Origin of the sequence: Acinetobacter sp. NIPH 1852, from assembly GCF_022549455.1 — a bacterium.
Classification (GTDB): domain Bacteria; phylum Pseudomonadota; class Gammaproteobacteria; order Pseudomonadales; family Moraxellaceae; genus Acinetobacter.
Map to the genome: position 1 here is coordinate 115,343 of NZ_JAKZGG010000009.1, position 43,756 is coordinate 159,098.

The 43,756-nt window shown below is 41.9% G+C and carries 31 protein-coding genes and 5 pseudogenes (1 of these 36 only partly in view); 27 read left to right on the forward strand and 9 right to left on the reverse strand.

Annotated features, from left to right (window positions below; all coding sequences use genetic code 11):
• The 3 genes from MMO38_RS09270 to MMO38_RS09280 form a co-directional block, all read left to right on the forward strand.
• Positions 1 to 46: the end of a primosomal protein N' gene (locus MMO38_RS09270; RefSeq protein ID WP_241323329.1), read on the forward strand. 2,195 nt of this gene lie to the left of the window's left edge; the window shows 46 of its 2,241 coding nt (coding positions 2,196-2,241); the start codon falls outside the window, past its left edge; its stop codon occupies positions 44 to 46.
• A 30-nt stretch (positions 47 to 76) separates the two neighbouring features.
• Positions 77 to 1,894 (forward strand): cation:proton antiporter, encoded by a 1,818-nt coding sequence (locus tag MMO38_RS09275; protein WP_241323330.1) that lies wholly within the window; start codon positions 77 to 79, stop codon positions 1,892 to 1,894.
• A 120-nt stretch (positions 1,895 to 2,014) separates the two neighbouring features.
• Positions 2,015 to 2,887 (forward strand): Hsp33 family molecular chaperone HslO, encoded by an 873-nt coding sequence (locus MMO38_RS09280; RefSeq protein WP_004668427.1) that lies wholly within the window; start codon positions 2,015 to 2,017, stop codon positions 2,885 to 2,887.
• Positions 2,888 to 2,932: 45 nt separating this feature from the next.
• On the opposite strand, the gene MMO38_RS09285 is transcribed toward MMO38_RS09280, so the two are convergent.
• Complete coding sequence (locus MMO38_RS09285; protein ID WP_241323331.1) at positions 2,933 to 3,223, reverse strand: hypothetical protein; 291 nt, start codon at positions 3,221 to 3,223, stop codon at positions 2,933 to 2,935.
• Positions 3,224 to 3,366: 143 nt separating this feature from the next.
• On the opposite strand from MMO38_RS09285, the gene MMO38_RS09290 reads away from it, so the two are divergent.
• Together MMO38_RS09290 and MMO38_RS09295 are read left to right on the forward strand one after the other, a co-directional pair.
• Positions 3,367 to 4,317 (forward strand): DnaJ C-terminal domain-containing protein, encoded by a 951-nt coding sequence (locus MMO38_RS09290; RefSeq protein ID WP_241323332.1) that lies wholly within the window; start codon positions 3,367 to 3,369, stop codon positions 4,315 to 4,317.
• 11 nt (positions 4,318 to 4,328) lie between these two features.
• On the forward strand, positions 4,329 to 4,655 hold the full coding sequence (locus MMO38_RS09295) for a chaperone modulator CbpM (protein ID WP_004668424.1): 327 nt from the start codon (positions 4,329 to 4,331) through the stop codon (positions 4,653 to 4,655).
• Positions 4,656 to 4,699: 44 nt separating this feature from the next.
• Here the strand turns inward: MMO38_RS09295 and pnp are convergent, their stop codons facing one another.
• The gene (gene pnp, locus MMO38_RS09300) at positions 4,700 to 6,787 is read right to left on the reverse strand and encodes a polyribonucleotide nucleotidyltransferase (RefSeq protein ID WP_171063386.1); all 2,088 of its coding nucleotides are present in this window, start codon (positions 6,785 to 6,787) and stop codon (positions 4,700 to 4,702) included.
• Positions 6,788 to 7,046: 259 nt separating this feature from the next.
• Positions 7,047 to 7,316, reverse strand: a complete 270-nt coding sequence (rpsO, locus tag MMO38_RS09305) for a 30S ribosomal protein S15 (RefSeq protein ID WP_004668422.1) — start codon at positions 7,314 to 7,316, stop codon at positions 7,047 to 7,049.
• A 237-nt stretch (positions 7,317 to 7,553) separates the two neighbouring features.
• On the opposite strand from rpsO, the gene MMO38_RS09310 reads away from it, so the two are divergent.
• Positions 7,554 to 8,852, forward strand: a complete 1,299-nt coding sequence (locus MMO38_RS09310) for a beta-lactamase family protein (RefSeq protein WP_241323333.1) — start codon at positions 7,554 to 7,556, stop codon at positions 8,850 to 8,852.
• A gap of 705 nt (positions 8,853 to 9,557) precedes the next feature.
• Here the strand turns inward: MMO38_RS09310 and recD are convergent.
• The 3 genes from recD to MMO38_RS09325 all read right to left on the reverse strand — a co-directional run bounded on the left by recD (position 9,558) and on the right by MMO38_RS09325 (position 18,788).
• Positions 9,558 to 11,309: an exodeoxyribonuclease V subunit alpha gene (gene recD / locus MMO38_RS09315; RefSeq protein ID WP_241323334.1), complete on the reverse strand. Its 1,752-nt coding sequence runs from the start codon at positions 11,307 to 11,309 to the stop codon at positions 9,558 to 9,560.
• Between the two features lie 99 nt (positions 11,310 to 11,408).
• Positions 11,409 to 15,122, reverse strand: coding sequence for a UvrD-helicase domain-containing protein (locus MMO38_RS09320; RefSeq protein ID WP_241323335.1), 3,714 nt, complete (start codon positions 15,120 to 15,122; stop codon positions 11,409 to 11,411).
• A 3-nt stretch (positions 15,123 to 15,125) separates the two neighbouring features.
• Positions 15,126 to 18,788, reverse strand: coding sequence for an exodeoxyribonuclease V subunit gamma (locus MMO38_RS09325; protein WP_241323336.1), 3,663 nt, complete (start codon positions 18,786 to 18,788; stop codon positions 15,126 to 15,128).
• 213 nt (positions 18,789 to 19,001) lie between these two features.
• On the opposite strand from MMO38_RS09325, the gene MMO38_RS09330 reads away from it, so the two are divergent.
• Both MMO38_RS09330 and MMO38_RS09335 read left to right on the forward strand, forming a co-directional pair.
• Complete coding sequence (locus tag MMO38_RS09330) at positions 19,002 to 19,502, forward strand: hypothetical protein (RefSeq protein ID WP_241323337.1); 501 nt, start codon at positions 19,002 to 19,004, stop codon at positions 19,500 to 19,502.
• A 262-nt stretch (positions 19,503 to 19,764) separates the two neighbouring features.
• Positions 19,765 to 21,078 (forward strand): MFS transporter, encoded by a 1,314-nt coding sequence (locus MMO38_RS09335; protein WP_241323338.1) that lies wholly within the window; start codon positions 19,765 to 19,767, stop codon positions 21,076 to 21,078.
• Positions 21,079 to 21,116: 38 nt separating this feature from the next.
• Here MMO38_RS09335 and MMO38_RS09340 read toward each other — a convergent pair whose 3' ends face one another.
• Positions 21,117 to 22,535, reverse strand: coding sequence for a phosphate--AMP phosphotransferase (locus MMO38_RS09340; RefSeq protein ID WP_241323339.1), 1,419 nt, complete (start codon positions 22,533 to 22,535; stop codon positions 21,117 to 21,119).
• A gap of 206 nt (positions 22,536 to 22,741) precedes the next feature.
• Here MMO38_RS09340 and MMO38_RS09345 point away from each other — a divergent pair, with 206 nt between their 5' ends.
• From MMO38_RS09345 to MMO38_RS09430, 18 genes and pseudogenes are all read left to right on the forward strand, one after another.
• Positions 22,742 to 23,449, forward strand: coding sequence for a hypothetical protein (locus MMO38_RS09345; RefSeq protein ID WP_241323340.1), 708 nt, complete (start codon positions 22,742 to 22,744; stop codon positions 23,447 to 23,449).
• Between the two features lie 191 nt (positions 23,450 to 23,640).
• Positions 23,641 to 24,582, forward strand: coding sequence for a bifunctional demethylmenaquinone methyltransferase/2-methoxy-6-polyprenyl-1,4-benzoquinol methylase UbiE (gene ubiE / locus MMO38_RS09350; protein WP_004668404.1), 942 nt, complete (start codon positions 23,641 to 23,643; stop codon positions 24,580 to 24,582).
• Between the two features lie 24 nt (positions 24,583 to 24,606).
• On the forward strand, positions 24,607 to 25,287 hold the full coding sequence (locus tag MMO38_RS09355; protein ID WP_241323341.1) for a hypothetical protein: 681 nt from the start codon (positions 24,607 to 24,609) through the stop codon (positions 25,285 to 25,287).
• Positions 25,288 to 25,299: 12 nt separating this feature from the next.
• Positions 25,300 to 26,919 (forward strand): AarF/UbiB family protein, encoded by a 1,620-nt coding sequence (locus tag MMO38_RS09360; protein ID WP_005194807.1) that lies wholly within the window; start codon positions 25,300 to 25,302, stop codon positions 26,917 to 26,919.
• A gap of 303 nt (positions 26,920 to 27,222) precedes the next feature.
• A pseudogene (locus MMO38_RS09365) lies at positions 27,223 to 28,606 on the forward strand (CmpA/NrtA family ABC transporter substrate-binding protein).
• 88 nt (positions 28,607 to 28,694) lie between these two features.
• Positions 28,695 to 29,603: an ABC transporter permease gene (locus tag MMO38_RS09370; RefSeq protein WP_004668396.1), complete on the forward strand. Its 909-nt coding sequence runs from the start codon at positions 28,695 to 28,697 to the stop codon at positions 29,601 to 29,603.
• A gap of 50 nt (positions 29,604 to 29,653) precedes the next feature.
• Positions 29,654 to 30,407, forward strand: a pseudogene (locus MMO38_RS09375) (ABC transporter ATP-binding protein).
• A 238-nt stretch (positions 30,408 to 30,645) separates the two neighbouring features.
• The gene (locus tag MMO38_RS09380) at positions 30,646 to 31,962 is read left to right on the forward strand and encodes an NAD(P)/FAD-dependent oxidoreductase (protein WP_241323342.1); all 1,317 of its coding nucleotides are present in this window, start codon (positions 30,646 to 30,648) and stop codon (positions 31,960 to 31,962) included.
• Positions 31,963 to 31,980: 18 nt separating this feature from the next.
• Positions 31,981 to 32,070 (forward strand): annotated as a pseudogene (locus MMO38_RS09385) (VOC family protein); the annotation flags it as partial.
• A gap of 92 nt (positions 32,071 to 32,162) precedes the next feature.
• A complete protein-coding gene (gene hisIE / locus MMO38_RS09390; RefSeq protein ID WP_241323343.1) occupies positions 32,163 to 32,930 on the forward strand; it encodes a bifunctional phosphoribosyl-AMP cyclohydrolase/phosphoribosyl-ATP diphosphatase HisIE in 768 nt (255 codons plus the stop codon).
• A gap of 9 nt (positions 32,931 to 32,939) precedes the next feature.
• Positions 32,940 to 34,448, forward strand: coding sequence for a UvrD-helicase domain-containing protein (locus tag MMO38_RS09395; RefSeq protein ID WP_241323344.1), 1,509 nt, complete (start codon positions 32,940 to 32,942; stop codon positions 34,446 to 34,448).
• Positions 34,449 to 34,472: 24 nt separating this feature from the next.
• Positions 34,473 to 35,855, forward strand: a complete 1,383-nt coding sequence (locus MMO38_RS09400; RefSeq protein WP_241323345.1) for an AAA family ATPase — start codon at positions 34,473 to 34,475, stop codon at positions 35,853 to 35,855.
• Positions 35,856 to 36,099: 244 nt separating this feature from the next.
• Positions 36,100 to 38,943 carry a monovalent cation/H+ antiporter subunit A gene (locus MMO38_RS09405; protein ID WP_241323346.1) on the forward strand — a complete coding sequence of 948 codons (2,844 nt, stop codon included), beginning with the start codon at positions 36,100 to 36,102 and terminating at the stop codon, positions 38,941 to 38,943.
• A 1-nt stretch (position 38,944) separates the two neighbouring features.
• The gene (locus MMO38_RS09410) at positions 38,945 to 39,313 is read left to right on the forward strand and encodes a Na+/H+ antiporter subunit C (protein WP_004668383.1); all 369 of its coding nucleotides are present in this window, start codon (positions 38,945 to 38,947) and stop codon (positions 39,311 to 39,313) included.
• Positions 39,313 to 41,124: a monovalent cation/H+ antiporter subunit D gene (locus tag MMO38_RS09415; RefSeq protein ID WP_241323347.1), complete on the forward strand. Its 1,812-nt coding sequence runs from the start codon at positions 39,313 to 39,315 to the stop codon at positions 41,122 to 41,124. The genes MMO38_RS09410 and MMO38_RS09415 overlap by 1 nt, the downstream gene beginning before the upstream one ends.
• On the forward strand, positions 41,124 to 41,654 hold the full coding sequence (locus MMO38_RS09420) for a Na+/H+ antiporter subunit E (RefSeq protein ID WP_121929822.1): 531 nt from the start codon (positions 41,124 to 41,126) through the stop codon (positions 41,652 to 41,654). Before MMO38_RS09415 ends, MMO38_RS09420 begins: the two co-directional genes overlap by 1 nt.
• Complete coding sequence (locus MMO38_RS09425) at positions 41,651 to 41,926, forward strand: monovalent cation/H+ antiporter subunit F (RefSeq protein WP_004668377.1); 276 nt, start codon at positions 41,651 to 41,653, stop codon at positions 41,924 to 41,926. The genes MMO38_RS09420 and MMO38_RS09425 overlap by 4 nt, the downstream gene beginning before the upstream one ends.
• A gap of 11 nt (positions 41,927 to 41,937) precedes the next feature.
• Positions 41,938 to 42,315 (forward strand): Na+/H+ antiporter subunit G, encoded by a 378-nt coding sequence (locus MMO38_RS09430; protein ID WP_241323348.1) that lies wholly within the window; start codon positions 41,938 to 41,940, stop codon positions 42,313 to 42,315.
• A 109-nt stretch (positions 42,316 to 42,424) separates the two neighbouring features.
• Here the strand turns inward: MMO38_RS09430 and MMO38_RS09435 are convergent, their stop codons facing one another.
• Positions 42,425 to 42,826: a hypothetical protein gene (locus tag MMO38_RS09435; RefSeq protein ID WP_241323349.1), complete on the reverse strand. Its 402-nt coding sequence runs from the start codon at positions 42,824 to 42,826 to the stop codon at positions 42,425 to 42,427.
• A gap of 250 nt (positions 42,827 to 43,076) precedes the next feature.
• Between MMO38_RS09435 and MMO38_RS09440 the strand changes: the two are divergent.
• A pseudogene (locus tag MMO38_RS09440) lies at positions 43,077 to 43,238 on the forward strand (IS5/IS1182 family transposase); the annotation flags it as partial.
• 398 nt (positions 43,239 to 43,636) lie between these two features.
• Here MMO38_RS09440 and MMO38_RS09445 read toward each other — a convergent pair.
• Positions 43,637 to 43,756, reverse strand: a pseudogene (locus MMO38_RS09445) (IS5/IS1182 family transposase); the annotation flags it as partial.

Sequence of the window (43,756 nt, forward strand, 5' to 3'; positions counted from 1 at the left end):
CCAACTCAGGCTGTCGATTGATGTTGATCCACAAGAGTTTAGTTAAATCATAAAATACAAAGGATTGAGACGTTAAATGTCTTTATTACTCCCGATCATTTTTTTACTGGCTGCGACTTTAATTTTTGTGCCACTAGCAAAACGCTATGCCGCAAGCACTGTTTTGGGTTATCTCATTGCAGGGCTTTTGCTTGGCTCAAGTGTGTTCGCACTGATCACCGATACACAACTGATTCGCCAATTGACCGATTTAGGCATGATCATGCTGATGTTCTTTATTGGTTTCGCTTTTCGTCCTCGACACCTCTGGGTACAACGCCGCAGCATTTTAAAAAATAGTGGTTTTCCACTCAGCGTTATCAGCATCATTTTGGTGAGTGTCTGCTTTCTGTTGTTACAAAATCTTCTCAGCAGTATTATTCTCGGTATTGCCTTGGCTTTTTCTTCAGTCACTTTAATTCAGCAACTACTGCATCAAAAACAACAACTCAATAGTACATTTGGGCAGTCAGCCTCGAATACCCTACAGTTTCAAGTTTTCATTGCGATTATTTTAATTGCACTTTTCCCCTTATTAGAAGATACCGCAACCACTCAACACGGTATTGCTTATTTTGCTGCGATCATTGCCACTGTTTCAGGTTTATTCCTAGCCAGTCGTTATTTGGTTCGTCCTGCATTTCGCTTCTTGGCCCGTCATCATAGTCTTGAACTCATTCCAATACTGAGTTTATTGGTGGTTGTCGCAGTTATTATAATCATGGATATTCTCAACATCCATGTGTTGATTGGCGCATTTCTCGCAGGATTATTACTCGCAGAAACCGAATTTAAAGCAGAAGTTGAACGCATTATTCACCCTTTTAAAGATGCGGCAATTGGACTGTTTTTCCTTGCAATCGGTTTGGGGCTTTCACTTAGTCCCCTATTGCAATCACCGTTATTGATCCTCGCATCTATTCTTGTTTTAGTGATCATTAAAGCAGGCGTGGTTGCTGCTATCAGCTATTATCAACATCGTCATGCCAAGTTAAGTACCCTGCTTGCAGTGACGTTGGCACAAAGTGGAGAGCTGTCATTTATCCTGCTAAAAATTGCTGAAAGTGAAAATGTATTAGCCTCTAATATACTCGAATCGACCATGTTGATTGTTTTTGGTTCAATGCTACTCACGCCATTATTGTATTGGTTATTCAACGCTAAAATATTGCCGATGATGCTGAAAAAAACAGCTATTCCAACTCAGGATGTGCCCCAACACCCGATTCTGATTGTCGGTTTTGGTCGTTTCGGGCAAGTGGTCGCCCGAGCTTTACATGCGCAAGGCAAGCAATTCAGCATCATTGACAGTAACCAGCCCGATGCTGATTTTGTAGAAAAATATGGGCATCGTTTCATTGATGCCGATGTAAGCCAAGTTGAAAACTTACGTGCGGCTGGCATTGAGCATTGTAAATTACTGATCCTTGCCATTGATGATGTGGAAGACGGTATGAATCTAGCGCGTTATCTGCGTTTGAATTATCCAGACTTGAATATCATGGTTCGTGCCCGAGATCGTCACCACACCCATCTACTCAATGGTTTAGGTATTCAACATATTTGGCGTGAAACCTATGCATCATCATTGAATATGGCACAACAAGCGTTAATTGAAACAGGTCTTTCCAACGAAGAGGCGCAATCACAGATTGAACAATTTAAACAACAAGATCAGCAACTGCTTGAGCAACAGCATTGGTCACATGCTGAATATGATTTGATTGGTGCTTATCCAAATGCAATTGCGGAACTCGAATACTTGTTTGAAAATACAAAAATCATCGCCCAAGATCGTGTGCCGGATGAGCAAACTAAACAAAGTGATGCAAATTCACCGCATGAAACATCTTGAGTTTTAGCAAACAGACACCATTATTGACTGCATAACCATTCACCTTTTTATAAAAGCCCTAAGCGCTTTTCAAGGCAAAGCATTGCTTTGTTTCCCCAATACGGGGTGCTGGAGAAAAATATGTCTGATTTACGCCAACGCTTTTTTATTGAAGATAGTCCTATCCGCGGTGAAATAGTTCATTTAGAAGAAGCACTGCAAACCATTTTGGCGAAACGTGAGTATATGCCTGCGGTACAAAGCTTATTGGGTGAAATGTTAAGTGCAACAGCTTTACTTGCAAGCACCATGAAAATTCAAGGGCGTATTAGCTTACAAATTCAAGCAAATGGCACATTTAAATGGGCAATGGCGGAATGTAACCATTTAGGTGAAGTGCGTGCTCTGGCTGATTATGAAGAAGATCCACGCTTCGCCGAAGGTACAGATAGTCGTACGGTTCTTGCGTCATTGACCAATCCAATTTTGTTCATCAATATTGAACCTGAACATGGCGAACGCTATCAAGGTATTGTGCCACTCGATAAACCGACTTTGGCAGGTTGTTTAATACAATACTATGATTTATCCGCACAAATCCCAACCCATATTGTCCTAGCGACCAATAGTCAACGTTCAGGTGGTTTATTGATCCAACTGCTTCCTCGTAATGAAGAGGAACAAGAATTCGTTGATGAAGATTTATGGCCACGTTTAACCCTGCTGACTGAGACCTTAAAGCCAGAAGAACTCACTGATCTTTCAGCCAATGAAATTCTTTATCGTTTGTATAATGAGGAAGAAGTGCGTTTGCCCGAGGCTGAACAATTAAAATTTGGTTGTACCTGTTCTAGAGAGCGTTGTGCCAATGCTTTGATTCAAATTGGTGTAGCGGCGGTACATGAATCCCTTGAAATCCAAAACCCAATTCAAATGGATTGCCAATGCTGTAACACACGTTATGAGTTTACCGCTGAAGAAGCTTTAGGTTTGTTTGGTGAACATTTGAGTTAATCAAAGACAACTCCTGTGTTATCTACATGGGAGTTGATTCATTCATCAATACGATTTTGTTTTTATAATCGCCTGATTCCAAATATTTTCAAACTCTTCCTCTGAAATCACTTCAACAACAAATTGTGGATCAGCCTCTATTTCTACTTTTGTTGGCCAATTACATTCTGAACTAAAGGTAAGATATTCCAGCCCATCAATACTTGCATACCCTAATTGACCATTTCTGAAAACTTCAATTTTACGAATTTCTTCCATTGTTGCATTTAGTTCGCCATATATTAAATACGGTTCATCAACAAAATTATGAATCCATTGTACTTTCCAATACTGCATAGATTATCCCTAAGTACATTAAGCTATCTATTTTTATACTAGTTTTTCTATTTTTTGAAACAATATCAACACATATCCTCTCTGTTCTTTCTTGCTCAATCGTCAAATAATGGAATAAAAGTAAAACATTATGACAATAGACTATGGCAAAGAATTATTACGAAGAACTAGGTGTTGCACGCGATGCCTCAGCAGATGAAATCAAAAAAGCCTATCGCAAACTGGCGCGGAAATATCATCCTGACGTCAGCAAAGAGGCTGATGCTGAAGCCAAAATGCAAACGATCAATGTCGCTTATGACACCTTAAGTAACACCGAAAAAAAAGCTGAATATGATCAGCTGTTAGATCACCCACAAGGCTTTGCAGGTTTTGGTCAAAATAGCAATCAAGGCAGTGGATTTGATAGTTCACAATTTTATCGTCAAAGTTCGGGAGACAATACCGACTTTAGTGGTTTTGAAGATTTATTTGGTCGCTTTGGTTCTGGATTTGGTGGTGGACAACAACGTTCGCAACGCCAACAACGTAGCTATCGCGGTGAAGATCAACATGCCAGCATTCAAGTCGATTTATCTGTCGCCTATCAAGGTTCAACTCAACAAATTAGTTTGCAAATACCGACCTACAATGCCTATGGCGAACCTGAAATACAGCGCAAGACCTTAGAGGTTAAAATTCCAAAAGGAATGAAAGAAGGTCAACAAATCCGCTTAAATGGACAAGGACAAAGTGGTATCAACGGCGGTGAAAACGGTGATCTTTATATCGAAATTCAATACAATGATATCGATCGCATCCGTGTAGAAGGTGCAGATGTATACCACACCATTGATGTCAGTCCTTGGGAAGCTGGTTTAGGACAAAATATTGGGGTGAATACACCCGCAGGACAACTTAATGTCAATTTACCTAAAAATGCAAAAAATGGGCAACAATTACGTTTAAAAGATAAAGGCATTCCAAACAAAATCGCAGGACATCTTTATCTGATCATTAACATCGTTTTACCACCAGCACATAGTGAACAAGAGCAACAAGCCTATCAGCAATTTGCTGATGCTTTCTCCTCTTTCCAACCTCGTGCAAGATAAGGAGTAAGATCATGACAACGATTCAATACAAAGAAATCCAATATGATGGTCACTGCCAAATTGAAATCATTGATGAACAAATGGCACTAGACCTTGAACGCTTTGCTGAAACTTGTGGTCAAAGTACAGAATGGGTACTCAAACTGATTGATTACGATATTTTGCAAGTCCAAGTTGATCCGCAAAGCTATCAATTTATTGGTGAAGATGTGGCTCGCGCACGTCGTGCTTATCGTTTACAACGCGACTTTGACGCGAGTTTATCGGCAGTTGCAGTTATGCTGGATTTGATTGATGAAGTACAGCAACTGCGTAAACAGTTAAAACATTTTCATTAAAAAAAGTCCGCATTTAGCGGACTTTTTTGTATTGCTCAGCGAGATTATGCTTGTTCAATATCTTTCATCGTCAATTTGATACGACCACGATTGTCTACATCAGCAACCTGAACTTTAAGTTCTTGGCCTTCTTTTAAGACGTCAGACACATTCGCAATACGCTCATTCGAGATTTGTGAAATGTGAAGTAAACCATCTGTACCTGGCATGATGTTTACAAACGCACCAAATTCAACGATACGAATCACTTTACCATCATAGATTTTACCTGGTTCAACTTCAGCAGTAAGCGCTTGGATTTTTGCAATCGCAGCTTTAGCAGCCGCTTTAGTTTCACCAAATACGCGAACTGTACCATTATCTTCGATATCAATCGCAGCTTTGGTTTCTTCAGTAATAGCACGAATCGTTGCGCCACCTTTACCAATCACATCACGGATTTTGTCTGGGTTAATGGTGATCACTTCAAATGTCGGTGCATGTGCATTAATTTCAGGACGTGCACGTGAAATGACTTTGTTCATTTCATTGAGGATGTGCATACGACCAGCAAATGCTTGGTTGAGTGCAGCTTCCATGATTTCTTCAGTGATGCCTTCAATCTTGATGTCCATTTGAAGTGCAGTAATACCATTGGCAGAACCAGCAACTTTAAAGTCCATATCACCTAAGTGATCTTCATCACCTAAGATGTCAGAAAGAACTGCAAAACGCTCACCTTCTTTCACTAGACCCATTGCGATACCCGCAACTGGCGCTTTCAATGGAACACCTGCATCCATAAGTGACAATGAAGCACCACATACAGAAGCCATTGAAGATGAACCATTCGATTCAGTGATATCAGATACGATACGAATCACGTACGGGAAGCGATCTGCTGCAGGAAGAACAGCCTGAACACCACGACGCGCTAAGCGACCATGACCGATTTCACGACGTTTAGGACCTGATTCACGACCTGTCTCGCCTACAGAGTATGCAGGAAAGTTATAGTGCAACATGAAGTTGTCAGTTTTAGTACCCGCAAGCGTATCGACCATCAACGCATCACGTGTATTACCTAAAGTCGTTGTCACTAAAGCCTGAGTTTCACCACGTGTGAATAATGCAGAACCGTGCGCACGACCTAATACACCCACTTGAACGTCGATACCACGAACTGTTTCAGTATCACGACCATCAATACGTGGTTTACCAGACAAGATATTGTCACGTACGGTACGGTATTTAAGCTCTTCAAATAATTCGTTTACTTCGTCAGCAATACCAGTTTCGTCATTTTCAGGAACGAATTGTGCAACTGCTTCTGCATAAAGTGCATCAAGTGCTGCGTAACGGTCTTGTTTTACCGCAATGGTATATGCATCAGAGATTTTTGCTTCAAACGCTGCTTTTAATTGCTCAAGCAGTGCTTCGTTTTTAGTTGGCGCAACCCAAGTCGATTCAACTGCACCCGCAGCAGCAGCAAATTCTTTAATCGCTTGAATCGCGATTTGCATTTCGTCATGACCAAAAAGTACAGCACCGAGCATTTGGTCTTCTGAAAGTTCTTTCGCTTCAGATTCAACCATTAATACTGCTGATTCTGTACCAGCAACCACAAGGTCAAGATCGCTTTCTTTTAACTGTTCATGGTTCGGGTTAAGAACGTATTCACCGTTGATCAAACCAACACGTGCACCAGCGATTGGACCACGGAATGGAACAGATGCAATTGACATTGCAGCTGAAGTACCGAGCATTGCAGCAATGTCGGCATCCATCGTTTTGTCAGAAGAAATAACCGTTGCTGTTACTTGGATTTCGTTATAGAAACCTTCTGGGAACAATGGACGGATTGGACGGTCAATGAGGCGTGAAATTAAAGTTTCAGCTTCAGACTGACGACCTTCACGTTTGCCATAACCACCTGGGATACGACCCGCAGCATATTGTTTTTCTTGATAGTTAACTGTAAGTGGGAAGAAGTCTTGCCCTGCTTTTGCTTTAGGTTGAGCAACGACAGCCACAAGTACAGTGACACCACCCATCGTTACAACAACAGTATTCGCTTGACGCGCAACACGACCCGTTTCTAAAACAACTTGATGTTGACCAAATTGGAATTCTTTACGAATGATATTAAACATTGACATGTATTTTAATTTCCTAGTTTTAATTCTAGTGAGACCCCTAAGGTTTGGCATTCAGACTACAACTGCTGTGTAGATAAATGACAAAGCTTAGAAGCCATCGCACTAGACCAAAGATTTTTAAAAAAGTTAAACACAAAGAAGGAGCGAACATGCGCCCCTTCTATAAAATCACCTAAGATAGATTAGGTGAAACTTTCTTCTCAGCGATAAAGCACTGTGACATGCGAAATACCGAAAACAAAGCCAAATCGAATTAACGACGTAAACCTAGTTCGCCGATCAAAGCAACATAACGACCGTGATCTTTACCATTTAAATAGTCAAGAAGTTTACGACGTTGGTTAACCATACGAATCAAACCACGACGACTATGGTGGTCGTGTTTGTGTTCTTTAAAGTGGCTCTGTAAATCATTGATTTGAGCAGACAATAAAGCAACTTGTACTTCTGGTGAACCAGTGTCGTTTTCAGCACGAGCAAATTTAGCGATGATCTCTGCGCGATCTGCGTTTGTTAAAGCCATTCGATTTCTCCGAGATGCTTAAAAAATAAATGATATTGATCAGTTCTAAGAACTGACTGCCGTGCATCACTACAGCAAGTTGGCTATTTTAAGTGATCTCTGACTATATTGCAAAAATGTTTTAACGACACGGGCATTTCGGCAGCTGACAGCCCGAATAAAAAGAGGCACACTAACTGAGTTCTGTTTTCAATTTATGACAGAAATGAAAGAAAAACGAAAAAATGCGAGGGAATCGTGAAAATTTTATCAACCAATACCTGTTATGTACCCCATGATTTAAATCAAGTCATTCGCTCTAAAGATGAAGTTGCTGCTGAACTCGGGGGAATGACCGATGCTCAGATTGGAAAAATTTGGAACAGTGTCGAACACTTGTACAAAACAGGTAACTATCCACTGATTACCTTGTGTCTACGTCGAAAAGGACAGATTCTAATTAACCGTAGTATTGGTCATGCTCAAGGCAACTCGCCTGATGGGTTAGCCGCCGATGCCAAAGTCGGGACACCAGATACACCTGTTTGCTTATTTTCGGCATCTAAAATGGTCACCGCCATGCTGATCCATATGTTAGATGAACGCGGTGATCTAAATTTACTTGATCCGATTAGCTACTATATTCCTGAATATGGCGTAAATGGGAAACGTCGTGCCACCATTTTCCATTTACTTTCCCACCGCGGCGGCATTCCTCGTATTGACAGTGAAGTCACACCAGAACTGCTGTTTAATCAAGAAGAAATCTTAAAGCTGCTGTGTGCAGCCAAACCGGTATCCCCTTCAGGCACGCATCTGGCCTATCACGCCGTCACCGCTGGCTACATTTTAGGTGAAATTGTACAGAGGGTGACAGGTCAAAGCGTTCGTGAGTTTTTGGCAGAAAATATAGAAAAACCGATGGGCTTGGACTACTTTAACTATGGTCTAAAACCTGAATATCGTGCCGATGCCGCGCTCAACTACGCAACAGGCATTCATCCAAGCTTGGGCACAGATCATTATCTACATCGTGTATTGGGCGGTGGTTTGCAGCTTGCAGTTGATGTCACCAACGATACTCGGTTTATGGATACGATTTGCCCCGCAGGAAATATCTATACCAGTGCTGAACAAGCAGGTCGTTTCTTTGAAATGTTGTTGAGTGGTGGTGAATATCAGGGCAAACAAATTATGAGTGCCAAAACGGTTTTTCGTTCGACGCTACCAACATCAGGGATCAGTTTAGATCGCACCTTACTTGCACCGATGCGTTATGCTTTAGGTCCTATGCTCGGCAGTAACCCAATTGGCTTATTTGGCCCGATGACTGGACAAGCCTTTGGACATATCGGTTTCTCTAACATTTTATGCTGGGCTGATCCTGAGCGTGATATCAGTGTCTCGCTTTTAACGACTGGGAAATCTGTCGTCGGAACACATTTACCTGCTCTGGCAAAAACCCTCTATCAAATCTCAACCAATTGTCCAAAAATCCCAAAAAATCAACGTCGCTCATTGTTTGCAACTGATCGTACGGAAAATGATTTGGTGTAGCGGTTTAACATTCAAATCCATACAAAAAAGCCCAAGTTTTAGCTTGGGCTTTGCGCTTAATTTTTATTGTTTTCATTTTCATTTATTTTTGTTATTTATCTTTTTATTTACGATCATTCAAACCCTCTGAATGAGATTCACACATCATTTTTCTTATATAACTGAAAAGAATTTTCTTCTCTTTATACTGATCATTCTGTCACAACCAATTGTGGAGAAAAATAGCATTTCTCTTATCTCCTTGTAAGTTAAAACGTACGATTCTGTATAACAATTAACTTAATAATTAAAAATAACTGTCTAACAATGAAGTGGGGGAACAAAACGATTTATTGAAGTATCAAACGGGTCGATTCTGTTTCACTTAAACAGCAAAATCCATCAAAGTGTGAATGTTCACGCTTTGAAATCAACCGATATTAAAGGTCACTATTTTTAGGCTTTTATTTGTAAAAATAAAAAAGCCCTGTAGTCTCTCCCAAAACTACAAGGCTTAGCGGCTGTAAGTTTCCTCTTTTATCACTTACTTCACTGTAAGTTCGCTGTCATCACGACGTTATTATTATATTTTTGCGATTTACCTAGTTTTCCCTACTAGGCTCTTTGTGTGTCCATAATCTCAAAAACACACAGATAGCTCTAGCGCCAATTGCTTGAATCCTTGTAAGCATTTTCTTACAAAGTTGTGAACTTTGAAGTATAAGTTCACAATCCGTCCAAATTGATCTTTTGTACTAAACCACTGCGACGAACCGTTCGAATTGTAAGTGCTTGTAATAACGCATTTGGATCGGCCAAAAGTGTGACTACTTTTTTTGCACGAGTAATCGCCGTATAAATCAACTCTTGGCTAAGCAGTTTTTCCGCTGCTTGATCAAGTACCACTGCCGTATGACTAAACTCAGAACCTTGTGATTTATGAATGGTCAGAGCGAAAGCCGTTTGCATATTTCGAGGCAAACGATGTGCAGCAATCCATTTATTTAAACTCGGAAAAAATACCTCAAATTGCTGCGATTGGCTACGGTGTTTAAAGCAAATTCCAATATCGCCATTGGAAATCCCAAGTTGGTAGTCGTTATACGTCATCATCACAGGACGTCCCACGTACCAATCCCCGATTGCAATCTGTTTAAGTTGTTGATTCAACCATTGTTCAGCAAAACGATTGAGTTGCTCTATCCCTAAAGCACCATGTCGTACTGCGGCTAAAATCCGATAATCATCAAAAGACTGAATGACTCGTTCTATTTCATCTTCAGGGTCAATCGATTGTAGATAATTTTTTAACGCATCCACATAGCCCTGAAAACCATACATCAATTTTTGTTGATACGGTTCAACCTCAAAATCAGGTTGTTGTGGCAAATATTCCAGTTGAATCAGGTCTGGCATGCCCTCTGACAGTGCAATGGCTTGCAAGGTTGAAGGCACTACTATTTCCGATTCAAGTTTAGGCAGCACAGCGTGATGTTCTATTTGATCTTGCTGAGCTTGAATAAACCGTGCCAACTGTCCAATTTTGGCTTCATCAGAGAAACGGCGACTATTTTTCAGTTGTACTCGATTTTCGGTCAAGGCTTCGACCTGTTGTAAATCTGCCAAAACTGAACCGACATCGACCGAAGCCAATTGATTGGCATCACCCAGTAAAATAATACGACATGAATCAGGCACCGCTTCAAACAATAAAGTAGCGAGATTGAGATCCAACATCGATGCTTCATCGACCACGATAACATCATAAGGCAAAGGCTGTTTGGCGTGAAAGCGAGGAATCTGCTGATGCCCTAAACCGAGTAAACGATGCAGTGTTTGCGTATTTTGATGACGTAATTCATCGGTGACTAAACCTGATTCAAGCAGTTTGGGGTCATTAAATGAGTTTTGCAGTGCCTCTTGCATCCGTTGCGCCGCTTTACCTGTCGGTGCAGCCATGGCAATACGAATATCAGGAATCATCTGATTCAGCGCCGCAATAATTCTAGCCAAGGTATAGGTCTTACCTGTACCTGGTCCACCAGTAATAATGCTGAGCCATTGTTGCATTACCATTTTCAACGCCGCTTGTTGATATTCATCATTCAATAGGGCTTGATAGCTGGAAATATCCATTGCCTGAGTCGTTTGTCGCTTTAATCGACAAATCTGATCAGCGAGGCGTTGTTCTAAGTTCCAATATCGGTATAATGCCAAGCCCTGCTGATCATAGACGCATGGTGCAACTTGAATCGTTGCGATTTCGCTGCTTACAGCCAAATCACCCAAAGCTTCAAGCTGTGTTGAATCTACTTCAATGCAACTGTCGCCGTCTAAGCTGGCTTCAACCAGTTGTTGCAAGATAACTGATGCGCTAACTGCTTGTGCAGATTGAGAAAATGGAGCTTGTGAGAGATAACGACTCCACGTATTGAGCCAAGGTAAAGCTTCCGACTGATTACTGATTTGTTTGTCCACAGAGTTATCCTCAAACTTACCCACACGCTTGTCCACAAGTTTATGAACAGACTTATCCACAAAATAAGTTTTTGTTTAATTTAAAATCATTCACTTTATCTACACCATTTTTCCAGATTTATCTTCAGTAAAATACCCAAGAATTGCATCTAAACGTAGGATAAATTCATCCTCAGGTTTCCAGTAGAAATAGCCCTGCTGTGCTTGTCCGTTCATACCCCGTAAATACAGATACGACGCGCCACCCAAATGCTGCTGCATATCGTAGTTCTGCAATTTCACCTGCAAATAACGATGTAATGCCACCAAATATAATGCCGCTTGTAGCCAATAGCTCGACAGCGACATACTTTCAGCAATCTGAATCGCTTGATAATCCACCTGATCACTGCCTAAGTAATTACTTTTATAATCGGCAATATGGTAACGCTGCCCATCAAAATACACCAAGTCAATCGAACCATTGAGATACCTCGCTGATTTGGCTTCAAGCAACTCAGGCATGTGGATATCGTATTCTTCAAATAGTTGTTGCACTCGCTGCATAGCAAGGACACGATCAGACAAGGCCAAATAGAATGGGCATTCTGAAAGATATTGTCCTGTCGTCAATTGTTTTAATTGAAAGCCTTGATTCAGAGGTGTTGCCAATACTTCACGTAACCACACCGCCATCCATTGATATAATTGTTGTTCGGCATTGTCCTGTTCTGGAAAATGTTGTTGATATTGACTCAGTAAATCTAACAATAAGCTTTGATAGGTATTTTTAAAGCGGCGGCGAATTTCTTCTATCCATGTTTCAGGATGTTGAAAATCAATCTGTTCAAAGATTTCATGCAGAAAATTCCCTGCCAACGTCCCTTTCGGAAAATATTGTTTAATCCAAGCAATCGGCTCAGCGCTTACTGCATTCGTCGTAAGTTGTAGATTTAATTCATCTTCTGCTTGTTCAAAAGCTTGATCCGCATTGGCAAGCCGATCAACGCGATTGGCTTTGTGTTTGAGATGCTGTGCCAAATAACTAAAGCTGGTTTTAGCCCGAGCATAAAAACGCTGCTCGGGTAAAGGCTGTGCAGAAACAATGATTTCCTGTTGGGCTTGCTGAGTCTGCAATGCTTGTGGACGATCTAAGATCAAGCGCTCATCGGCACTATAAGGATATTGGAAGCTTTCACCTTGATTCTTCCAAAACGCCAAACCTGAACGTTTATTTTTATCACCCTTTTCAGGCTCAAATACCGCATAAACACGATGACTGGCTCGCGTCAGCGCCACATACCATAAACGATTTTGTTCAGCTTGCGCACGTTGCTGATGTTGATCCAATTCAATTTGTTGTAAGAAGTTTTTATCGGCGATCGCCACCACACGCTGGGTGCGTGACTGTCCAGTCTCGGGTACTTGAATTTCAGTCGTTGAGAAATTTAAAGTCTTCTGCATTTCAGAGAATGCTTTGTTCGCTCCGAGTAAGAAGACGATTTTAAATTCCAAACCTTTGGATTGATGAATAGTCATCAACTGTACACCCGCTTCGCTAGAAAGCTTTTGCTCCAATTCCCACTCGCGATCGCTGGGTGAATGCAGTTGTTTTAAATACCAGTGATACAGGTTCTGTATACCTTGCACATGTTCACTGTGCTGACTCAAAATATCGCTAAGATGACGCAAATTCACCACAGCGCGTTCATTATCTTTGCTTTGAGTTGCCACCAATTGCTGCCAGATACCAAACTGATTTAAGCAGCGTTGCCATGCAGATAAAAAACCTTGATTCGACCACATTTCACGGATCTCATCGAACTGCTGAATATACTGACTCAGTCCTTCCGCACTTTGTTCCAGTGCCAATAATCGAGTGAGATCAAAACCAAATAAACGGCTCAATAAAGCGCGTTTTAACTTTGCTTCATCATAAGGATGAAGCAAAGTGGTTAGCAACGCTCCCACATCCTGCGCAATCGCTGAATCAAAGACACTGCGTTTTGATGGTCGATTGACCCGAATGCCCAAGCGCTGCAATACGTATTGCACTTCATCCAATTGACGGTGGCTACGTGAAAGCACCGCAATATCATCTTCACAAATGGCTTTTCGACCATCACCTTCTAAGTACAATTGCTGCAAATGGGCTTGATTGAGTAAGCTCTGAATTTTCCAAGCCACTTGGGTTGCTTGTTCATTGCCATCCTGAAGCTGTAACCAACGTAAAGGTGCAGGATTGATCTGCTCATCTTCAATCAGAGCAGGATGAGGACGTGAACCTGCCTGAATTGGGTCATAAAGTACCTGCTCACCAAAATCCATGTGTCGCTGAAACAGCACATCCACAACCTCGACCAATTCTTTGACCGAACGATGGTTATGAATCAATTTATACTCACGCCCCTGCTTGGCCATAATATCTTGGTAGGCATTCAGGAAAGTCAGCATATCGCCACCACGGAAACCATAAATCGCTTGCTTACGGTCTCCGACCATAATCATGCAACCTTTTTGATAGCGCTGTGGATGCCGCCAAATACTGGCCAACATATCATCTTGATCTTGGTTAGTATCCTGAAATTCATCCACCAAAATCAACGGGTAACGTGCCTGTACAAACACCGCAAAACGTTGACCTTGCTCCCCTTTTAAGGCTTCTGATAAGGTTTTGATTTGCTGAGCGAAAGTGGTTTCACCTTTTTGCTGCAATACTTGTGGTAAACGTTTCTTCACTTCGAGACACAAATAGGCTTTTAAATAAACCTGCAACTGTTCGAACTGCTGCTGTGTTTGCTGTAGCGATTGGCAAAGTTTTTGAAGTTGTAAAATGGTCGGATGTTGGTAAAAACCCTCTGCAATCTCCGCAGGGCATTTTTTAAAAATCTTCTGGTGGTCAAGCTTATCTAAAAACTTAAATACAGCCTCTCGTGCATCGGCAAAATAGGCATCAAACACTTGTACATTCTCAGTATCTGAGAGGGCTTTTAATAGCTGTGGTAACGCTTCGCAAAATAATTTATTAAAAGCATTGTTACGGAAAGACGTGCCATTAATATGAGAATAATAAGCGCCGTCTAAATTAAAATATTCAGCCAAAGTACTGAGCTCAATTTGCTGTGCTTGTTGTTGCCATTGTTGTTGCTGCGCCAGCTCAATTTCGGGCATTTCAGGCAACTTAAACTGGGCAGAGCTAAAATTCAGCGAGCTTTCCACCATCCCAACAAAATGATCGACACTTTTCAGTCCGCCCACGCTATACAAGGCATCAATGACCTGTTGTGGCTGTGATTGAATCCATTCTCGTAACACATCATGAATCAACTGGCGGGTATAACTTTTCGCATCTTCGGTAATCTGCGCACGTTCAATCTTGCCACTTTCAAAAGCAAATTCTCTTAACAGCTTTTGGCTAAAACTATCCAATGTACCAACGAATAATTCATCCAACTGATCAATGACGAGTTTTAAACGCTCGCAAGCATAGGCAATACGTGGTGCAAATGTTTGTAAAATATGCTGTTTAAGCGGATCACATTCTTGCGCTGCAAGTTTGTAAATATCGACATCTAATCGCGTGCGTAATGGTTCTAAATATTGGTAAATCTCCACCAAACGTGCACGAATACGGCTTTTGAGTTCTGCGGCAGCAGCACGGGTAAATGTCGTCGCAATCACCTGATTGGGCAGATATTTTTCTAATAAAATCCGAACCATCAAGCTTGATAAGGTATAGGTTTTCCCTGTACCTGCCGAAGCTTCAATCAGATGCAAACCTTCGAATTGAATATCACCAATCGGTTGATAAGACACAGGATATTTTGAATGCATGTCTTACTCCACCCGTAAATATTCAAAAATTGGTTGATACAGCGCATAGCTATAATGATTACAGGCATATTGTAATAGTGCGGCTGCATCTTGTTCTTGTAGAATAAATTGCCAATCTCGATGCAGTTTACAAGCTTCATTTTGGCTCATATCAAAACCAGAAAAATCACCCGTATCATTCCAATCTTTCAATACTTGTTTTTGACTGTCTTCCGTTAAATGATGTTGATCATTCTGTTCAGTCCATTCCAGATGTTTGACTTTTTCAAGTGGTTTTAAAATCAGTGCCGCAGGTAAAACGATAGGCTGCTGTTGAGCAGTCTGCCAAAGCTGCAACCATGCGTGTAAATAGTGATGTGCTTGCTGAGAACTTAATCCCTCACAAATCACGGTTTGATCACTAAACACCACGATACGGCGTTTCGCTGTTGCCGAGTCATGATTCAATATCGTCAACCAAAGTAAATATTCCAACCAAACTTTGGCCAGACGTTTTGCGCGCGCACTGGATGCATCCAAACTGACCCAATCCTGCGTCATTTGTTTAGGGCTAATACAGCTCATCTGGAGTTGTTTCGAGATGCGCCAAACACGTTGCGTGGTTTCTGTTGGCGCTGGGGCATATTGCTGCAACCGCTCAAGCAATCGTTGTTGCTCTAAACAACTTTGTTGCCATGCACTTTGCTGTACTTTTCCCACAGGGAGTTGATCTTGCAAAATGCGGGGTGATAGCATTTGGTTGTGCTGCTGTACATCTTGCTGCTGGAGAAAATGTCGAATCGCATATTTACCTAAACCATCTAATAACAAAGGTTCACTTTGATCAACTAATTCTGTTGCACTGAGGTTTTCCACACCCAAAGTTTTTAAATACAGTCGCGCTGGAAAAGTCACATCCTGAATCCATTGTCGACTATCCAAAATCGTCATTTCATTGTTTTCAACTGGATAAGGGGTATTCGCCCATGCCTGTCGCTCACCTTTGACTTGTTGAATGTGTGAAGCCACTTTAAACCACTGGTCTTGATAACGAACAGGACGCTCCGCGATAAAACCCAGTGGATCAAAAGGTTGTAAGCGATGCAGAGAATAAAGCGGGTAAAGCTGAGCAGGGATCTGGAGTTTTTCATAGCCCTCCCCAAAAGAATCAAAGGAAGTCTCTCCCTCTGGGAAAGATTTAGAGAGAGGGGCTTTCACAATCAAAGCCAAATGATCTCGAAAACCTTGCAACACACTCGAAGGCTCTCTGACTTCGCCATCATTAATATCAAAGCCATTATAGAATAGCCATAATTGCTCTTGCGCCAACAACACTGCATCCAAAAATGCACCTTGATCATCTTCCAAACGGGAACGATCACCTAACTGTTGGCGTAATGCATCCATCAAATCAAATGGAATATGGCTGTCCCGATTTGGGAATTTTCCTGTATCTAAATTCAACAACACAATTAAGCGATAAGGAATCGGGCGAATCTGTCCGATCTGGCTGAAAGTAATCTGTCCAGTCGGCTCAACTTGTGCCGACTGACTTTCTAAAGTGCGTTGTATTTCTTCAATGATATAAGGCAGCGGCAATGAAATTTGACGCAACTGGGTTTCGGCATCGTCATAATAACTGGCCAAGGTCAGCATACGCTCTTGCTTTTGCACGATTTCTCGGACGGCTTTTAAAGCCGTCACATCGGCCTGTTCAAACTCCTGAACATCTGCCTTGATCCGTGTTAGCCATGTTTCCACAGGCAAACGCTGACCTTGATTATGCACCGTTAACCAGTCTCGTCGAGCAGCGAAGTCTTGATAAATCTGAATCAAAATACCAATTAACTCAAAGTCACTCGGCTGTACCAACGCATAACTTAAGGTCTGTTGCACCATCACATGTGCAGGCACAGCAATCCCTAAAGCCAAACGGTCTAAAGCAAATTTAAAACTATAACGATAGTCTTGATCAGCCTCAGTGAGACTCTGTTTTAAATGTTCCGCGTCCAAACCACGTTTGAAACCAGCATCACTGAGCAACGCTAACATCCGTTGGACTTGACTATAATCTAGGCCATAACGTTGTTGTGTTGCCGCTAGATTCAACCAGTCGGCAAACTCATCCTGCGTAAACCGCCCTTGGGTCAACTGCAAACGACCTAACACCGCCCGCCATGCATTCAACGCATCTAACTGTGCGACCCCTGCTATTTTGATCGGTAAAAATACATCATGCTCATTGGGAACAGCAGGAAAAACACTACGAATTAAAGGCTCAAGCTCTGCTAGGTTTGGGGTCAAAATCAGCACATCACTTGGACGACGAGGCATGGTGTCCGCTTGAGATAACCAATGCACCAACTGATCTTTTAACACTTCAAGCTGTCGCAAACTGGAATGACAGACATGAAATTGGATCGATTCATCATCAGGTGCTAATTCATATTGTTGAGCTATAGGTTCAGCCAAATAGAAAATATCCGACTGGATTTGACCAAGTAAGCTATCTGGAAAGTAATCTTCAAATGCATCAACCCAATTACCCTCTTCCCCTGTGGCCAGTTGCGATAACAGCGAAAAATGATCACGCGCCTGTTTGCCTAAACGAGTCAACAAAGGATGACGAGATTCACGATTTAAGGCATTAAAACCCAAGCTAAAGCTTTCAAAAAATGCTGCAATTTGCGCATCCGTCGCTTTTGGATTCTTCACAATGAAACGTTCTTTTACTCCGAGATCATAACGTTGCTTCCAAAGTGGATCGACACTATCCGCCCAATATTCCTGTGAAGGGTTATAGTGCAAAATCAAGACTTCAAGATATTGTCCTAAACGACGTAAGAACTGTAATTGGCTAGGTGGAAGATCCAAAAGCGTGAAAACGATGACCTGATTCGGAAGTTGAGCCAACGCCTGCGATCTTGTCTGCTCATTGTCCAGAAGTTTCCAGAAATCAGCATCAATACTTTGCATTTCCAAAAAGTCAGCATGAAAATAGTTGTGCCATAACCAACGTTGCCACGCTTCTAATTGCTGGGTCTGATTAAGCGTAAAAGCCGAAATTTGCTGATCTGAGTGAGAAATCAAATTTTCAATATCGAGCGTTTGATTTTGTCCCCAAGTCGACAACCAATTACTCGAACAAGTACAATTTTGTTGACAACCGCGCTGGCAATAACCACGGTAAATCATATAGTTATTAAACAACTGTGAAACCTGTTCGGCTACCCAATACAACATACTTTGCTTTTTAAGCTGTTTTTCTGTGCCTTGTTGCAACTGATCGGCACTGTCATAGATACGCTGTACGATTGAATAGAGAGGATGTTCCATCGCCAAGCTGATTTGATCTGCTTGAATAAAAGGTTGCAAAGCTTGATGTATTCGCCATTTTAAAATCAAGCGCGGAATATTGGCTTTACGCACCTTCTCTTTATCATCGAGAACTTGTTGGTAGGCATACCATTGGAAACCACGGATTCTTTGATGGAATTGATAATTTGCAGTCATGCCCTGTTGCTCTGCGATTTTCTGCGTTAACCATTGTTCTTGAGCAGGACTAGGGACAACAAAGTGTTGCGTTTTAAACACTTGAAATGGCGTAGCGCTTGGTTGAGTGATGGATGCCATCACGCCTTGCAATAATACTTCAAGGCGTTGACTTTGAATAACATGAATCGCCATGCGTTAATACAACCTCATCAAAAAAGCACCATTTCACATGCACATAATTGTTACTATACAAGCTTGTAGAACTATGTCACGTTAATCAAACAATGAAATATAAAAATTGTTTTGAAAACTGTTATTGAATAAGGTTGAATAAAGTATTGTTGACTATTTATACATACACCCCAAAAAATCCCATATTCAAAGGATAGACTTAGGTATCACTTTATGAAAATTGAAAAAACGCCTGACTTTATTGACCCAAGTTTAAATTTGGAACAAATCCGTAAAGAATGCTTAGAACGTACAAAAAAAACCGCTTATTATTCGGCAGGTGCAGCGATTATACCCATTCCATTTTTTGATGTTGTGGTTGACTTGAGCATGCTGACCCAAGTCATTCCAGATATTAACTCTCGCTTTGGTCTAGCACCTGAACATATCAGCGTCTATGACCCAGAAACTAAAAAAATCCATTGGAATGAATTACGTAAACGTGGTTTTGAGTTTTCAGGATTCCTTGTCGCACGCACTGCCATGAAAAAATCCTTTAATGGTTTCTTTGCCAAAATCGCCACCAAACAAGTGACCAAATTTATTCCTCTAGGCGGACAAATTATTGCAGCAAGTTTAGGTTATTTTATGATGAAAAAAATCACCGAACTACATATCGAAGACTGCTATAACCTAGCCAAACGTATTCAACAAAAAAGCCTTACACTTAACTAAATAAATTTCTCCGCATTAAAATATTGATTTAGACCTCTTTCATCAATCCCTTTTGTTTCTCCCAGTGAGAGAACTACACAGTGGGTGTGAATTATGATGGAAGAGGTCTTTTGTTCCCTGTAAGATGACTCGTCTCGCAGGGAAACACTGCACTACATAAAAACAACAGAAGCGTTAATATTCACTTAATTTTTTAAGTTTAGATCAAGATTGTATTTTTATGCTCCATCACACGATGACAAATGAATGATGGAGAGTCGTTGTGCAACACGGACCAACAACGTCAAAAATACGTGCAATTTTTAATGTCACCAGCGGGAATTTTCTCGAACAATATGATTTCTTCCTTTTTGGGCTTTATGCACAAGCCATAGGTCAAACCTTTTTTCACTCCGATAGTAGCTATGCCGCACTGATGAAAACCTTTTTGGTCTTCGCAGTGAGTTTTTTAATGCGTCCGATCGGCGCTTTGGTTCTTGGTCCATACGTTGATCGAATCGGAAGACGTAAAGGCTTAATGGTCACGTTGAGCATCATGGCCGCAGGTTCTTTGCTGATCGCGCTGACCCCAGGTTATGCCAGTATTGGATTTGCAGCCACGGTTTTAATCTTCGTCGGCCGTCTGGCTCAAGGGTTTTCAGCAGGTGTCGAACTCGGTGGCGTATCTGTCTATTTATCAGAAATAGCTGAACCACATAACCGTGGTTTTATCACCAGTTGGCAATCTGCTAGCCAACAAGTCGCTGTTATTTTTGCTGCAACATTGGGTTATCTGGTCAGCTTAGCATTTACCAAGGCACAAGTAGACGCTTGGGCATGGCGCATTCCCTTCTTCGTCGGTTGCGCCATTATTCCTTTTATTTTCTGGTTACGAAAATCTTTGCAAGAAACAGAAGCCTTTGCTTCACGTAAAGAGCATCCAAGCACGCGACAAATCATGGCGACACTCGCTGCAAACTGGAAAATTGTACTGGTGGGTATGTGCATGGTCGCGACCACCACCACCATGTTTTATTTTATTACGGTATATACACCGACCTACGGCAAGGAAGTGCTGCATTTAAGCAGTACCGAAAGTTTAATCGCAACCGTTATGGTCGGTGCCAGCAACTTTTTACTGTTACCGATTGGTGGTCATCTCTCAGATAAGTTTGGTCGAAAACCACTCTTGATCATCACAACTGTATTGATTTTTATCAGCGCCTATCCGTTGCTCAACTGGTTAGCACATGACATTAGTCTTGCGCATATGTTGATGGCACTGTTGTGGTTATCACTACTCTATAGTTTCTACAATGGGGCACTGGTGGTTTCACTCACCGAAATGATGCCAAGCTCAGTGCGTATCGCAGGTTTCTCCGTCGCTTATAGCTTAGCAACTTCAGTTTTTGGTGGCTTAACCCCCATGATCGCAACCTATCTCGTGCAAGAAACTGGTAGCAAAAGTATGCCTGCATTTTGGCTGATGTTTGCCGCCATCATTAGTCTGATTGCCACACTGATTGTATTCCGCCAGCATAAAAATGTTACCGCTAAACCATCTTCAATAGATGCGGGTTTGGTTCAACAGACTTAATCGACTGAAGTTTCCAAGGTCAATAAACAACTGAGCGCTTAATCTACGCTCAGTTGTTTTAATATCGCCTTCAATACCTCAATACGTGCGCTATATTTATCATTGGTCGCAATGATGTGCCACGGGGCATTCTTGGTACTGGTCCGTTCAAACATATCCGCGGCTGCGTTTAAATAATCATCCCATTTTTCACGGTTACGCCAGTCTTCTTCTGTGATCTTAAAACGTTTATGCGGTGTCTGTTCCCGTTCTTTAAAGCGTAATGCTTGTTCATCTTTGCTAATCGCCAGCCAAATCTTAACAATGACGGTTTGACTATCAATTAAGTTCTGTTCAAAACGATTGATCTCATTATAAGCACGTTGCCATTCAGGTATGCATGCAAATCCTTCAACACGCTCCACCAACACACGGCCATACCATGTCCGATCAAAAATAGTGATTTTTCCACTGTCATTGAGTCGATTCCAAAAGCGCCAAAGATAAGGACGGCGCAATTCGTAGCGCTCAGGCGCGGCAATGCTATGAATTTCATATTCACGCGGATCTAACTTTTTCACGATCCGCTTAATCGCACCGCCTTTACCTGCTGCATCAATTCCCTCAAACGCAATAATCACTTTACGCTCGTCGCAACGTAATGCTTCTGCAACTTTTTTGGTCAGTTCATTCAACTCATCTTTATAGCGCTCTTTTTCTAAAACTTGCTGCTCTGGTTGTACCAATTGTTGAGGAATCTCTGCCTGCTGCCATGTTTTTGCTGCGGATGTTTGATGTTCTGGCAAGGCTTGCAAAGTCTGTAAAACATACTGAGCAAAACATTGATCTCGGCGTTTTTCATCTTCGCCATCGATGATAAACCAATCCTCAGTAAAACGTTGACTGAAGCTTTGCAAAGTCTCGTATTGCTTTTTATTGCGCCAATCCAACCCATGCAGTTTATGCCAATGCTGTTCAGATGGATCTACTTGATCCAAACGTTTTTGCAAGGCTTTCCAAGACAGATCAAACCAAACTTTAATCACATGCACATGGTTCTGTTGTAAATCATGCTCAAATGCCCGCATTTTTTCGACATAACGATCAAATGCTTTGTCATCCAAAGCCTTCGCATCCTGCATCACAGTTGCGAGTAAATCACTATACCAATTGCCAAACATCACCACGATTTGACCTTCAGCAGGTATAAATCGCGTATACGATTGCCAAAATGCTTGGCTATTTGACATACGTTGCGGTGCGTCTGCTTTAACACGTAGATAGCGTGGGTCGACCCACTCTCTTAGCTGTTTAACCGCTTCGCCCTTGCCTGCCAGCTCAATACCACTGACCAGCACTAACACACTTTTTGCATTTTTTTGATCTTGGCTTTGTTTTAATGCGTACTGCGCTTCAATCAAATCTAAAGAAAGCTCATCTTCATCACGTAATTCAAATACGGGTTGTTGTTCACTCATTTTTTGCTCTAAGTGTATGATTTATTAAAATTGAGTATAGTCATAACTGGAATAGACTTTAAAAAAACAAATGTACAATTTCTGTAGAATAAAATAAATGGAGCTTTGTAGTGACCAATTGTTAAACATTTAGCGTTTATGTTGTCATGGTTCTTGGGTATCATGCAGCCTATGATTTCATGATTTTATTTTCTTTGAGTGCGAATATGTCAAAACTCGCTGCATTTGATGATCTTTTATTACAATATCAAAATTTGAATTACCACCAAAATCCAGCGATTGCCCAACGCCTACATGATGCACAAGCATGGATGAAAGCACGCATTGCGGCAACGCATCAAGATTTCTTTGCTCAGCCTGAAAATCAGTTAATGGCGCAATATTTCTTAAATCGCTTATATGGTGGGCCTGATTTTGATGCTATGGCACAGCAAATCGAACGCTTACTGAAATATGCCCACAAAGCGGAAAGTCTACTTCCTGAAAATGCCATTAAAACGGGCACAAAGTCAGTTAGTCTGGCAGTACTTGCAACACGTTTGGATGAGCAAGTCGCCATCCAACTCTTACAAGACTACCCTTTAGACACACCGATAACCGATGAAATCATGCGCCAGACACTGGTCAAACTTGATCAAGGTGAAGCGCGTTATGAACAATTACAACTCCTCGATGAGTTGGGCGTAACCTTAGATAAATATATGCGTTCTACTATGATGTACGCTGCTTTTAAGATGTGCAAAGGTATTGCCAAAAAATATCAATTTGAAGGGATGTACGAATTCATTCAAGAAGGTTTTGCTGCAATGAAACCCTTAAAATCTGCTGCGGTTTTTATTCAGGCGTTTACTGAAAAAGAGCGTGAAATTATTGACAAAGTTCATGCTGGGGATCCTGTTCCATTTCAAGTATAAATAACTGACGCACTCCCTCTTCAATAAGAGGGAGGTTTTTCTCAACATAATTCAAAATAAAAACCCTTTTGAGAAAATGAGTTTCTGTATATTATTCATAACAATTACATGTCAAAGCCTGTAAAAAATTACAAAATCTGTCATCATGCATGCTGATTCGTGCCGCTAGAACGAAAGTTTAGGAGAAAACAATGTCTAACGAAAACCAACAGCCCACCCCAGAAGTTGAGCAAAAACCAAGTTCAGACAAAGTCAGCCCATTCCTAAGCTCACCCCTTCCGCAAGGCACACCACAAGGCCAGCAACAAACATTACAACAAGGTCTAACATCAACACCGACGGGTTCAGTACCGAAATACAACTTACCGCGTGGTGCAAATACAGGAAATGTCGGTGAGACGACTCACTTCGGTTATCAAACCGTAAGTAGTGATGATAAAGCACAAAAAGTTGCTGAAGTCTTCCATTCGGTTGCAAGCAAATACGACATCATGAATGACCTCATGTCATTCGGTATCCATCGCCTTTGGAAACGCTTTGCCATTAATATGTCTGGTGTTCGTCGTGGACAGCATGTATTAGATATCGCAGGCGGTACAGGTGACCTTGCGAAAGTGTTTAGTCGCGAAGTAGGTCCCCAAGGCCATGTGGTACTTTCAGATATCAATGAATCCATGTTGAATGTGGGTCGTGATCGTCTGATTGATGCGGGCTGTACCAACGTCGATTTTGTGCTTGCCAATGCAGAAACCTTAGAGCCATTTGCAGACAATAGCTTCGATTTACTCACGATCAGTTTTGGTTTACGTAACGTGACCGATAAAGATGCTGCCTTACAGGCGATGTATCGTGTCCTTAAGCCAGGTGGTCGTTTATTGGTACTTGAGTTTTCAAAACCTGTATTTGAACCTTTCTCGAAACTATACGACTTTTATTCATTCACGGCACTCCCGATCATGGGTAAATTGGTCGCGAATGATGCTGAAAGTTATAAATACCTCGCTGAATCGATCCGTATGCATCCCGACCAACGCACCTTAAAAGGGATGATGGAAAATGCAGGCTTCCAAAGCTGTGACTACCACAACTTAACAGGTGGTATCGTGGCTGTTCACCGTGGATTCAAACTGTAAGGTTCAGATTTTAAGGAATTCGCAATGTGGTCGATTTTAGCACTCGGTGCAGTCGAACGACTCATTCATCATGTGATTGATTTGGATGCGATTACACGCGTTCAACTCAATCAATTACAAGGTCAATTATTGCGAGTGGTGATCGATAGTCCCCAACTCTCTGTTGATGTGTTTTTTGATGAAAATAAAGTTCGGCTGGAACCGACGGTGACAGGACAGAGTCAAACACCGTCCATCTTTGAACAACGACCTTTCGACAATCAGAATAAGATTAGTGATGCAACAGCAACCCTAAATGTTGAAAACGTAGTGGCGTTAGTCAAATTGTTATTCAGTGATATGGATCAAATTGGCAATATCCCACTACAAGGCGACTATCACTTATTACAAGATATTCAAAGAATTATGCAGCAAGCTGAGCCTGATCTCGCTGCGCATTTATCACCTTGGATTGGTCCACAACTGGCGCATGAACTCGGTAAAATTCAGCGTGCGCCAGAACAGTTAAAACGTTCATTGCAAAGTCATTTATTCTTTGTTGAAGATGCTCTAAAAGAAGACAGCGGGATATTTGCCCCGCGTTGGCAAATGGACGACCTCAATCGAGAAACACGCCAACTCAATCAAGAAATTGATCGCTTAGAAGCCAAGTTTCAGCAATTACAGGCTTCTTTCAACCCACAAAAACAATCCTCTCAAGACTAGGTAAGATTTTATATGATTCCGCATGTTACACGGTTACTCGAACTCTGGCGTATAGCAGCACACTACCGCCTTGACACCTTGTTCCCTGCGGAAGAATTACCAGCCAAAGCACGCCATGCCTTAAATGTAATCAAAATGCATCCTGCCGCATGGTCAAGTCGCGAGAAAAAAAATCCGCTCAATCTCAAAGAAGCCTTAGAAGATATGGGGCCTTTGACGATTAAGTTGGGGCAACTCCTCTCTACCCGTCGTGATCTGATTCCACCTGAAATTTTATCGCAATTGGTGTTACTGCAAGATCAGGTTAAACCGTTTGATGTACAACTGGCAAAACAACGGATTCAGGAATCATTAAAAGCAGATGTTTCCACCTTATTCTCTCGTTTTGATGAACAACCACTTGCGGCGGCATCGATTGCACAAGTACATACCGCCGCACTGCATGATGGTCGTGAAGTGGTGGTTAAAGTCACCCGTCCCGATATCCGTAATCAGATTTTACAAGACTTTGAAATCCTCGCTTGGCTTGGGGATTGGTTGGAAAATCGTTTAGAAGCTGCACGCGCCCTACATTTATCTGAAATTATTCAGGACTACCGTCAGATCATTTTAAATGAACTTGATCTCAGCCTTGAAGCCGACAATACCCGACGTATGCGCCATTACTTTACCGGTTCAAGCATGATGTATGTGCCTGAAGTCTATATGGACAGTAAAGACGTGATGGTGGCTGAGCGCATCACAGGCGTACCGATTTCTGATATCGCGACATTTGACCGTTTAGGCATGGATCGCGCTGATCTGGCAGAAAAAGGCTTAACCATTTTCTTTACCCAAGTGTTCCGTGACAACTTTTTCCACGCCGACATGCATCCGGGTAATGTCTTTGTTGAAACAATTAACCCAGACAACCCTCGCTTTATCGCGTTGGACTGCGCGATCATGGGTGAATTGTCAAAACATGATCAAATGACGATTGCTCGGATGCTACTTGCGGTGATGAACAGCAACTTTATGCAATTGGTTCAAATCGTGCATCAGGCTGGCTGGATTCCACCGGGTACCGATCAAGATGCATTGTCTCGTGAGATGCGCCGCACCGTTGGACCAATGGTCTCTAAACCAATGGATCAGCTCGACTTCGCTGGGATTTTGATTCAAGTCATGGACATTGCGCGTCGTTTCCATTTGGAAATTCCACCGCAGTTGATGTTGCTCCTCAAAACACTGGTTCACGTTGAGGGTTTAGGTACAGATCTTTATCCTCAACTCGACATCTGGAAGCTGGCCAAACCGATTCTGACCGAATGGGTCAAAGCCAATATGAATCCAGTCAAAAATATGAAAGAGCTTGGTCAGCAGATTCCCGACCTATTATTGGGCGCTCAAGATTTACCAAGCCTACTTATTGATAGTCTAAATGGTTTAAAAAACCAATCCGCATGGCATGACAAACAGCTCAAAGAAATTCAACAAATGCGCTTACAAATGCAACAGCAACAACGCCGTAGTTGGATGTTCGGCAGTAGTATGTTGATTTTGCTCACCATTGCAATTATTAGTCCGTGGTTAATCTCAGTTGTCTTAATCGTACTGAGTGGACTTCTCGCATTTTGGCGGGTGGTCAAATAGTCTAGATATTTACCAACACCCTCACTGCAACATTAATTTTCATCATTTGATTATTTGGCATACAAGTTGCTACTTCATAATTATAAAAATCAAAGATGATTTTTTAATTCACGGCCAATGACGCTCGTAAAACTGCTTGCTCCATAGATTACATATGGATTGAGTGGTGGAAGGGCGTTGTCATCTTTTTATATGCTTTATACAGCCCCCTCTCTCACCTCTCGCTCGCATAAATAAAATATTGATCAGTATAAATCATCTGGCTGATGGCCAAGAGACAATCTGAATAGGGGTCTAACGATTATGTCACATTTAGTCAAATCAACATGTTTAATGATGTGTATGACTGCCGCGGTATTATCGCTGAGCGGATGTGGTAAAAAACCTGAAACTGCAACGAATGCATCTTCAAACACAGCAACCGAGGCTGAAAAAACCAATCTCAAACTTGGATTTATTAAACTCACCGATATGGTGCCTTTAGCAATTGCCCATGAAAAAGGCTACTTCCAAGATGAAGGATTAAATGTGCAACTCGAAGCACAATCAAATTGGAAAGTTCTCTATGACCGTGTTGCTGGCGGTGAATTAGACGGTGCGCATATGCTCGCAGCCATGCCACTCGGCTCGATGACAGGCATTACTGGAAATAAAGAAATCATTGCCCCATTTACGCTTTCCTATAATGGTGCAGGTATGTATCACCGTATCAAATTCAGTTTGGCAAAAAATGAAGCCGAACCTAAGCATGGAAAATGGTAAGCCGAAGCACCCGATTAGTGCTGAGGCATTAAAAGTGGCCGCAAATGAATCAAAAGCTGCAGGTAAGCCCTTTAATTTGGGTATGACATTTCCAGTGGGTACACATAACTACATGATGCGCTATTGGCTTGCGGCAGGTGGTGTCAATCCGGGCGTATACGATGCAAGCGATACTTCAGGAAACAAAGGTGCAGATGTGATGCTCTCCGTCGTACCCCCACCACAAATGGTTGCCACCATGGAAGCAGGTACGACCATGGGCTATTGCGTTGGTGAACCGTGGAACCAACAAGCCGTGTTTAAAAAAATTGGCGTTCCCGTAGCCACCTCTGATCAGATGTGGAAAGACGGTACAGATAAAGTGTTTGGAATGACCAAAGACTTTGCCGAGAAAAACCCAACAACAACTGTAAAAGTCGTCAAAGCATTAATTCGCGCATCTTACTGGTTAGATCAAGACAATAATGCCAATCGTGCTGAAGCGGTCAAAATCATTTCAAGACCGAACTATGTCGGTGCTGATGAAGCTGTGATTGCCAACAGTATGACAGGAACCTTTGAATTTGAAGCAGGTGATAAGCGCCCTGTACCAAATTTCAATACCTTCTATAAAGGTCAATACGGCATTCCGTATTATTCAGATGCAGTGTGGTGGTTAACACAAATGCGCCGTTGGGGACATGTCCCTGAAACCAAGCCAGATCAATGGTATTTAGACATGGCGAAAAAAGCCTATCAACCAGAAATCTATGCGCAAGCAGCCAAAGAACTGATCGCTGAAGGCAAAATGAAAGCGGAAGATTTCCCTGACCTCAGCACCGCGACCTATATCAAAGCACCAGAAACCAGCGCTTTGGATGGTGTTACTTTTGATGCAAATCAACCCAATGCGTTCTTGGCATCCTTTAAAATTGGTTTGAAATAACTCTCTACGAACATGGGATAAGTGATGCCTGATTTGAAAAGCTCACTTATCCAGCCAAGATTATATTGATGTTATAGGGGGAATTTTCATGAAAAAACTATCAACAAAAGCACGTCACACTGTATTAAGTGTCATCTTGCCGATGATTGCGATTCTTGTATTTTTAGGGGTTTGGCAAGGTGCATCACAACAGATTCAAACCAATATTGGCAATCTACCCGGCCCTGTGGAAGTATTTAATGCCTTTAAAGGTCTAATGGCTGAGTTTTTCAATCAGCGAGAAGCTGCAAAAAGCTTTTATGCCAATTTACCCGAAGGATCGACCGCCATATTTAGTGGTCCTCCGACTTTTTTTGATCAAATTCTGACAAGTTTAAAAACGGTGCTAACCGCCTGCCTGATCTCCTCAATGATTGCCATTCCAGTGGGTTTGCTCTGTGGTCTAAGCCCTAATTTTTATCGTGCTTTAAATCCACTTATTCAGATTTTCAAACCGATTAGTCCACTGGCATGGTTACCGATCGTGAGCTTATTGGTCGCGTCCTTATATGTAAATCCAGTCGAGGGGCTATCTAAATCATTTGTCATTTCAGCCATTACCGTCGCGATGTGTACCATCTGGCCTACCCTGATTAACACCATGGTCGGCGTAGGACAAATCAGCCAAGACTTTATCAATGTCAGTAAAGTACTGAATCTCTCTTGGTACACCCACCTCACCAAAATTGTATTGCCTGCGGTTATCCCAATGATATTTACAGGTTTACGCCTATCTGTTGGGGTGGGTTGGATGGTCTTGATTGCGGCTGAAATGCTCGCCCAAAATCCAGGCTTAGGTAAATTTGTTTGGGATGAATTTCAAAATGGCAGCAGCCTATCAACTTCACGAATTTTCGTTGCCGTCATCACCATTGGTTTGATTGGTTTTGCGCTTGATCGAATAATGCTCATGCTACAACACCGTTTTAGCTGGGACAAATCTCTTGCCGCTCGCTAATAAGGAATAGACATATGAGTACAGCATATCTTTCTTTACAACATCTCGATATGGTGTTTGAAAAAGACAGCGGTGGAACTTTTACCGCTTTACAGGATATCCATCTCGATATTCATCAAGGTGAATTTGTTTCATTAATTGGACACTCTGGTTGCGGAAAATCAACTGTTTTAAATATCGTTGCAGGTCTATACCAAGCTACGCAAGGCGTGGTGTTACTCGATGGCAAAGAAGTCAAGTAGTGATCGTGCGGTAGTGTTTCAGAACCACTCACTACTCCCGTGGCTAAGCTGTTATGAAAATATTGAACTTGCTGTCAATTCTGTGTTTAAAACGCAAATGAGCAAAGCCGAACGTCATGACTGGATTATTCACAATCTTAACCAAGTCAATATGCTGCATGCCAAAGATAAATTACCGAGTGAAATTTCAGGGGGAATGAAACAACGAATTGGGATTGGGCGTGCACTGGCAATGAAACCTAAAGTTTTATTACTCGATGAGCCATTTGGGGCTTTAGATTCTCTCACACGCAGCACGCTACAAGATGCATTAATGCAAATTCAGGCAGAGCTAAATAACACCATGATCATGATTACCCATGATGTCGATGAAGCAGTATTGTTATCAGACCGCATTGTGATGATGACCAACGGACCTGCTGCGACCATTGGTGAAATCTTGACGGTTGATCTGCCTCGCCCTCGTGATCGCCTCGCTTTGACTGAAGATGCAAAATTCAATCATTATCGGGGTGAGGTACTGGCGTTCTTGCATCACAAACACAAACATGTCGAGGCTTAAGCTCTGTTGAGCAATCCATGAATCGGTTTCCGATACTTCCTTCAAAAGCTAAACCTGCAAGAGCGTTTCCAAAAACGCTCTCATGGTGCTTTTGCCCCTATGATCACCAACGTCAAGTTTGATTTGTCTATAAAACAAAGTATTATGCTTAAACGATATAATGGCTTAACAATGATATAGATATCTGTGTTCTTACACAAAAGGACATGATGATGGACAATATTCATTCAAAAATAATATGAAAATACCCCATTTTGCGATTATTGGTGCAGGTACAGCAGGACTCGCAACCGCAATTTTACTTGCACGCGAAGGCAATCAAGTCACCATTTTTGAACAAGTCGATGAATTATCACCTGTCGGGGCTGGCTTACTGTTACAACCTGTTGGTTTGGCGGTCTTTGAACATCTCGGTGTACTTGAGCATGCCTTACAGCTTGGAGCGAAAGTCACAGGCTTAGAAGGACAACTCCCCAATAAACGACTTTTGGTCAATAGCCATTATCAGCAAGCCGCTCCAAAGCTCTATGGTCTAGGCATTCATCGCGCCACCCTTTGTCATGTGCTCACACAAAAACTGGCTGAATACTCAAATCAAGTGACATGGCGGATGAATCACAGCATTGAACGAATTGAAGAACGACAAAATGAGGTTCGATTATTTGGCTCATCCAAACAACATAATATTGATGACTGTTTTGATGCGGTATTGATTGCCAATGGTGCACGTAGTCAACTACGACCTAAACAATGGGTGAAAGTCGATCAAGCTTATCCGTGGGGCGCAGCGTGGAGCATCGTACCTGAATGCTTGACACTGAATCCTGAAATTTTACATCAGTTTTATGATCGCTCAAAAATCATGATGGGTGTTCTACCCACAGGTGCAATCCCCTCTGCACCGCAGCAACGGCTTTCCAGCGTATTTTGGAGTCTGCCAACGCCACAGTTACAATCCTTTTTAAAAGATGAACAAGCAAAACAGCAATGGCTACAACAGGTGTCAGATCGCTGGCCTGATGTCGCAGAATGGCTGAAACAGATTTTGTATGATGAACAAATCCAACCACAATGGTTGTCCGCACAATACCGTGATGTGGTGATGTCGCAATATGGGCAAGGAAGAATTGGGGTGATTGGTGATGCCGCACATGCGATGAGTCCACAATTAGGGCAAGGTGCCAATATGGCGCTGTTAGATGCGTGGGCTTTTTCACAATCCGTACAAAGTGCCAAGAAAAATCAACAAATAGATTGGGCAATGCTGTGGCAGCATTATCATCAGCATCGTCATTCTTCAACCCAGTTTTATCAGTTCCTTAGCCGTTTACTGACACCCCTTTATCAATCTAATCATTGGTGGGCAAGTGGCTTACGTGACCTCACTTTTCCTTGGATGTATCAGATTCCCTATTTCCGTAAGGAAATGGCGATGACCATTTCAGGTTTAAAAACAGGCATGTTCCAACAAATGAGCTATCAACAAATTGCTGCATATCAACAAAATGAAAATGCATTGCTTCAAAACAATCAATCGTTGCCTGAATATGACTAACATCAAAAAGGAGCTCGGTTAGAACGGACTGGGGCAATGGGGAAAATTTTATCGATTTATTTACGTGATCCAGATCAGAATTTGATTGAGATCTCAAACTATCTTTAATACCCCCATCAGCGATTTTTTACCCAACAAGCATAGCCAACCCTAGCCACAAAGGCTAAACTAGCTGCTCTCCACTCAATGGATTTTCACTCATGTCAAACTGGTTAGATGAAGTTAAATTTGATTCCAATGGTCTTGTTCCTGCCATTGCACAACATCATCAAACTGGCCGAGTGTTAATGGTTGCGTGGATGAATCGTGAAGCTTTGCAATTGACCGCAGAAAAAAACCAAGCGGTGTATTACTCACGTTCACGCCAAAAACTATGGCACAAAGGCGAAGAATCAGGTCATTTCCAAACGGTGCATGAAATTCGTCTAGATTGTGATGCCGATGTCATCATTCTACAAATCGAACAACATGGCGGTATTGCCTGTCATACAGGACGTGAATCTTGCTTCTATCGCAAACTCACCCCGCAAGGCTGGGAAACTGTTGATGCACAACTGAAAGACCCCACTGCGATTTACGGCACATCTGCAAAAACAGACATTCACGATCATGTTCAAAGTGAGCAAGTCGACGTACTCGACTATTTAGGTCGTTTGATGCAACAACGCAAAAAAGCAGAAGCAGATAACTCGTATATCGCAAGCCTTTATAAAAAAGGCATCAATAAAATATTAGAAAAAGTCGGCGAAGAAAGTGTCGAAACAATTATCGCCGCTAAAGATTATGCAGTGCATGCTTCTTTGGAAAATAAACACGATCTGATTTATGAAGTGGCTGACTTATGGTTCCATAGTATCGTCATGCTCGGTTACTTCGATCTTGATCCACAAGTGGTTTTAGATGAGTTAGCACGCCGTCAAGGTTTATCAGGTTTAGTTGAAAAAGCAAACCGTAGCAAAGAGGCGTAATCCAAACCTGTGTCAAATATCGAAAAACCCAAAGCCACTTATGAGCAAGCAGTTGCCATAGATAATGCTCGTTTAGGACAATCCTTTAAAGTGATTGCCTATGCTGGCACAGGTAAAACCACAACCTTACAAATGATCAGTGATGCCATGCCTGAACGGCGTGGTATGTATTTGGCATTTAACAAAGCGATTGCCACTGAGGCGCAGAGTAAATTTCATGGCAATGTCAATTGTCGTACTTTTCACTCGCTGGCATTTCGTAGTGTTCCACGTGGCATCACCGACAAATTACGCTTACCGCGTTTAAGTCCGAGTTTTATCGCCAAAGAATATCGTTTAGAACCCATTACCTTACGACGCTTAATGGGCGGACGCTATGAAAAATATGTATTGATGCCAAGTCGGCTGGCCAGTTTAGTGTCCAATACCGTCAGTTATTTTTGCTCGACCAGTTCGCAATACCCTGCACCACGTCATATACAAGCACCAAGTTGGCTGCATCAAGATGATATCGAATCGTTACAGCAACATCTTTATCCTGCGGTTGAACGTCGCTGGCTAGAATCGATTGATCCCAATCATCAGGCTGGCATTGGGCATGATATTTATCTCAAATTGTGGGCGTTGTCAGAACCCAATATTCCAACGGATTATGTGCTGTTCGATGAAGCACAAGATGCTGATCCATTGATGCTCGGTATTTTGTTGCGACAGAAAAGTACCCAAGTGATTTATGTTGGCGATGCACACCAACAAATCTATGCGTGGCGTGGCGCAATCAATGCCATGCAGCAAATGCCACTGCCTGAAAGTCGTTTAACCACCTCCTTTCGTTTTGGTGATGCGATTGCAGATGTGGCCAATAGTTTATTGGGTGCATTGAATGAAAGCGTACCGCTTTTGGGTAATCCTCATGTCAAATCGAGTGTGGTGAATAAACCACATACCAAAATGCGAGATGCGATTTTGTGTCGGACCAATGCTCGCGCCATGGAATTGTTACTGGCAGGTTTGGTGCATGGTGATAAAGTCGGCTTGCAAGCTGATCATCAAAAGCTCAGTCGTTTTGTGGATGCAGCCAGCCTACTCAAACAAGGCAAGCGTATTGTTGATGTTCCAGAGTTAGCTTGGTTTAACTCTTGGCACGATGTGCATGAGTACTGTGAAACCAATGATGGCAGTGACATCAAACCTTTAGTTAAATTGGTTGATGAACATGGTACAGATCCATTGAAAAGAGCACTGGCCAAAATTACCCCTATTGAACAAGCGGATTATGTGATTTCAACTGCGCATAAAGCCAAAGGTCTAGAATGGAATCGTGTGCATATCGAAGATGATTACCAATTTAAAATAAATGGACTTGAACATAAAATTACAGATGAAGAATTAAGATTACTTTACGTGGCCTGCACTCGTGCTAAAGTAAGTCTAAATATCCATCATCTTTTTGACTTAATACAACAATTAAAACTAAAACGATGCGCTCCCCAAAGCCTTCAAAAAACCGCAGGTTAAAGCGCTCATGATCGAGGTAAGCTTATGCAACTTGAATCGGTTCAATTTAGACATGTGGGCATGTTTCGAGACCTTCGTATTGAGTTTCAACCTGAACGGCATCCCATCACCCTGATCCTAGGCGATCAAGCCACTGGTAAAACCACGGTTATAAAGAATATCTATCAGGCACTGTCTTGGTTTTCAGCGCGATACAAAGATATCAGAACCGCTGGGGTGGTCATCTCAGATCAAGATATTATGCTGAGGTGCTTACAGGCCAAAATTCAGACCCAAGTGCGTATCAGCAGTGAGCTCAACAATGTCTTAACTGAAAGTAGCTCGGCACAACAAAAAAACACCCAAAGCTGCATCTGGAAGTTATTTAAAACCTTTAATAATCAAGGTGTCGGTATCAGTCAGGTTGAGACGCAACAACTCGATCAAATGGTAAGTCTGTATCAAAAAACCATTCTCCAAGATCCGTTATTTGGTCTTCCTCTGATCGCCTATTATCCTGCTGAACGGTTTGTCCAAGACATCAACTTACAAAGTAAAAATGTGCCTGGTATTTTACAAAAAAACTCAGCCTATGACCTAACCGCGATTCCTTACACGACCTTTACTCGTTTTTTTGAATGGTTCCGCGAAATCAGTGATGTCGAAAATGCCCATTCAGCGCATATCGTCAGACGTTTGATGGGCAATGATTTTAATCAACAAAACCAATCTGAAATATTGCAAGAACTACAACAAGAACTGCTCAATCATCCTAAACAGCTCTCCGCACCCAACCTGTATGCATTGAAAAAAAGCTTGAATACCGTGTTTCCCGAATTGGATGATATTTATATTCAATATGTACCAAAGCTCCAGCTCATCGTGCGCTATCAAGAACAATTGATCCCATTCCAGCAACTGTCCACATCACAAAAAACATGGATCGCGCTGGTTGGAGACATCAGTCGTCGTTTATGCTTACTCAATCAACATTGCTTTGATCCCTGTTTAGAGGGCGAAGGTGTCTTATTGATTGACCAAATCGATGCACAACTCGATCAAGTCATGTGTGCAGAAATTCTTGAGCGCTTACATCAAGCCTTCCCTCGCCTACAAATCATCGTGACAGGCAACCGCGACGAACTCCTCGAGCATGCACTCCACTATCAATGTTTGCGCTTAGACTCAAAAGAGATTTTTGAAATCAATCTAGAGCAATCACAACAACAACTGTCTGAACTATATAGTGAACTTTCACAGACAGAAGAGGATACTGAACTGCAAAGCCCCGACTTAGTTGAGTCAGAGACCTTGTCGCGTAGAGTTGATGAATTATTCAATCAGATACAAGAACTTAGTCCACAAGAAAAAAATGAGTTATTAGACTTACTTAAAATTGATGATACCCCACAAAAAAGTGCTTTATAGCCTGCCAAGCGAATAACACCACCCAGCTCTTTTGAGGTTTTGATCTGTGTTTTTCATGTAATAAGCCAATCTTTTTTGTTGTTTTTGTAGTAAAATAAACCGCTTTTTATTACTAAGTTGCGCAATACAACTTACCGCTCTATTAACTTGATTGGGCTTCAAGATTTAAAGCTTTGGCGTTCTCTTTGCGCGCCTGTGAGTCTTGAATAAATTTCACTTTAGGTTTTCGACCTACATCATCGACATGGATACCAGTGTGCTACCGATTATTATCCTATTACCGCTCATACTCGGCACCACCCTAATCCCACAATTGCAACGTATCTCACGTGGCATGACGGCACTTGGGGCGATTGGCATCAGTCTGAGTTGTTTTATTTTATTATTAACTCAGGCACCAACTATTCTTCAGGGCAATACCCTGCAACAAAGCTGGGATTGGCTACCACAACTTGGAATCAATCTAAGTTTCCGCCTTGATGCCTTAGGTCTATTATTTGGTCTACTGATTAGCGGTATCGGTACCCTCATTTATATTTATGCCTATTATTATCTAAGCCCTAAAAATTCGCTGACCAAACTGTATCAGTTACTGATGCTGTTTATGGCAGCGATGCTCGGGATTTCATTTTCTAACAACCTGATTTTATTATTAGTATTTTGGGAACTGACCAGTATTTCATCCTTCCTGCTGGTGGGTTATTGGAGCAATTACGATGCGGCGCAACGCGGTGCACGTATGGCGCTCACCATAACAGGCTTAGGTGGTCTTGCGATGCTGGGTGGTTTTGTCCTGCTTGGACAAATCACTGGAACATACGAGATCGACCAACTGGTGCTGATGAAAGATACCATTCAACAGCATGAACTTTTTGTACCCACATTACTGTTGATTTTACTCGGTGCATTTACCAAAAGTGCGCAGTTTCCATTTCATTTTTGGCTTCCGAATGCCATGGCAGCACCGACTCCAGTGTCTGCCTACCTACACTCCGCCACGATGGTTAAAGCAGGGATTTTCTTGCTGGCTCGTTTAGCGCCGATCTTTATTGGTGCTGCCCTGTATCACAACATCGTGACTTTTGTTGGTCTGTTTACCTTGTGTATGGCCGCAGGTTTTGCCATTTTCAAAGAAGATCTCAAAGGGCTGTTGGCGTATTCGACCATCAGTCATTTAGGTTTGATCGTTTGCCTACTCGGTATCGGTTCTCCGCTTGCAGTTGCAGCGGCAATTTTTCATATTATTAACCATGCAACCTTTAAAGCCGCATTGTTTATGATTGCAGGCATTATTGACCATGAGACTGGAACACGTGATTTACGTAAGCTAAGTGGCATTTGGCAACTATTACCATTCACAGCCACGCTCACCATGATCACTGCCGCTTCAATGGCAGGTGTCCCTCTCACCAATGGTTTCCTCTCTAAAGAAATGTTCTTTACTGAGTTATTGGTGAATTTATCTGGTCCGGTCATGATTGCTTCCGCAATTGTGGCGACCTTAGCGGGTATCTTTGCGGTGAGTTATTCAATCCGCTTAGTCCATGGCGTGTTTTTTGATGGCGAAGTGGGTAAACAGGTTCCGCACAAAGATGCGCATGAACCACACTTAGGCATGCGTATGCCTGCCATTATTTTGGCAGCCTTATGTATTTTGGTGGGTATTTTCCCAGCGCTATTGGCTGAAACATTTGTCAACAGTGTAACGCGTGCCAGTTTGGCACAGCCAGACTTTGCTGGAACACATTTAGCGATATGGCATGGCGTTAACGCACCGCTGATCATGAGTCTGATTGCCTTGGTGGGCGGTACAATATTTTACTTCGCGTTGGCCAAAGATGGTCGTATCCGTAAAATTGATCTCGATCCTCATCTCGGTAGATTTCAGGGCAAAATCTTATTTGAACTGTTCCTTAAACACTTATTACTGATCAGTCGCAAAATAAAACAACGCACTGAAAATGGTTCTTTACAGCACTACTTATTTTTAATTGTGCTGTTTAGCATCGTCATGGTGGCTTTACCCCTCTTCAATCAAGGTTTAACCACAGGTACACGTGAACTGACACATGCACCTTGGGCTGCCATTGTACTTTGGCTCACATTGTTCTCTGGTTGCTGGATGATGCTTTGGTTCCATCATGAACGAATCAAAGCCATCTTGATTAGCGGCGCGGTCGGTTTAGTCGTGACCATGACCTTCGTGGCTTTATCTGCACCTGATTTGGCGCTAACGCAAATCACTGTAGATGTGGTGACCACCATTTTATTGTTAATGAGTTTGTCTTTACTACCACAACTCACACCTTATGAATCAACGCGCCCGCATCGTTGGCGCGATGCCAGTCTTGCGATTGCAGGCGGCTTAGGGATTGGCTGGATCGCATGGCTAATCCTGAGTCGAGACCATAATTCAATTTCATGGTTCTTCTTGCAGCAATCCATCCCGTTGGGTGGCGGTTCAAATGTGGTCAATGTCATTTTGGTTGACTTCCGTGGCTTTGATACCTTCGGTGAAATTGTGGTCCTTGGGATTGCTGCCATTGGTGCACTGTGCTTGATGGACGGTATGCGTACGCATGGCACTACGGTGACCCAAGGATTAACCTATCGTTTTAATCCATCTCCCTTGATGTTACGTATCGCTGCTTCTTGGATATTGCCGATCGCGCTTGTGATCAGCATTTATATCTTCTTACGTGGACATAACTATCCAGGTGGTGGTTTTATCGCGGGTCTAGTCACCGCAATGGCGCTGATCATTCAGTATATTGCCTTGGGACAAGATCAAGCTGAAAGAATAATTAAAGCCAAGTCGGGTCGTTTATACGAAATTTGTATTGGTTCAGGCCTAATGATTGCGGGTTTAACTGGTGTTGGCGCTTGGTTCTGGGCACGCCCATTCCTTACCAGCGCACATTTCTATGTAGAGCCTCCTCTGATTGGAAAAATGCATTTAGCTTCTGCATTACCATTTGATTTAGGGGTCTACATCACCGTCGTGGGTGCAACCATGTTGTTGATTTCGGTCTTAGGTGACTCACGTCACTCAGGTATGACGGGACCAATCCCAAGTGGAGACAAATAATATGCTCAGTATTGAATTTTTACTCGCTTCTGGCATTGGTTTACTGACTGCGACAGGCATTTATTTAATTCTACGTGCCAGAACATTCCCTGTGGTACTCGGACTGGTCATGATTGGCTATGCCGTGAACTTGTTTTTGTTTGCAATGGGACGAACCCAAGTCAACGCACCTGCTGTACTGACTGAAACCACCAGAGTGTCTGACCCATTACCTCAAGCATTGGTACTGACCGCAATTGTGATTGGTTTTGCGACCACCGCATTTATCGTACAACTGGCATTGCGCAGTCGTTATGAGTCAGGCACAGATCATGTCGACTCAAAAGAAGATCCAACCTTGACTTATGACCCACGTGAGGATGAGCCATAATGTTTGATTTCTACCAATTTTGGCAGACTCATGCTCCAATTCTTAGTATTTTAATTCCAGCATTTACTAGTTTTATATTATTACTATTGGGTAATCCTGGTGCAGGGGCTTTAAAACAAGACTGGCGTCAACCGTGGCGACGTGGGATCAGTCTCTTCTCCGTCGTTTTAGGGCTCGCCACTGCGGTGAGCTATCTAGCGATTGCAAGTACAGGTCAAATTACGGTTTACCAGTTGGCTGAATGGTCTGCACCATTTGGTATCGTATTGGTGCTTGATCGTTTATCTGCATTTATGTTGGTCTTGACCTACGTACTGGCAGTGCCTGTGCTTTGGTATGCCAGTCATAACTGGGACACACGTGGTCGCTATTTCCACGTGATGTTTCATTTCTTATTGATGGGTATCACAGGCGCATTCTTAACAGGCGATTTATTTAACCTATTTGTATTCTTTGAAATCTTATTGTTGGCTTCTTATGTTCTGCTTTTACATGGTCAAGGTCGTCAACGTTTTCAATTAGGCATACATTACGTCACCATCAACTTACTGGCTTCAGCACTATTCCTTGTCGGTTTAGGCATGATTTATGGCAGTATTGGTAGCTTAAATATGGCGGATGTAGGTCGTCTGGTTCCAACCTTAGATGGCGATCAGCATAAACTGGCGATTGCAGGTGGTTTATTGCTATTTGTGGTGTTCGGTATCAAGGCTGCAATGCTACCTGTGGGTTTTTGGCTACCGAAGACCTATGCCGTTGCCAGTACACCCGTAGCTGCGATCTTCACCATCATGACCAAAGTCGGCATCTATGCCATCTTACGCGTGAACGGCACGGTATTTGATGATGAATTAGCACAAAACATATTTAAAAACTGTTTAATGGTCATCGGTCTAATCACGTCAATTTATGGTGTGATTGGGGCTTTAGGGGCTGATCGTTTACGTCGTTTTGTTGGCTTTATGGTGTTGTCTTCTATTGGAACATTACTCATCACCATTGCGATGTTCAATACCCAAGCATGGGCCGCAGGTTTATATTACTTAGTCCATAGTACCTTGATTGCAGCAGCATTCTATTTGTTTTGTGGTTGGATCACTTCACAACGCGGTGCATTTAAAGATCATTTGAAAGTTGCGCCTAAAATGAAGCAGGAAAAAGCGGCTTCATTTACCTATTTCACCATTGCCTTGATGATGGCAGGTTTACCTCCATTCAGCGGTTTCTTAGGTAAAGTATTTATTTTACAAGCAACAGCAGAAAGTCCTTATCAAGGTTGGATTATTGCCATCGTATTGATCGTGAGTTTATTGAGTATTATCGCCTTTACTCGTGTTGGTTTTATTCTGTTTTGGCGTGCGAGCGCACCTGAAGAAAATCCAAAAGAAGCCAACTTTACTTTATATCAGGCCCTGCCTGAACGCGCACCAAAGCGTAATGATAAAGCAATCTATATACTGCTTGCTGGATTAATGGCTTATGTGGTTTTCGCCTCCCCTATTCAACAATATACTGTTGCGACCGCACAGCAAATCCAAGACCATGCTCTGTATAATCAAGCGATCTTGAAAATAGATGCTCAAGGTCGTGCGATCAGCGTACAACCTTATGATCCAAGTTATTTACCAGAAACCAAATATGGTGGTGAAGTAAGTGATCATAATGCTTTGCTTATTCCAGATATCATTTCAAAAGCCACTTTACAAGGTGAGCATATTTCTGAATATAAGCAACGCCAAATCGCTGAGCAGACATTAGAAGCACCAACACGTCCAAATGCAACCCAGCTCAAGCCAATGGAGGAACACTAATGCAAAAACGCGCTTTGCTTCATCGTTGTTTTCCACATCCATTCGTATCCTGCTTGGTTTTTCTCAGTTGGTTAATGCTTGCCAATAGCGTAGAGATAGCAAGTCTTACATTTGCTTTCTTATTGGCAGTCATTATTCCGCTTTTGGTCCGACCTTTTATTGCGTATACGCCACGTATTGATTGGACGGCCGCCATGAAGCTATTTTTTGTGGTGCTGTGGGATATCGTGATCTCAAATTTCCGAGTGGCGAGAATGGTGCTTGGTCCGATGCAACAGTTGCGCCCTAAATGGTATCGCGTCCCTTTAGATACTGAACATGAGCAGGTCAATACACTGCTCGCAATGATCATCACGACCACACCGGGTACTGTTTCAGCAGGAATCGATCAAGAACGTGGTGATATTCTGGTTCATGCATTGAATTGTGATGATACTGAACTTGATATCCAAGAGATTAAAAAGCGCTATGAAATGCCTTTAATCCAAGTCTTTAATGTGAAGATTGCAGAAGGAGTCACTACAAAATGACCATTTTACCTTATGCACTGGGTATCGGTTTAATTGCCATTACCATTTCCATGTTCATGTGCCTCATTCGCCTGATTATTGGGCCTTCTGTGATTGACCGACTGCTCGCCTTGGACACTCTATTTCTCAATGCGACTTGTCTCATCGTGGTATTGGGCATTTATTGGGTCAGCACCAACTTCTTTGAAGGTGCTTTATTGGTTGCAATGCTCGGTTTTGTTTCGACTGTCGCACTTGCTCGTTATTTCACAACTGGGCATGTGATTGATTAAGGAGATACATCATGCAACTGATCTTTGAGATCCTCATTTCGTTCTTTTTGGTGTTTGGTGCTTTTTTCCTTTTGGTTGGATCAATCGGTATGATCCGTCTACCTGATTTATTTATGCGCCTGCATGCACCGACCAAAGCAGGGACTTTGGGATTAGGAAGCTTCTTGATCGCAGCAATGATCTTTGGTGTGACACAAGGACGTTTTGGTTTTGCTGAGTTACTGATTACCCTATTCATCTTTATTACCGCACCTGTATCTGCAAATTTAATGGCACAAGCTGCTATTCATTTGCGTTTGCGTTCGAATAGTGGTGATGTTCCTGAGGCTTTAAACCGTCCACTTCCTTGGCAACGTTATAGCCGTAAAGACAAAAAAGACCAACTGTAGTTGGTCTTTTTTATTAAAAAATCTATCCTACATTAAATTACAACTACGCATTGTAGTGGTTATAGAGATCTTCATATCCACTTACTTTACTCATCATTATTCTCCTCGTTTAATTCTCTTTATGCTTAACTTCAATAATATATGGGGTTTGTCGATAAACTTTATTTTTAGATGCTTCATTAAAACCCAGACTATAGATCACACATATGTGATGACCTAACCTTAGCCCTGATAGTATCTGCTGTGTTTTATGCCAATCTGGTACCACCTTTGGTTTAACAATACCTGGCGTTGATTTTAGAAATGTCATCTCAAACAATCTATCGTCACGAATTACGAAATACGTGCTCGACACTTTGCCTTCTTGCCACGGATACTCATTAATAACTCGACCACAAAATTCTGCTCTATCCGATTGCAATGCCTTTTTATCAAATACCACGTCCGAGCAAGTACCTATATAAAAAATCATAAATAGCAATAAACAAAAGACAGGCGTACTAATCTTCATAAGCTATCTCACAAAATTTCTAGAAAATATGCCGTTTTCAGCCTTAATCTTAGTTAACGTCAGACTAATAGAAACATCCAACCTTTCCATAGCAATCGCACAATCTATTTCATTATTACCTAGATTTGACATTTCTGTTCTCCACAATTATTTTAATTGAACTGATTTAATAAACTTTTCACCACATTCACCTTAAAAAAAGAATAAATATATTCAAAACATAATCGCTGTCATTTTTTTAAATCTATTCCAACGAAGCTTGGTAGAAACCAAGATGCATTGCATCAAATTATTAGGAGATAAACTGAATGCTAGGAATTTTCAAAGCCAAGTGAACGAGATTCACGCACGTGTAGCAGTACTCAATAAATTTACTGAATTAGGTCGGCCTCATACCGAAGTTGTCACTTAAATTTGAGTCGCTTAGAGTAGTTCTATTTTTAAATCTTTGTGCAACAAAGCCATTTAATTGACATAATGTATTTCCTTTATTTCTTGTTTAAAATTTTTAATGTAGTTAAACAAACATCTAAATATTGTTCATCTGTAACATTAATAAAATGAGCATTGTAAATTTCAATAAGAACTCCACTCCATTTAAATCGACCTATTTCAGAATTGCATGAATTGTGGTTAAATGTATTTACATCACCATAATAATACTGAGGTGAGTACATAAATATTCTAAATACTGCTTGCTCCACAGCATTATCTTTCCATTTTTTTTCATTAGCTTATTAATATCTCTAACTCTAATGGGCTTTGTTGCACAAAGATTTGAAATGCAAAGCGCCCCTAATTGAGCCAAATTTAAGGCGTAACTTGGGTAAGTGGTCGACCTAATTCCGTAAATCTGTTAAGGACTGCTACACGTGCATGGATCTCATTCACTTGGCTATCAAAACTCCTTGCACTGAGTTTATCTCCTAA

What these genes read in the sequence shown, in the direction of transcription:
- MMO38_RS09405 (WP_241323346.1), top strand. Translation starts at nt 36,100, where the DNA reads ATGGATACCAGTGTGCTACCGATTATTATCCTATTACCGCTCATACTC.
- MMO38_RS09400 (WP_241323345.1), top strand. Translation starts at nt 34,473, where the DNA reads ATGCAACTTGAATCGGTTCAATTTAGACATGTGGGCATGTTTCGAGAC.
- MMO38_RS09320 (WP_241323335.1), bottom strand. Translation starts at nt 15,122, where the DNA reads ATGCATTCAAAATATCCTGTGTCTTATCAACCGATTGGTGATATTCAA.
- MMO38_RS09345 (WP_241323340.1), top strand. Translation starts at nt 22,742, where the DNA reads ATGTCAAAACTCGCTGCATTTGATGATCTTTTATTACAATATCAAAAT.
- ubiE (WP_004668404.1), top strand. Translation starts at nt 23,641, where the DNA reads ATGTCTAACGAAAACCAACAGCCCACCCCAGAAGTTGAGCAAAAACCA.
- MMO38_RS09280 (WP_004668427.1), top strand. Translation starts at nt 2,015, where the DNA reads ATGTCTGATTTACGCCAACGCTTTTTTATTGAAGATAGTCCTATCCGC.
- MMO38_RS09420 (WP_121929822.1), top strand. Translation starts at nt 41,124, where the DNA reads ATGCAAAAACGCGCTTTGCTTCATCGTTGTTTTCCACATCCATTCGTA.
- MMO38_RS09290 (WP_241323332.1), top strand. Translation starts at nt 3,367, where the DNA reads ATGGCAAAGAATTATTACGAAGAACTAGGTGTTGCACGCGATGCCTCA.
- MMO38_RS09360 (WP_005194807.1), top strand. Translation starts at nt 25,300, where the DNA reads ATGATTCCGCATGTTACACGGTTACTCGAACTCTGGCGTATAGCAGCA.
- MMO38_RS09340 (WP_241323339.1), bottom strand. Translation starts at nt 22,535, where the DNA reads ATGAGTGAACAACAACCCGTATTTGAATTACGTGATGAAGATGAGCTT.
- MMO38_RS09275 (WP_241323330.1), top strand. Translation starts at nt 77, where the DNA reads ATGTCTTTATTACTCCCGATCATTTTTTTACTGGCTGCGACTTTAATT.
- pnp (WP_171063386.1), bottom strand. Translation starts at nt 6,787, where the DNA reads ATGTTTAATATCATTCGTAAAGAATTCCAATTTGGTCAACATCAAGTT.
- MMO38_RS09330 (WP_241323337.1), top strand. Translation starts at nt 19,002, where the DNA reads ATGAAAATTGAAAAAACGCCTGACTTTATTGACCCAAGTTTAAATTTG.
- MMO38_RS09325 (WP_241323336.1), bottom strand. Translation starts at nt 18,788, where the DNA reads ATGGCGATTCATGTTATTCAAAGTCAACGCCTTGAAGTATTATTGCAA.
- MMO38_RS09370 (WP_004668396.1), top strand. Translation starts at nt 28,695, where the DNA reads ATGAAAAAACTATCAACAAAAGCACGTCACACTGTATTAAGTGTCATC.
- rpsO (WP_004668422.1), bottom strand. Translation starts at nt 7,316, where the DNA reads ATGGCTTTAACAAACGCAGATCGCGCAGAGATCATCGCTAAATTTGCT.
- MMO38_RS09425 (WP_004668377.1), top strand. Translation starts at nt 41,651, where the DNA reads ATGACCATTTTACCTTATGCACTGGGTATCGGTTTAATTGCCATTACC.
- MMO38_RS09380 (WP_241323342.1), top strand. Translation starts at nt 30,646, where the DNA reads ATGAAAATACCCCATTTTGCGATTATTGGTGCAGGTACAGCAGGACTC.
- hisIE (WP_241323343.1), top strand. Translation starts at nt 32,163, where the DNA reads ATGTCAAACTGGTTAGATGAAGTTAAATTTGATTCCAATGGTCTTGTT.
- MMO38_RS09285 (WP_241323331.1), bottom strand. Translation starts at nt 3,223, where the DNA reads ATGCAGTATTGGAAAGTACAATGGATTCATAATTTTGTTGATGAACCG.
- MMO38_RS09435 (WP_241323349.1), bottom strand. Translation starts at nt 42,826, where the DNA reads ATGAAGATTAGTACGCCTGTCTTTTGTTTATTGCTATTTATGATTTTT.
- MMO38_RS09410 (WP_004668383.1), top strand. Translation starts at nt 38,945, where the DNA reads ATGCTCAGTATTGAATTTTTACTCGCTTCTGGCATTGGTTTACTGACT.
- MMO38_RS09430 (WP_241323348.1), top strand. Translation starts at nt 41,938, where the DNA reads ATGCAACTGATCTTTGAGATCCTCATTTCGTTCTTTTTGGTGTTTGGT.
- MMO38_RS09415 (WP_241323347.1), top strand. Translation starts at nt 39,313, where the DNA reads ATGTTTGATTTCTACCAATTTTGGCAGACTCATGCTCCAATTCTTAGT.
- MMO38_RS09355 (WP_241323341.1), top strand. Translation starts at nt 24,607, where the DNA reads ATGTGGTCGATTTTAGCACTCGGTGCAGTCGAACGACTCATTCATCAT.
- MMO38_RS09295 (WP_004668424.1), top strand. Translation starts at nt 4,329, where the DNA reads ATGACAACGATTCAATACAAAGAAATCCAATATGATGGTCACTGCCAA.